Annotated in this window: 48 protein-coding genes and 4 pseudogenes (1 of these 52 cut by a window edge); 23 read left to right on the top strand and 29 right to left on the bottom strand. The window is 62.0% G+C overall.

Going from position 1 to position 56,446, the window contains the following annotated elements; genetic code table 11:
• On the top strand, window positions 1–818 hold the 3' portion of the coding sequence (locus ASD00_RS09085) for a sigma-70 family RNA polymerase sigma factor (RefSeq protein ID WP_025427531.1). Its footprint begins 40 nt before the window's first position; 818 of the gene's 858 nt are visible here — the last part of the coding sequence; its start codon lies beyond the left edge, outside the window; it ends in the stop codon at window positions 816–818.
• A gap of 217 nt (window positions 819–1,035) precedes the next feature.
• Here the strand turns inward: ASD00_RS09085 and ASD00_RS09080 are convergent, their stop codons facing one another.
• Both ASD00_RS09080 and ASD00_RS09075 read right to left on the bottom strand, forming a co-directional pair.
• Complete coding sequence (locus ASD00_RS09080) at window positions 1,036–1,668, bottom strand: dihydrofolate reductase family protein (RefSeq protein WP_057206213.1); 633 nt, start codon at window positions 1,666–1,668, stop codon at window positions 1,036–1,038.
• 366 nt (window positions 1,669–2,034) lie between these two features.
• Window positions 2,035–2,733, bottom strand: coding sequence for a TetR/AcrR family transcriptional regulator C-terminal domain-containing protein (locus ASD00_RS09075; RefSeq protein ID WP_025427533.1), 699 nt, complete (start codon window positions 2,731–2,733; stop codon window positions 2,035–2,037).
• A 199-nt stretch (window positions 2,734–2,932) separates the two neighbouring features.
• Between ASD00_RS09075 and ASD00_RS09070 the strand changes: the two genes are divergently transcribed.
• The gene (locus ASD00_RS09070; RefSeq protein WP_025427534.1) at window positions 2,933–3,421 is read left to right on the top strand and encodes a RidA family protein; all 489 of its coding nucleotides are present in this window, start codon (window positions 2,933–2,935) and stop codon (window positions 3,419–3,421) included.
• A gap of 215 nt (window positions 3,422–3,636) precedes the next feature.
• On the opposite strand, the gene ASD00_RS09065 is transcribed toward ASD00_RS09070, so the two are convergent.
• Entirely contained in the window at window positions 3,637–5,082 is a 1,446-nt protein-coding gene (locus ASD00_RS09065) for a phospholipase D family protein (RefSeq protein WP_158268924.1), read from the bottom strand.
• A gap of 684 nt (window positions 5,083–5,766) precedes the next feature.
• Between ASD00_RS09065 and ASD00_RS09060 the strand changes: the two genes are divergently transcribed.
• Window positions 5,767–6,639, top strand: a complete 873-nt coding sequence (locus ASD00_RS09060; protein ID WP_057206211.1) for a hypothetical protein — start codon at window positions 5,767–5,769, stop codon at window positions 6,637–6,639.
• Here ASD00_RS09060 and ASD00_RS09055 read toward each other — a convergent pair.
• A complete protein-coding gene (locus ASD00_RS09055; protein ID WP_057206209.1) occupies window positions 6,636–8,153 on the bottom strand; it encodes a M81 family metallopeptidase in 1,518 nt (505 codons plus the stop codon). The two genes, ASD00_RS09060 and ASD00_RS09055, sit on opposite strands and share 4 nt — an antisense overlap.
• Before the next feature lie 422 nt (window positions 8,154–8,575).
• A complete protein-coding gene (locus ASD00_RS09050) occupies window positions 8,576–9,370 on the bottom strand; it encodes a transporter substrate-binding domain-containing protein (protein WP_244496031.1) in 795 nt (264 codons plus the stop codon).
• Between the two features lie 248 nt (window positions 9,371–9,618).
• On the opposite strand from ASD00_RS09050, the gene ASD00_RS09045 reads away from it, so the two are divergent.
• Window positions 9,619–10,536: a LysR substrate-binding domain-containing protein gene (locus ASD00_RS09045; protein ID WP_057206207.1), complete on the top strand. Its 918-nt coding sequence runs from the start codon at window positions 9,619–9,621 to the stop codon at window positions 10,534–10,536.
• Window positions 10,537–10,600: 64 nt separating this feature from the next.
• On the opposite strand, the pseudogene ASD00_RS09040 reads toward ASD00_RS09045, so the two are convergent.
• The 3 genes and pseudogenes from ASD00_RS09040 to ASD00_RS09030 all read right to left on the bottom strand — a co-directional run bounded on the left by ASD00_RS09040 (window position 10,601) and on the right by ASD00_RS09030 (window position 15,104).
• Window positions 10,601–11,816, bottom strand: a pseudogene (locus ASD00_RS09040) (TCR/Tet family MFS transporter).
• A gap of 644 nt (window positions 11,817–12,460) precedes the next feature.
• Entirely contained in the window at window positions 12,461–12,934 is a 474-nt protein-coding gene (locus ASD00_RS09035) for a VOC family protein (RefSeq protein WP_025427541.1), read from the bottom strand.
• Between the two features lie 211 nt (window positions 12,935–13,145).
• Window positions 13,146–15,104 carry an elongation factor G gene (locus ASD00_RS09030; RefSeq protein WP_025427542.1) on the bottom strand — a complete coding sequence of 653 codons (1,959 nt, stop codon included), beginning with the start codon at window positions 15,102–15,104 and terminating at the stop codon, window positions 13,146–13,148.
• Window positions 15,105–15,379: 275 nt separating this feature from the next.
• Here ASD00_RS09030 and ASD00_RS09025 point away from each other — a divergent pair, with 275 nt between their 5' ends.
• The gene (locus ASD00_RS09025; RefSeq protein ID WP_025427543.1) at window positions 15,380–16,063 is read left to right on the top strand and encodes a glutathione S-transferase family protein; all 684 of its coding nucleotides are present in this window, start codon (window positions 15,380–15,382) and stop codon (window positions 16,061–16,063) included.
• Between the two features lie 40 nt (window positions 16,064–16,103).
• Here ASD00_RS09025 and ASD00_RS09020 read toward each other — a convergent pair whose 3' ends face one another.
• Together ASD00_RS09020 and ASD00_RS09015 are read right to left on the bottom strand one after the other, a co-directional pair.
• The gene (locus ASD00_RS09020; protein ID WP_025427544.1) at window positions 16,104–16,967 is read right to left on the bottom strand and encodes a hypothetical protein; all 864 of its coding nucleotides are present in this window, start codon (window positions 16,965–16,967) and stop codon (window positions 16,104–16,106) included.
• Window positions 16,964–17,920: an alpha/beta fold hydrolase gene (locus tag ASD00_RS09015; RefSeq protein WP_156585516.1), complete on the bottom strand. Its 957-nt coding sequence runs from the start codon at window positions 17,918–17,920 to the stop codon at window positions 16,964–16,966. Before ASD00_RS09015 ends, ASD00_RS09020 begins: the two co-directional genes overlap by 4 nt.
• Before the next feature lie 75 nt (window positions 17,921–17,995).
• Here ASD00_RS09015 and ASD00_RS09010 point away from each other — a divergent pair, with 75 nt between their 5' ends.
• From ASD00_RS09010 to ASD00_RS09000, 3 genes are all read left to right on the top strand, one after another.
• Entirely contained in the window at window positions 17,996–19,045 is a 1,050-nt protein-coding gene (locus ASD00_RS09010) for an aldo/keto reductase (protein WP_025427546.1), read from the top strand.
• Window positions 19,046–19,423: 378 nt separating this feature from the next.
• Window positions 19,424–19,828, top strand: coding sequence for an antitoxin Xre-like helix-turn-helix domain-containing protein (locus tag ASD00_RS41565; protein WP_025427547.1), 405 nt, complete (start codon window positions 19,424–19,426; stop codon window positions 19,826–19,828).
• Window positions 19,825–20,514, top strand: a complete 690-nt coding sequence (locus ASD00_RS09000) for an RES family NAD+ phosphorylase (RefSeq protein ID WP_025427548.1) — start codon at window positions 19,825–19,827, stop codon at window positions 20,512–20,514. Before ASD00_RS41565 ends, ASD00_RS09000 begins: the two co-directional genes overlap by 4 nt.
• Before the next feature lie 493 nt (window positions 20,515–21,007).
• Here ASD00_RS09000 and ASD00_RS08995 read toward each other — a convergent pair whose 3' ends face one another.
• Together ASD00_RS08995 and ASD00_RS08990 are read right to left on the bottom strand one after the other, a co-directional pair.
• Window positions 21,008–21,499 carry a hypothetical protein gene (locus tag ASD00_RS08995; RefSeq protein WP_025427549.1) on the bottom strand — a complete coding sequence of 164 codons (492 nt, stop codon included), beginning with the start codon at window positions 21,497–21,499 and terminating at the stop codon, window positions 21,008–21,010.
• A gap of 364 nt (window positions 21,500–21,863) precedes the next feature.
• Window positions 21,864–22,784, bottom strand: coding sequence for a LysR family transcriptional regulator (locus ASD00_RS08990; protein ID WP_025427550.1), 921 nt, complete (start codon window positions 22,782–22,784; stop codon window positions 21,864–21,866).
• A 240-nt stretch (window positions 22,785–23,024) separates the two neighbouring features.
• On the opposite strand from ASD00_RS08990, the gene ASD00_RS08985 reads away from it, so the two are divergent.
• From ASD00_RS08985 to ASD00_RS08975, 3 genes are all read left to right on the top strand, one after another.
• The gene (locus tag ASD00_RS08985) at window positions 23,025–23,435 is read left to right on the top strand and encodes a cupin domain-containing protein (protein WP_025427551.1); all 411 of its coding nucleotides are present in this window, start codon (window positions 23,025–23,027) and stop codon (window positions 23,433–23,435) included.
• A gap of 89 nt (window positions 23,436–23,524) precedes the next feature.
• Complete coding sequence (locus ASD00_RS08980) at window positions 23,525–24,514, top strand: aldo/keto reductase (RefSeq protein ID WP_025427552.1); 990 nt, start codon at window positions 23,525–23,527, stop codon at window positions 24,512–24,514.
• Window positions 24,515–24,527: 13 nt separating this feature from the next.
• A complete protein-coding gene (locus ASD00_RS08975) occupies window positions 24,528–25,268 on the top strand; it encodes an SDR family oxidoreductase (RefSeq protein ID WP_025427553.1) in 741 nt (246 codons plus the stop codon).
• Window positions 25,269–25,460: 192 nt separating this feature from the next.
• On the opposite strand, the gene gcvA is transcribed toward ASD00_RS08975, so the two are convergent.
• A complete protein-coding gene (gcvA, locus tag ASD00_RS08970; protein WP_025427554.1) occupies window positions 25,461–26,411 on the bottom strand; it encodes a transcriptional regulator GcvA in 951 nt (316 codons plus the stop codon).
• A gap of 149 nt (window positions 26,412–26,560) precedes the next feature.
• Here gcvA and ASD00_RS08965 point away from each other — a divergent pair, with 149 nt between their 5' ends.
• Together ASD00_RS08965 and ASD00_RS08960 are read left to right on the top strand one after the other, a co-directional pair.
• Entirely contained in the window at window positions 26,561–27,979 is a 1,419-nt protein-coding gene (locus ASD00_RS08965; protein ID WP_082523503.1) for an MFS transporter, read from the top strand.
• Between the two features lie 66 nt (window positions 27,980–28,045).
• Entirely contained in the window at window positions 28,046–28,450 is a 405-nt protein-coding gene (locus tag ASD00_RS08960) for a DUF4180 domain-containing protein (RefSeq protein WP_234907744.1), read from the top strand.
• A gap of 142 nt (window positions 28,451–28,592) precedes the next feature.
• On the opposite strand, the gene ASD00_RS08955 is transcribed toward ASD00_RS08960, so the two are convergent.
• The 4 genes from ASD00_RS08955 to ASD00_RS08940 form a co-directional block, all read right to left on the bottom strand.
• Window positions 28,593–29,363, bottom strand: a complete 771-nt coding sequence (locus ASD00_RS08955; RefSeq protein WP_025427557.1) for a siderophore-interacting protein — start codon at window positions 29,361–29,363, stop codon at window positions 28,593–28,595.
• Between the two features lie 300 nt (window positions 29,364–29,663).
• Window positions 29,664–31,139, bottom strand: coding sequence for a DUF1254 domain-containing protein (locus ASD00_RS08950; RefSeq protein ID WP_025427558.1), 1,476 nt, complete (start codon window positions 31,137–31,139; stop codon window positions 29,664–29,666).
• Between the two features lie 51 nt (window positions 31,140–31,190).
• The gene (locus ASD00_RS08945) at window positions 31,191–32,681 is read right to left on the bottom strand and encodes a DUF1254 domain-containing protein (protein ID WP_057206205.1); all 1,491 of its coding nucleotides are present in this window, start codon (window positions 32,679–32,681) and stop codon (window positions 31,191–31,193) included.
• Window positions 32,682–33,166: 485 nt separating this feature from the next.
• Window positions 33,167–34,396 carry a PLP-dependent aminotransferase family protein gene (locus tag ASD00_RS08940; protein WP_057206203.1) on the bottom strand — a complete coding sequence of 410 codons (1,230 nt, stop codon included), beginning with the start codon at window positions 34,394–34,396 and terminating at the stop codon, window positions 33,167–33,169.
• A 337-nt stretch (window positions 34,397–34,733) separates the two neighbouring features.
• On the opposite strand from ASD00_RS08940, the gene ASD00_RS08935 reads away from it, so the two are divergent.
• On the top strand, window positions 34,734–36,359 hold the full coding sequence (locus ASD00_RS08935; protein ID WP_057206200.1) for an arylsulfatase: 1,626 nt from the start codon (window positions 34,734–34,736) through the stop codon (window positions 36,357–36,359).
• Window positions 36,360–36,523: 164 nt separating this feature from the next.
• Here the strand turns inward: ASD00_RS08935 and ASD00_RS08930 are convergent, their stop codons facing one another.
• On the bottom strand, window positions 36,524–37,156 hold the full coding sequence (locus ASD00_RS08930; protein WP_025427562.1) for a glutathione S-transferase family protein: 633 nt from the start codon (window positions 37,154–37,156) through the stop codon (window positions 36,524–36,526).
• Window positions 37,157–37,532: 376 nt separating this feature from the next.
• Here ASD00_RS08930 and ASD00_RS08925 point away from each other — a divergent pair.
• A pseudogene (locus ASD00_RS08925) lies at window positions 37,533–38,093 on the top strand (class I SAM-dependent methyltransferase); the annotation flags it as partial.
• A gap of 816 nt (window positions 38,094–38,909) precedes the next feature.
• Here ASD00_RS08925 and ASD00_RS08920 read toward each other — a convergent pair.
• The 5 genes from ASD00_RS08920 to ASD00_RS08895 all read right to left on the bottom strand — a co-directional run bounded on the left by ASD00_RS08920 (window position 38,910) and on the right by ASD00_RS08895 (window position 43,172).
• Window positions 38,910–39,821 carry an EamA family transporter gene (locus ASD00_RS08920; protein WP_025427564.1) on the bottom strand — a complete coding sequence of 304 codons (912 nt, stop codon included), beginning with the start codon at window positions 39,819–39,821 and terminating at the stop codon, window positions 38,910–38,912.
• Between the two features lie 355 nt (window positions 39,822–40,176).
• Entirely contained in the window at window positions 40,177–40,485 is a 309-nt protein-coding gene (locus ASD00_RS08910; protein WP_051509209.1) for a hypothetical protein, read from the bottom strand.
• A 191-nt stretch (window positions 40,486–40,676) separates the two neighbouring features.
• Window positions 40,677–41,306 carry a L,D-transpeptidase gene (locus ASD00_RS08905; RefSeq protein WP_225906323.1) on the bottom strand — a complete coding sequence of 210 codons (630 nt, stop codon included), beginning with the start codon at window positions 41,304–41,306 and terminating at the stop codon, window positions 40,677–40,679.
• Window positions 41,307–41,383: 77 nt separating this feature from the next.
• Window positions 41,384–42,337, bottom strand: a complete 954-nt coding sequence (locus tag ASD00_RS08900; protein ID WP_025427567.1) for a glycine betaine ABC transporter substrate-binding protein — start codon at window positions 42,335–42,337, stop codon at window positions 41,384–41,386.
• 346 nt (window positions 42,338–42,683) lie between these two features.
• Window positions 42,684–43,172, bottom strand: coding sequence for a metal-dependent hydrolase (locus ASD00_RS08895; RefSeq protein WP_057206196.1), 489 nt, complete (start codon window positions 43,170–43,172; stop codon window positions 42,684–42,686).
• A gap of 256 nt (window positions 43,173–43,428) precedes the next feature.
• Here ASD00_RS08895 and ASD00_RS08890 point away from each other — a divergent pair, with 256 nt between their 5' ends.
• The 4 genes from ASD00_RS08890 (at window position 43,429) to ASD00_RS08875 (ending at window position 44,702) form a co-directional block, all read left to right on the top strand.
• Entirely contained in the window at window positions 43,429–43,614 is a 186-nt protein-coding gene (locus ASD00_RS08890) for a cold shock domain-containing protein (protein ID WP_057247483.1), read from the top strand.
• A 271-nt stretch (window positions 43,615–43,885) separates the two neighbouring features.
• Complete coding sequence (locus ASD00_RS08885; RefSeq protein ID WP_025427570.1) at window positions 43,886–44,173, top strand: hypothetical protein; 288 nt, start codon at window positions 43,886–43,888, stop codon at window positions 44,171–44,173.
• A gap of 15 nt (window positions 44,174–44,188) precedes the next feature.
• The gene (locus ASD00_RS08880; protein ID WP_025427571.1) at window positions 44,189–44,404 is read left to right on the top strand and encodes a hypothetical protein; all 216 of its coding nucleotides are present in this window, start codon (window positions 44,189–44,191) and stop codon (window positions 44,402–44,404) included.
• Between the two features lie 97 nt (window positions 44,405–44,501).
• On the top strand, window positions 44,502–44,702 hold the full coding sequence (locus ASD00_RS08875) for a hypothetical protein (protein ID WP_025427572.1): 201 nt from the start codon (window positions 44,502–44,504) through the stop codon (window positions 44,700–44,702).
• A 231-nt stretch (window positions 44,703–44,933) separates the two neighbouring features.
• Here ASD00_RS08875 and ASD00_RS08870 read toward each other — a convergent pair whose 3' ends face one another.
• From ASD00_RS08870 to ASD00_RS08860, 3 genes are all read right to left on the bottom strand, one after another.
• Window positions 44,934–45,143, bottom strand: a complete 210-nt coding sequence (locus ASD00_RS08870; protein ID WP_025427573.1) for a cold-shock protein — start codon at window positions 45,141–45,143, stop codon at window positions 44,934–44,936.
• A gap of 357 nt (window positions 45,144–45,500) precedes the next feature.
• The gene (locus tag ASD00_RS08865) at window positions 45,501–45,797 is read right to left on the bottom strand and encodes a hypothetical protein (protein ID WP_057206194.1); all 297 of its coding nucleotides are present in this window, start codon (window positions 45,795–45,797) and stop codon (window positions 45,501–45,503) included.
• A 531-nt stretch (window positions 45,798–46,328) separates the two neighbouring features.
• Entirely contained in the window at window positions 46,329–46,685 is a 357-nt protein-coding gene (locus tag ASD00_RS08860; protein WP_082523501.1) for a helix-turn-helix domain-containing protein, read from the bottom strand.
• A 146-nt stretch (window positions 46,686–46,831) separates the two neighbouring features.
• On the opposite strand from ASD00_RS08860, the gene ASD00_RS08855 reads away from it, so the two are divergent.
• On the top strand, window positions 46,832–47,713 hold the full coding sequence (locus ASD00_RS08855) for an NAD(P)-binding domain-containing protein (RefSeq protein ID WP_057206190.1): 882 nt from the start codon (window positions 46,832–46,834) through the stop codon (window positions 47,711–47,713).
• A 163-nt stretch (window positions 47,714–47,876) separates the two neighbouring features.
• Here ASD00_RS08855 and ASD00_RS08850 read toward each other — a convergent pair whose 3' ends face one another.
• Together ASD00_RS08850 and ASD00_RS08845 are read right to left on the bottom strand one after the other, a co-directional pair.
• Window positions 47,877–48,914 (bottom strand): MBL fold metallo-hydrolase, encoded by a 1,038-nt coding sequence (locus ASD00_RS08850; protein WP_025427577.1) that lies wholly within the window; start codon window positions 48,912–48,914, stop codon window positions 47,877–47,879.
• 261 nt (window positions 48,915–49,175) lie between these two features.
• Window positions 49,176–49,835: a peroxiredoxin gene (locus ASD00_RS08845; protein ID WP_025427578.1), complete on the bottom strand. Its 660-nt coding sequence runs from the start codon at window positions 49,833–49,835 to the stop codon at window positions 49,176–49,178.
• 422 nt (window positions 49,836–50,257) lie between these two features.
• On the opposite strand from ASD00_RS08845, the gene ASD00_RS08840 reads away from it, so the two are divergent.
• On the top strand, window positions 50,258–52,042 hold the full coding sequence (locus tag ASD00_RS08840; protein WP_057206253.1) for an adenylate/guanylate cyclase domain-containing protein: 1,785 nt from the start codon (window positions 50,258–50,260) through the stop codon (window positions 52,040–52,042).
• 206 nt (window positions 52,043–52,248) lie between these two features.
• Here the strand turns inward: ASD00_RS08840 and ASD00_RS08835 are convergent, their stop codons facing one another.
• Window positions 52,249–54,558: a rhodanese-like domain-containing protein gene (locus ASD00_RS08835; protein ID WP_025427580.1), complete on the bottom strand. Its 2,310-nt coding sequence runs from the start codon at window positions 54,556–54,558 to the stop codon at window positions 52,249–52,251.
• Window positions 54,559–54,786: 228 nt separating this feature from the next.
• On the opposite strand from ASD00_RS08835, the pseudogene ASD00_RS41560 reads away from it, so the two are divergent.
• Window positions 54,787–54,945 (top strand): annotated as a pseudogene (locus ASD00_RS41560) (IS5/IS1182 family transposase); the annotation flags it as partial.
• Window positions 54,946–55,034: 89 nt separating this feature from the next.
• Window positions 55,035–56,413 (top strand): annotated as a pseudogene (locus tag ASD00_RS08825) (IS1182 family transposase).
• The last annotated feature ends 33 nt before the right edge of the window (window positions 56,414–56,446 follow it).

Below are 56,446 nucleotides of genomic sequence, written 5' to 3'. Positions count from 1 at the left end.
ACCCGCTGCGTCCGAAACTCATGCGCGTTGCCTATCGCATGCTCGGCTCGGTCGCCGACGCCGAGGACATAGTGCAGGAGGCCTTCATCCGCTGGATGGGGGCCGACCGCTCCGCGGTGCGCGAGCCCGAAGCGTTCCTGCGAAGCACCGTCACCCGGCTCTGTCTCGACCAGCTGAAGTCGGCGCGGCGCCAGCGCGAGACTTATGTCGGCCCCTGGCTTCCCGACCCCGTCGTCGAGGAGGAACCGGAAGAGGACGTCACCCTGCCCCTGATGCTCGCTCTGGAGCGCCTGTCGCCGCTCGAGCGCGCCGCCTTCCTGCTGCACGACGTCTTCGGCCTCAGCTTCGAGGAAGTCGCCGCGACGATCGAGCGCGACCCGGCCGCCTGCCGCCAGCTCGCCGCCCGCGCCCGCACCCATGTCCGCGAGGCGCGGCCCCGCTTCCATGTCGAGCAGGCGCGCGGCGTCGAACTTGCCGAAGCCTTCTTCACCGCCTCGCGCAGCGGCGACCTGAAGACGCTCGGCGCCATGCTCGCCTCCGATGTCAGCATCCACGCCGACGGCGGCGGCAAGCGCCCCGCAGCGATGCGCCCCATCCTCGGCTTCGAGGCGGTTCTCGGCGTGCACGAAAAACTGGCGGTCGCCTTCCGCACGCAGATCTCGACGCTCGTGCGCTCCGGCTTCATCAACGGCCTGCCCGGCTTCGTCACTCGCGAAGCCGACGGCGAACTGCAGTCGACAGCACTAGAGATCGAGGACGGTAAGGTCGTGGCGATCTACATCGTGCGCAATCCCGACAAGCTGGGGCATCTGCACTAAGAGCATTTCCAGGAAAAGCGCGAAGCGGCTTTCCGTCAGGAAATGCTAAAAAACAGAGAGATAGAGCGTTTTCGTCTAAATCGGAAACGTTCTACAGCGCCGCGCGTCTTAGGTCGCTGTAGCACTTTGAATTGCTGCATGTTTTTGTCCTTAAATCGAATAGGATCTAAGGATAAAAACATGCAGTAGGAGTTGTGGATCGCATGCTCGGACGTGGTCACGCCGGCCGATAAATCTGCGCCACCGAGCCCCCCGGAAACGCTGTTGAGCTGATCAGCTTGAGGCGCTTTGGCGGGGCGACGTCAGAGAAGATCGGCAAACCCCTGCCGAGCACCACCGGATGCACCAGCAGGGCGTATTGATCGACCAGACCTTCCGCGATGAGACTGCGCGCGAAGGCGGCGCCGCCGTGGGCGAGGATCGGCTTGCCGTCCCGGGACTTCAACCTGGCGATCTCGTCGGCCAGATCGCCGCTCGCCACATAGGCCTCACTCCAACTGTCCGCGCCGGGCTGCAGCTTCCCCGAATGCGTGCTTCCCGCGTCGGTCCGGGCATCTTCGAGCGCCCTGGTCGCTTCAGCCGCTTTCAGGACCGCCGGCCCTTGTTTTGAGAAGACGGCCTTCGGAATCCGGTTCATCGGCGGCGCGAATACCTGTGTGGAGGTCGGCCAAAATGCCGCCATGTCCTTAAAGGTGCGGCTGCCCATGATGTGTAGGCTGGCGTTCCCCACCGTCTCCACCGACCAGGCAATGGCCTCTTGATCGCCGCTGAACACCCATTCGATTTCGCCCTCGGGCCCGCCGACAAAGCCATCGAGCGACACGGACATCTTCAGGATCAACTCTCTCATTGCTTCTTCCTCACGCTGGTCCGACCCAAGGACGGGCGAGATCAATCGGTTCCGACAATTCGCATTCGCCAAGCCGAAAAAATCTCGACCAACTCCGTGTCGCTTCTTCGGCCTGCGCAGGACGATCGGAATTACCGGTTGAGCGCAACCGGTATGGTTCCTGTTGCCGCGCCTCGGTCACCCACGCCGCCATTGTCCCGTGGCCCGTTAGCGGCTCCCAGGAAGGGCGAAACGATTTCCCGTCAGGAAATGCGTAAAAACAAGGGCTTAAAGCGCAGAAGGCGAATCTGAAAGATCGCGACGTGTATCAATGCATGTCGCGCAAAAGCGTGCAGCGGTGTTGCGGGAAACCGTGTCGTCGCGCGCTCATCGTCTCGGGCCGAGGCCATCGAGCAGGAAGTCGAGGCCTTTCCTGAAAGCACCGTCCCAGTCGTTATCCAATAGCAGACGAGAGCGTTCAATCGTCGGGTAGTGTTCGCTGAGACCTGCAAGGCGCTGCTGCCCGGCGGCCCTGTCCTCGTCCGAGAGGTCGAAGCTCGCCCGAGTGATGGTAGCGCCCATCACATAGTTCCAGAGCGACCATATCGCGACGTTCAAGTCCGCGTCCGAAACACCGGCTCCCGACAGGGTCCTGCTCAGGAGTTCCAGGCGATTGAGCATGTTCGGGCCGAGCGCCCGGCGCGGCAATAGCGATGCCGACCAGGGATGGCGCAGCATGACGGCGCGCCAGTCTTCGAGCATATGAACGACGTCCCCGCGCCAGTCTTGAGCCTCGACCCTATGCGACGGCCCGCGATATTCGAGCACCGCGTCGAGCGCCAGATCAAAGACCTCGTCCTTGTTGCCGACATGCCAATAGAGGCTCATCGCGCCGGCGCCGAGGCGATCGGCCAGCCGACGCATCTTCAATCCGTCGACCCCTTCGGCATCAAGCAGGTCTACGGCGGTCGCCACGATCCGTTCCAGGGAGAGCGGCGCTTCACTGCGTGGCTCCTGCACAGGCTGGAGTGACGCAGCCTTCCGCTGAGGCCGTTTGCTCTGAGTGCCGCTGCGTTTGGCTGCCATCGTTTTTCCTTGCTGATCAGAGCGTCGTTTTAAGCCGACAATCCGCCGAATGTCGATCCTGACCAATTGACGCGTACGTTGTACGATGCAATTTAATCGTACAACGTACGAGTCAATCGCATCGGCAATGCGTTCAAGTTCAATCCTGCAGGCCGTGAGCGTCGGTTGCTCACGGTCCTCTCGGAGCCAAGAGAAAATCATGTCACGCGACAGCAAGCATCTGCTTATCGGAGGGCTAATCATCATGAGCATGGCAGTTCCCACTGCGACGACAGCGAATGAGAATGATCTCAAGCTGACCATCGTCAATCCGCAAAACCTCTACGACCCGACGCCGAACGGCTACAGCACGGCGGTGATCGTGCCCCGTGAAGGCCGGGTTGCCTACATCTCCGGACAGGGCGGCCAGGACAGCACCGGCGCCCTGTCGCCCGACTTTGCCGTCCAGGTCAGGCAGGCCTACGCAAATCTGCGCACCGCCCTCGATGCGCTCGGCGCCAAACCGGATCAGGTCGCCAAACTCACGGTCTTCGTGGTCGATCACGACATGTCCAAGCTCGAGGTCCTGACCAAAAACGTCAAGGAAATGTTCGGCGCGTCCCTGCCGGCGCAGACGCTGATCCCCGTCCCCAAGCTTGCCATCGACCCCATGCTCTTCGAGGTCGAAGCCGTCGTCATGCTGAAATAGCGGCGGCGACGCATGAGGCGCGATTGGCAACTGTGTGAGCGGATACCAATGGGTACTTACGGGGACCGTCGTCGCGCCAACAGGCACGCAACTGCTCTAAGAGGCGCGTCTGCGGAGATTCTTCCATGCTTCAGCGCGCGCTCACGTCGTCGCGCCGTTTACGGCCCAGCAATGCCGGGACGTCAGGCTGCACGCCGGTCGCAAAGCGATCGGCGTCAAACTTGCGAGTCGATCGGCAGGAGTTTCACGAGGTCGGCGATGAGCCGCCGGCGGAATCCCGTTTCGGGCTCGTCGCCGTAGCTGACGATCTCGCCGTCCCGCACCGTCTTCCAGACGATCGCGCCATTAGGATCAAGGAAGACGTGGTAGCTGTTGGCGGGCGCGACGCCGGTCGCCATATAGGCCGTCAGCCTCGAGGCAAGCTCCGAACTCTCGATATACAGGCCGGCTTCCGTGTTGATTACCGCGGATCGCGGGTCGAGGTTGAAACTGCCGATGAACACGGCCTTGTTGTCGAAGACCATGGCCTTGGTGTGCAAGGCCGCCCGCGACCGCCCGGAATGGTGCGACCAGCCTGACCGGAATGCGTCGGTGTCCGCGCGCAGTTCGTAGAGCTCCAGGCCGTTCTCGAGAAGGCGCCTGCGGGTCTTGGCATAGACCGAATGCGCGGCGATCTGGTTGTTCGAAGCGAGCGAGTTGGTCAGCACGCGCACCCGAACATGGCGCTCGTGCAGCGCCTTGACGATCGCCTGCGCCCCGGCGGGCAAGGCGAAATAGGGCGCCTCGACGAGCAGTTCCTCCTTCAACTCGGTGACCCGCCCGCGAATGAAGGCGGTAACGTCGTCGGCCGCCTTGCCGCTGGCGATTGCTTCCGGGTCGTCGGCGATGATCCGCCCTGGCGCCCACACGAGACCGTCGCGCAGCTCGGCGCTCCGGGTCGCCAGCTCGCCGAGATCCTGGTCGATCGGATAGGGGTATTCGGCGGCGGCAATCTCCTGGCGCAAGCGGGTCAGAATGGCGTCGAGATCGGCGGCGCCATAGGTGCGCTTGACGATGGTCGCGATCGGCCTCGTCGAGGCGCTGTTCCAGTATCGGTCGAACACCCCCGACAGATCGTCCACAACGGGCCCGACCGCCAGCACATCCAGATCGCGAAAATTGGCGACGGTGTTCACGCCATAGTAGTCGTCGCCGATATTGCGGCCGCCAACGATCGCCGCCGAATTGTCGGCCACCATCAGCTTGTTGTGCATGCGGCGGTTGACCCGGCGGAAGTCGACAAGGAAGTCTAGCCTGGACCACCTCCGGTTCTTGGTCGGGTTGAACAGACGGATTTCGACGTTGGGGTGGGCGTCGAGGGCAGCTTTGACCTGATCACTGGCCTTGTAATAGGGATCGTCGACCAGGAGCCGCACCCTGACCCCGCGATCGGCCGCCCGCATCACCCGGTCGACGATGATCCGGCCGGTTGTATCGCCGTCCCACACATAATACTGCATGTCGAGATGTTTCTCGGCCAGGTCGGCCAGCGCCAGACGCGTGATGAAGGCATGTCGCGCCTCGCTCAAGAGGCTAAAGCCGGAGAGGCCAGGATGCGCGGCAGCGGCCGGGCTGAAGAACTGGCTCAACCGGGTTAACGCGGTATGCTCGAACCCCGTCATGGCCTTCATCTCTGGTTAGCGGCGGCGGCGCCTAACGCATGTCGCGCAAAAGTGCGCCGCGGTTTTGCGATAACGACATGCGTAAAAACAAGAACTTAGAGCGCGGCAAGCGAATCCTAGAGATTGCTACGCGCTTTAGCCCTCTTCAAGAAGCTTCATGATCTCCGCCTTCATCGTCGCGTCGTCTTGGGAGGCGAGAATCGATTGATGTAGCCGGTTTTGCGCAGATCGAATTCGACCAATCCACGTCGCCAGAGTTGACCAATCTCGGTATCGACACGTCGGCAGTCGACCCAGTCATCGCTCTGGACGCACCCAATTTGGCGTCAGGGAAAATGCGCCAATGGACAGTGGGCGCGGCATGTTTTCCCCGTCTATATTGGGCTGAAACGATAACACGGTTCAGATGCAATGTCGTCACCGTTCACTGTGGGCGGTGCGAGCGAGGGTGCCGACTGGGGGATGATGGCGATTCGCGGCTGGCGATCGTCGTGCAGCGAAGGTGACGGGATCACGCGGCGAGATCAATGCGCTTGCTGAGCGAGGCCTCGGCGCTGCCCTCCCTTCCAGCCGAACTCAATGACTTTTCCGCTCGATGCAGGAAGGAGGCGAGGCTGAAATTGTCGCAAGCCACCGCTCGCTGTCCGCCCCCTTTTATCAAAATACTAACGCCCTGGTTGCTAAATGGACGAACGCGCTCGCTCTCGTTACCGGTGGGATCTTCTGCCGCAGGAGTGGCCGGTTGCCGAGGTGCCGATAGCCATGTGGCCATTCGAAGATGACGTGTATCCGGAAGGGTATTTGCTGCCTGTGGATGTGACCGGGACACCACTGCGATGGAGGGACTTCGGGCGGCGGCACGGGGTTGCCGTTCTGCACTACGGGCTGTTCGCCGCCGACAATGTCCGGCTGCCGGATGGTACGCGCGGTCGGGTGCGCCTTGCGCCCCAAGGCCCTCATTGGCGGCGACCGCTCAACGATCATAATCGCGCCTGGTCCAGCGCCGCCGTGGCAATCCCGGTCCACTGGCGTTGGGGCACGCTGACGATAGGCCCCGACGATGTCGTGTTTGAGGACGATCAATCGTTGCCGGAGTACATGTTGCAAGGCCGCAACGAACGCCTCGATTACGATCTCTGCCAAAGTTCCGAGATCCGAAACCTCGCCCTGACAATGGAAGGGTGCAACGCGCTTTACGGCTTGCTCGTTGAACGACATTGGGCGCGTTCTCCCGACGATGAGAGCTGCTCATATACGCGGAAAGGCGCGGCCAGGCTGCTTGCAAAAATTCGCGGCCTCGGCGAGACATTCTATGATTTCACCAGTCCGGGCTGGCTGTGTTACCGGGGCAATGCGGCCGAGCACGAGAGGATAAGCCGTCAGCTCGAACGGCTCGGTTGGCACGATGTTACCGAGAAACCCGCCTCCCTGTCGGCAGACGGAGCTGGTGCGTCTGACGGGATGCCGGAGCTTCTGCGAACAATGGCGCTTTTCGTTGTCGGCACCATGGTCGCCTTTTTCATCCTGCTCGCCATCACAATACTCGCCCCGGTCTAGCGCGCCGCCACAATCTCTGCCTCCCTATCCAGCGGATAGATCGGCCGGCGCACGCGTTTGAATGCCCGTGCCCCGATATTGGCGGTGCTCAGACCATCGGCGTCGACCTCGATGATATCAGACGCGATCGGGCCGAAGGCGGCGCGGAAATGTTGCTGCGACTTGACGACGACGATGTCGTAGCGGGCGGGCTCGATGCCGACGGCGCGAAACAGGTTCTGGTCGAGCAGCTGCTGCCGCTCGCTCGAAATCAGGATGTCGATGCCTGAGACATGGAAGCGCACGCTTGGGCCGAGCGACGCCGGCAGGCCCTGGAACATCGGCCCTTCGAAGATGATCCGGCCATCGGAGATCGCCTGCACCGCGCCCCTCACCCGGATCGGCCCGCCGCCGACCGCAGGGTCGATCTTGCAGCCGAGCGTCACCTCCCGCTCGGCGCCGAGGCCGGCTTCGATCAGTTCGGCCACCACAGCTGGGTCGCACATCGCCCCGAAGGCTGCGTTTTCGACACCCGCCTGCAGCAGGCCTGTGAGCAGGCAGGTGGAATCGCTGTAGGCGCCGCAGCCGGGATTGTCGGAGAAATCGGCGATCACCAGCGGCCCGGGCTCGCGCTTGGCCGCGAAATGTTTCGCGATGGCGCCCGGCAGCGCGGCAAGCGGCAATTGCTGGTCCTGATGCTCGCGCCGCCGCCAGATCTCGTCGCAGAGCCGCTCGGCGTGCGCAATGGCATCGGCGTCGGCAACCCGCGCCTTGTCGTAGCAGATCACGGCAGAAGGTCCGGTGTTGTGGATGTCGGCGTCGTAGAAGCCGGCATTGATGGAGGTCGCAAGGATCCCATTCTCCTCAGCGATGGCATCGGCGATCTCCAGGAGTTCGGTCATGGCGCAGGCATGGGTCGTGCGGCCGTCGTTGCAGCCATTGATCATCGGCGGCTGGCGGATGGCGATGGCGGGCGTGATCTCCCTGCGCATCGCCGCCTCCAGCAGCGCGCCGGCCTTGTGGCCGCACTCGGCCATGTCGACATGCGGATAGGTGCGGAACGACACGGCAATGTCCAGCAGCGCGGCCATGTCAGGCGCGGAATTGGCATGAAGGTCGAAGGTGGCAGCGATGGGCAGATCGGACCCGACGATGCCTCTGACCGTCTCTAACAACTGGATCTGCGCATCGTCGGCCGTTTCGGTGCACATGGCGCCGTGAAAGACGATGAAGACGCCGTCGAGTTTTTCGCCGTTGAGCGCCGCCGTCACATCTTCGACGAAGCGCAGCCGCGTTTCCTCGTCGACCCTTCCGCCGGGCTCCGCCCGCGCCGCCACCGTATAGACCGACTCCCAGCCATAACGATCGCAACAGTCGATGAAGCCGCCGATTTCCGAATTGGTGCCGCGGCAATTGTCCTCGATCGCCGCGCCCTTGAAGTAGTGGCACATCTGAAAATCTTTAAAGCCGGTCTTCAGCTTCGAGAACGTGTTGGTTTCCTGGTTGAACTCGAGAACGGCGACCTTGAAGCTCATCGCATGCACTTTCATGTTGGGACTGGGAGAAAATCGAGGAAACGGGCGCCGGGGAAGCGCGAACACCCCGGCGCCGCGCCCACCGCTTGCCGCGCCCTGCGCTGAGCGCAACGCACAACACGCGAATTCCTTGTGAGAGGCGTGCAACACACCCTGACCCTCTCCCCGCAGGCGGGGAGAGGGAACGAGGCCGCCACGCGCGCATCACCTTGCGCACTCATTCACTGTTGCGAACGTTGCGGGCGCGGCAGCGACGCCGTCACCTTGTCGTGACAGAAGAGAAAGCTGAGAGGGCTGGCGGCTGTTGGGGTTGCGAGCGGGTGCCGCAATGTCCCTTCCTCCCGCATGCGGGGAGAAGGTGGCCGGCAGGCCGGATGAGGGGCTTCGATGAGCCAATAACGATCCTGCTCTAGCCCCTCGCCTCACCGGAAATATTCGGTCGTGCTCTTCGGCCGCGCCATGATGTCGAAGTCGAAATACTGTTTGCGGATCTTCTCGTAGGTGCCGTTCGCCATGATCGCCTCCAGCCCGGAATTGAGCTTGGAAAGCAGCGCCTCGTTGCCCTTGCGCACCGCCATGGCGTTGCCCTGGGCGGTGTCGAGAATGAAGCTGTCGCCGACGAAATCGCAGCAGCCGCTGTCGTCCTTGGCCAGCCAGTCGGTCAGCGCCATCTGCCCTTCGAGGATCAGGTCGAGGCGGCCGTTGGCCATGTCGAGAAACACTTCGCTGAGCGTTGGATAGAGTTTTATCTCGCTGTCGGGAAAGAACTCCTGCGGCGCCTCGACCGCCACCGAGCCGGACTGCGTGCCGATCACCTTGCCCTTCAGCGCCTCCGGTGAAACTTGCGCCAAGCCCAGGTCCTTGCGGGTGATGAAGCGCATGGCGTTGAAGTAGTAGGGCTTGGTGAAGTCGACTTCCTTCTTGCGGTCCTCGTTGATCGCCATCGAGGCGATCATCACGTCGAACTTCTTTGCCTGAAGGGCGGGAATGATGCCGGACCACTCGTTGGTGCTCCACACGCATTCCATCTTGATCTCGGCGCAGACCGCCTGGCCGATATCGTAGTCGAACCCTTTGATCTCGCCGCTCGCCGTCACATAGTTGAAGGGCGCATAATCGCCTTCCGTGCCGATCGCCAGCTTGTCCGCCGCAAGGCTGGTGCCAGCCATCGCACAGGCGAAGAACATCGCTGCCGCACTCATGAACTTCTTTTGCATCTCGTTCCCTTTATTGTTCTTCTCGGCGCCTCCCGGAATATCGCTCGCAAAGCCGCACACCGGGTTACACCCAATGCGGATTTCGCTTGTTATTCCGTAAACTTGCTGCCGATCGTTGTTGCATTTTCGCTTTATTATTCATCGACAATGGGGGATGCGGCAGCGCTTCGCAATGTCAAAGAAATAATCCCAGCCATCCAAAAAATTCATATATACTTGAGCGATTGAACCGCCTTCCGGAGAAACCCATGCGCGATCTGCCGAGCCTGAAATCCCTGCGCGCCTTCGAAGCGGCGGCGCGCAATGGCAGCCTCACGGCGGCGGCAAACGAGCTCTGCATCGGCCAGGGCGCCATCAGCCACCAGATCCGAATTCTCGAAGACAATCTCGGCCTCAGCGTGTTCGTCCGGAAGCAGCACGGCGTCGAACTGACGCCCGAGGGTGCCCTGCTCTTTGCCTCCTGCAACCGCGCCTTCGACGATCTCGAAGGCGTCGTCCAGCATATCCGCCCGCGCAACACCCAGAAGATCCTGCGGGTCAAGGTCGGGCCGTTCTTTTCGATGAAGCTGATTGCGCCACGCATCTCTGAGTTTCTGGCCGAAAATCCCGGCCTGCAGATCCACCTCTCCCACCTCGAAACCAACACGCCCGCCTCCGGCACCGCCGACGTCATCATCGACTATTGCCTGCACCCGCCACCCGCCCGGTTTTCGCAGCGGCTCTTGCGCGAGCGCCTGGTGCCGGTCTGCGGCAAAGCCACTTGGGAGGGGCAGGCCGACAAGCACGATCTTCTCTCGGGCAACCGCCTGCACTATCGCGGCCTTCAGGAATGGCAGAGCTGGATCGCCTCCTCCGGCCTCCGGCTTTCGCCCAGCCGCCAGGACCTGATCTTCGACGACCAGCACATCATCCTCGAGGCGGTCAAGGAAGGACAGGGCGTCGCCCTCGTCGACCGCACTATGGTCGAATATGAGCTCAGAACCGGACAGATCTGCCTGGTGCACGACCACTATTACGAACCGGCAGAGACCTACCAGTTCGTCTGCCAGGAAGAGCTGTTCCGTACCAAACCGGTGACCAAGAGCTTTCTCGGCTGGCTGCTGCAGGAAATCGACGAGCGCCAACGCCGCTATGCCGAGATTGCCCCGGCCGGCTCCGCTGGCTAAGGCGCGGAGTGGCCGTGACGGGGCAACCGTACCGCTCCGCGACCACTATGCAGCCGACGCGATCTCACCCTCGGGATGACGACGTCGCTGGGCCGGCGTCAGGCAGCGAATGCCCATACCGCAGACCGAGAACCAGGGGCACGGCGATCGCATAGATGACGACGACCGTAAGCCAGATTGCACCGGGCCATTGCTCCCGGACGACGAAATAGAAGCTTGAGAACGCCAGCGGCGCCACGATCGAGGCGAGGCTGACGGCCGACGTCAGCACGCCCTGGAACTGGCCCTGCTGGTCCTCGTCGACCTGCCGGGTCGCCAGGGATTGCAGCGCCGGCGTGCCAATGCCGCCAAGCGCGAAAACCGCCATGATCGCGAAGATCATCCAACCCTCTGTCGCAAACGCCATGACAACAAGCGCAAGACAAACGCCAGCGATGCCCGTCAGGATGGTGGCGCGCTCGCCGAGCAGTTTCACGACCGGACCGGGAAGGAAGGCCTGGGCAAGGGCCTGGCAGACGCCAAAGGCGCCGAGTGAAAGGCCGATCCAGAGCCCGTTCCATTGAAAGGTGTCGCTGCCCCAGAGCGCCCAGCAGGTGCCATAAGCGTCGCCGGTGGCGCTGAAGATGAAGAAGGTGAGGATGACGGGAAAGCAGGCTCTTCACAGAAAACACCCAGCGCAGCGGCCGAAGCGGGTTCAGCGCTGCAAGATCGATCTTCTCCCGGCTCGGCGCGCGCGACTCCGGCAGGATGAAGAACGCCAGCAGCAGATTGAAGCCGTTCAGCACGGCCGCCGCGATGAATGGCAGCCGCAGCCAAGTGTCGCCCAAAACGCCGCCAAGCACTGGGCCGATGATGAAGCCGATACCGAACATGGCGTTGAACAGGCCGAAGCGCCGGGCGCGCTTATCCTCCGGCGAGATGTCGGTGATGTAGGCTGATGCCACCGACATGTTGGCGCTCGTCAGGCCGGCGATCGCGCGGCCGATGAAGAGCATCCAGAGATTGGGTGCAAAAGCCAGGAACAGGTAGTTGATGGCGGCACCGCCAAGCGAAATCAAGAGCACCGGCCGACGGCCCAGCCGATCGCTGAGCGCGCCGAGCACCGGCGCAAAGATGAACTGCATCACCGCGTAAAGTGCGGTCATGATGCCGATATAGGGGGCGACGTTGTCGGCGTGGGTCACCTCCTTGAGCAGCGAGGGCAGGATTGGAAAGATGAGGCCGATGCCGATGGCATCGAGGACAATGGCAGTAAAGATGACGATGAGGGGTCTGGTCATGACAGGTTCCGATGGACGCAAGCATGCGGACGCCGCCAGGCGCCATGAGCTCACGATAAGGCCCGACAGAGGTCAGGCGTTTGATGTTCTGGGAACCGCTGGGATCCATACGTCAGGCGTACGGATGGCGTGTGCTTGACCGCCTGGACGTGAATTCGTCCACCTGTTTACTCCGCCACTGAGCGGATCAAGGGAAGCAGTCGCTTTTCGCGATGGGCGATATTTACGCCAGACGATTGCGCGCGGCAAGCCCCCTGCTGCTGGCGCGTGGTGGCTGGCAGCTTCTTGCCAGGCGTCGGTTTGGACCTGGCCCTGCCAAAACGGCGGCACCAATGCGTCCGTCCTAGTCCTGCCTTCTTTTGGAAAGAACGCGCCTCCGGCCCGACAGCGGAGGACTTGCGCGCCATGGCCACGACCCGGCATCCTCGGCTGCCGTGGCTGAAAGCCAGATTGTAGGCCGTTGTGTTGAGGTAGCCGGCTGCGTCTACGCAGAGCCGCCATTTGCCGCGGCTGGTGAGGCCGCAGGCGCCTGTTGCGCTCGCGCGGTCCTCTGAAGGTGGATGGAAGGACAGAGCAACCATCTGACCAGCTCGCGCCGCCCGGCGCGCTTCACGCCAGGCGCGTCGCCCGCGAAAGGGATGGTCTCAGCCGCGGCGCGCCGCTTCGATCGCCGCCACGTCAATCTTCCTCATGGTCATCATCGCGTCGAATGCACGCTTGGCCTCAGCACCGCCTATGGCGAGCGCATCGGTCAGCACGCGCGGCGTGATCTGCCAGGACAGGCCCCATTTGTCCTTGCACCAGCCGCATTCGCTTTCCTTGCCACCGTTGCCGACGATGGCGTTCCAGTAGCGGTCGGTTTCTTCCTGACTGTCGGTTGCGATCTGAAAGGAGAAGGCTTCGCTGTGTTTGAACGTGGAGCCACCGTTCAGGCCGATACAGGCAACACCCGCAACCGTGAATTCAACGACCAGCACATCTCCCTGTTTTCCATCCGGATAATCTCCAGGCGCACGGATCACAGCGCCTACTGCGCTGTCGGGAAAGGTCGCGGCATAAAAGCGGGCCGCCTCCTCCGCGTCCTTGTCGTACCATAGGCAGATCGTATTCTTGGCCATTGTGTCGTCCTCTCACTGTTCGTTGCCCAATCCGGCCTGAACGACTTGAAGTAGGAGGAAAACCGCCTGTCTCCAGCCCGGACACCCAATTTGATGGGAAAAATGAGACAAGCCGGCCAGTTTGCCGAACCGTTTGCCTGGCGCGGCCCGGAGCCTCGCCGCATGGGCCGCCGAGGACTATGCCGGAGCGAAAGCCTGGTCCGTGCGCGACCTACCCAGCCTGCGCCGTCCCATGAGAATGGATCACCGCCTCGGCCTCCTTGCCGTAGAGCTCCTCGAAATGGTCGAAGTTCTTGGAGAAGTAGCCGATCCCTTGCGTTGCCGAACGCAACGCCCGCGCCAGCTCGTCGAGCGCCGAGCCCGGCACCAGGGCGCGAAAAACGTCCCAGCCCTTGGCCGCCTCGTCGCGGTCGAAGCCGAGCACCTGGCCCTTGAAGGTCGAGACAACCGGCACCAGGCTGCCGGAATAGATCGACGGGATGTGGATCTCGACGCGCACCACCGGCTGCATCAGCACGGCGGAGGCCTGCGACAGCGCCTGGCGCACGCCCATCTTGGCAGCAGCCCGGAAGGCGAATTCGGAGCTGTCGACCTGATGGTGCTGGCCATCCGTCAGCGTCACGCCGACATCGATCACCTGAAAGCCGAGCGGCCCCTTCTCCATCGCCTCGCGTGCGCCCGCCTCGATCGCCGGGATGAAGTTGCGTGGCACCGCGCCGCCCTTCACCGTCTCGTTGAAGCTGAAGCCGCCGCCGCGCTGGTTGGGGTGAACACTGAGCTTGACGTCGGCAAACTGCCCCGCCCCGCCCGTCTGCTTGCGGTGGCGGTAGTGCACGTCTGAGGGTTTGAGCACCGTCTCGCGATAGGTCGGGCTCGGCGGCCTATCGGTGACGCCGACATGGAAGACATCGGCCAGCGTCTTGCAGAGATCGCGCAGATGCACCGGCCCCTGCACGCAGATCAGCTGCGCGCCTGTGCCCTCCTCCTGCATCACCTTGAGGCTGCGATCGGTCTCCGCCAGCTTCGCAAGCGTACCGGAAAGCTTGGTCTCGTCGCGCTCGCTGTCGGGCACCAGGATGCGCTCCAGCATCGGCGTCGGCGGCACCGTCCAGTCAGGCGCCTCGGATGCGGCAGTGCCGGTCAGAAGCGCCGGCACCGGCAGGTGGTCGGATTTGACGGCGGCAAAGATCGTGCCAGGCTCCGGTGTCCCTGTGGCAAGCGGTTTTCCGGTCGCCGGGTCCTGCACCGAGCCGACACCGCCGCCGCCGAGTGCCGCACCCTGTTTGATGCCGTTTGAAAGCGCGCGGACAAGCACGGTCTTGCCGACATTCTGGCGGTGATAGGCATGAAAGCTGACGGCAGCGAGGTTCGCTTCGGGAACCTTGCTCGCCTCGCCGAGCCTTTTTCGCAGCGTGTCGACCGGCGGCGCCTCGTGCCTCAGCGCCTTCATCAGCCGCAGGATGCCGTTGCTGTGGCTCGCCGCGCCGACGAGAACAGGGATGATCCGGTTTTCCCTGAGCAGCCGCGAGGAGATGGCATAGATCGTGTCGCTGCCGGGCTCGCGATCCTCGATCAGCTCTTCGAGCAGCCAGTCGTCGAATTCCGAGAGATGTTCGAGCAATTCGGTGCGCGCTTCCTTCTCGCGCTCCAGCGTCGTATCCGGGATCTCGATCAGCGCCGAGGTCTGGCCCTCGCGATAGCGCCAGGCCCGCTCGGAGATCAGGTCGCAGCTGCCGACGATCCTGTCGCCTTCGCGGATCGGCACCTGCCGCAGGATCAGCATGTGGCTGGAATAGTCCTGCAGCGCGGCGATGACATCCCGCAACCGGCCGCGCGGCTCGTCCATGCGGTTGACGAAGATGATGCAGGGCGTGCCCGATGCTTCGATCACCTTGAGATAGGGCGCTGCCAGCACCGCCTCCTCCGGCGCCGGCGAGACGCAGAGCACGCAGGCGTCGCTCGCCAGAAGCGCGTGCTGCGCGTGCGCGAGCGCCTCGGTGCCGCCGGGCGCATCGAGCGCGCACCAGGCTTCCTTGCCGATCTCGAATTCGGTGATGTTCAATCCATAAGGTGACGTGGCCTTTCTGGAGCTTTCCCCCAGCGCAGCCAGTTTTTCCACCAGCGTGGATTTTCCGGTCTGCGAAGGCCCAACTACCGTGAAGCAGCGCATCGGCGATCCTCCCCTGTTGCGGAGCGCCGTGCGTTTCGACGCCCTGCCTTCTATTAAGTCTAGCGCATCTTTTGGGCTTTCAATGGCCTTGGGCAAAAACGGAACACGAACCGTGCTTCAAAGCACGCCACTTGGCGTTCGCAACACTCCAAAAACTGATTGCATAAGTGCATCAGTTTTGCCATAAGTTCCCCAGTAAAATCCGACCCATCAGCGTTGCGCCGGGTTACCGGACGCAACGCCCGCCTGAACCGTCAGCATCGGAGATTGTCCGCATGTCGCTCACGCTTTATCTGCATCCGCTCGCCTCATTCTGCCACAAGGTGCTGATCGCGCTCTATGAGAACGATACACCCTTCGAGCCGAGCCTGGTCGATCTTCTGGATCCCGTGGAGGCGGCCCGTTTCGCTGAGCTCTGGCCGGTCGGCAAGATGCCGGTGCTGCGCGACAGCGCCCGCGATGTCACCATCCCGGAGACGTCCATCATCATCGAATATGTCGATCGCCATTACCCCGGCAGCCAGCCGCTGATCCCCAGGGATAGCGACGCGGCGCTACAGGCGCGGCTCTGGGATCGCTTCTTCGATCTCTACATCCATGTGCCGATGCAGAAGATCGTCACCGACACGCTGCGCGCCCAGGGCGAGAACGACCATCGCGGTGTCGCAGATGCCCGCGCTACGCTCGGCGTCGCCTATCGCATGGCCGACCGGCATTTCGCAATCAACGCCTTTGCCGGCGGTGCCGCCTTCAGCCTTGCAGATTGCGCCGCGGCCCCCGCACTCTTTTATGCCGGAATTGTCGAGCCCTTTGCCGACGCCTATCCGCATCTCTCCGCCTATTTCGAACGGCTGCTCGAACGCCCTTCGATGACCCGCGTGCTGGCCGAGGCGCGCCCCTATTTCCACATGTTTCCCTATAAGGATCTCATGCCCGCGCGCTTTCTTGCCGGGGCCTGAAACGGCCTCGAAACCGCCGCCCGCCGTCGGACGCCGCACCCTAGAATTGTGGTTGCGGCTCGGCCTGCCCGCTGCCTTCCGGGCCGCTGTCCCTCGCCTTCGCCGGCTGCAGAACCTCGAGCGTGCGCACCAGCTCCCAGGCCGCCTGAAGTTCGGTTTCAAACAGCGCGATGCTGACATCGATCGGCTCAAGCCTCGCGCGCGAAGACGGTATTTCCCGGCGGCCGATCTCGTCCTGTACCCGGTAGAGATCGGCGCGAAGCGCATCGACATTCAGTCCGAGCGAGTGCAGCACGATGTTGATCTTGCGTTGCAGGTAGCCCCGCGAACCGGCGCTGAGCTCCGAGCGCAAACCCAGGATCGACAGAAAATTGACGAGGAAGAGATAACCGTCGGCCCCGAGATCGGCCTCAGGATAGCGCGGCAAGGCGCGCAACGTCTCGGAAAAGCGTGGCCGCGAGCACAGGAAGATATCGATCCGGAACGCCGTGTCGATCAGCTCGGTCCATTCCGCTTCATCGAGCGGGCCAAGCTCACTCAGTTCATGGTCAAGGTTGAAATAGGGCATCGAGCGCCTGGCGAGGATGAGCGCCAGCCGGACGGTAGAAGGCGACATCGGCGAGCCGCGCGCGGCTTCCGCCTCCGCCAGGCGCACGATGCCGGCGTCCGGCACGCCCCGTTCGATCTCGCCCCGGCTTGCCAGATATTCGTAGCGCAGCATCGACGTCTGGAGATAGGCGAGCCAGGCAAGCCGCACCTGTCTGGATGCGGCCCAGCGCGCCAGAAGATAGCCGCTGCCGACAACGGGCAAGTTGTAGAGGCGCAGATCGTGCCGCTCGAAGCAATTGTGCTCGAAACCGGCAAAGCTCTCCAGCGACAGTTGGGGGCTTGCCACGTCGCTCACCGCAGGCACTCCTCGATGTCGTCGAGTACCCGGCGATAGCCGGCATCGCTCTTGCAGACATCCGTGTGGTTGCGACGATCAACGGTATAGAACGGCGGATCCTGCGCAAAATCGCCGGGTTCGACGATATTTTCATACTGGCCGATCGTGATCTTGGTCGCGACCAGACATCGCAGTCGGCCCCGCGCCAGCCGCGTCAACGTCCCGGCTTCGATATCCCTTATGAAGTCCGATTTAGGCCGAAGGTCTTCCAGGATCGGTGCCTTGTAGAGCAGGCCGCATCGCAGCGCCGCCAGTATCCCGTGCCCCACCATCATCCCGCCCGCGTTGTGCAGCGCGTTCGATCCCTTGTGAGCAGGCGCAAAGAGCAGAAGCTGGATGTGATCCGCATAGGCGTCGTTGGCGCGGGCGAGATCCAGCGCCACCTGCCGCATGATCGCGCCACCCAGCGAATGCGCCACCACGACGACCCGGTCGTAGATGAAGGGCTGCCGCTGCGCTCCGTAATAGATGTAGCGATTGGAAAATTCGGCCGGCTCGGCCAGCAGCTTGCGAAACAGATCGAGCACCCAGCGACTGATCACACGCGCCCGGCTGCGCACGCTGTCATAACCGAGGAAGAGAACGTCCGCAGAGGAAAAAAGCGCATCCCGCCGGATATAGGCACTGGCATTGTGCCACGTCGCCTCCGCGGCGCCGGTAAAACCGTGCAGGAAAACGACCAGCGTTCCGGGCGTATCGAGGCACCAGAAGGCCGAACTGCCCACGCCGAAATCGATCCGGCCGAGACAATAGTGATTGCTCATTGCCCGCCCTTCCAACGCCTCTCCGCCCGCCATGATACAAGGCATTGCCCGATCAAGCGATGCATCTATTATAAGTAGCATTGCGGCGCCACACGCGCGGACGTTCTCCCGTTCGACGCGGAGCCGACGCCTCATCCGCACCGTCACCTTGTTCCGCCTCGCTCCGCCCCTAATTTGTCACCCAACAGCAAAGGCCGACACCACAGGGAAGAGGAAAGCCAGATGGAATACCGACTGCTTGGCCGCTCCGGCCTGAAAATCTCGACGATCACCATGGGAACGATGACGATCGGTGGCGGCGGCAAGTTCGCGCAGGTCGGCAATGTCGGTCTCGACGAGGCGCGCCGCTATGTCGACATGTGCCTCGATGCCGGCGTCAACCTGATCGACACCGCCGATATCTATTCCACCGGCGGCTCGGAGGAAATTATCGGCGACATCCTCGCCGGCAAGCGCAAGAACGGCGTGCTGGTTGCCACCAAGGCGCGTTTCAACATGGGGCCGGGCCCGAACGACGGCGGCCTCTCCCGCCACCACCTGATTGCCGCCTGCGAAGCGAGCCTCAGGCGGTTGAAGACCGATGTCATCGATCTCTACCAAGTGCACGAATGGGACGGCCAGACGCCGCTCGAAGAAACGATGGAGGCGCTCGACACGCTCGTTCGCCACGGCAAGGTGCGCTACATCGGCTGCTCCAACTATTCCGGCTGGCACATCATGAAGGCGCTCGGCATCAGCGCGCTCGACCGCCGCCACCGCTTCGTCAGCCAGCAGATCCACTACACGCTCGAAGCCCGCGAGGCCGAATACGAACTGCTGCCGATCAGCATCGACCAGGGCCTCGGCGTGCTCGTCTGGAGCCCGCTTGCCGGCGGCCTGCTGTCGGGCAAGCACCGGCGCAACCAGACGCCGGAGGGTACCCGCCAGCTCGCCGGCTGGAACGAGCCGCCGATCCGCGACGAAGAACGGCTGTGGAAGATCGTCGACATGCTGGTAGCGATATCAGGCGAGCGCGGCGTCTCGCCAGCCCAGATCGCCCTTGCCTGGCTGATCGACCGCAAGGGCGTCACCTCCGTCATCATCGGCGGTCGCCGGGAGGAGCAGTTCCGCGACAACCTTGCCGCCGCAAGCCTCAAGCTTACCGATGAGGAGCGCGAACTGCTCGACGCCGTCAGTCTGCCGCCGGTCATCTATCCCTACTGGCACCAGCTGCGCAGCGCCAAGGACCGACTTGGCGAAGCCGATCTTTCGCTGCTGGGCCCGCATGTGTGAGAGCACGCTATTGCCAACGCGGCGAAGCGCGTTGCCCCTCATCCGGCCTGCCGGCCGCCTTCTCCCCGCATGCGGGGAGAAGGAAACCCGCGGCGCCCTACCCATTCACATCGCGCCATACCAAAGCCTCCCGATCACCATGAGAGGGATCGCCGAGTTGCAACCCACTCTGTACCGCGTCCCCTCTCCCCGCCTGCGGGGAGAGGGTTAGGGTGAGGGGCCAATCTGCGACAGCAGTGAGTGGCAAAACTGCGAGAGCCCGGCGAGAACCCACCCGGCCACGCGTCGCTGTCGGACACCACACCTCCCCTTGACTTCCAGCTCAAAACCCCCATTTTATATCATATGATACGGCACGGGATTTCATAGGAGACGTTCATGCCCAGCGCACAGCCGGTTCTTGCCCCCGACCGCGACGCGGCAAGACATGAGGAAGCCGTCATCGTCAGGGCGGTGGTGAAGGCCTGCGACCTGTGGAAGCTGACCAACCGGGAAGCGTCGCAGCTCTTCGACGTGCCGATCGCCACCTGGAACCGGATGAAGGCCGGCGACTTCAAGGGCAAGCTCGACCAGGACAAGCGCATGCGTGCCAGCCTGATCGTCGGCATCTTCAAGGGCCTGCGGCTCTATTTCAACGGACCGCTGACCTATCAATGGCCAAAGGCGGTCAACACCGGGCCGGTCTTCGACGGCCAGTCGCCGGTCGACCTGATGATCGAGGGCGGCATACCCGCGATGATGAAGGTGCGCCGCTATCTCGATGGCCTGCGCGGCGGCCTATGATCGCCGAGATCGATTTTACCGATCCGGCCACCATCCGGCTGATCTCGACCGCCTATATCGACGAGCCGGCCGTCAAGCCGCTCTGCGACGACGAGGACGACATCGAGATCCTCAACCGGCTGGAGGCGCTGACATCCGCGCGGCTGAGCCCGCTGGCGCTACCCGCCGGTGTCAACCCGGCGGAGCTTCTGAACGAATCCTTCGGCTACGGCTGGTCGCTGATCAACGCCGCCTTCTGCCACGCCCGCCCGCCGGGCAACCGCTTCAACAACGAGGACCGCGGCGCCTGGTACTGCGCCTTCGGCGACACCGCGCTCGAAACCTGCCAGGCCGAGATCGTCTATCACCGCACCCGCGCGCTTGCCGACGCCGGTATGTTCCAAGACATCGGCGCCTACCGCGAGCTGATCGCCGGCTTCACCTGCCGTTTCCACGATGTCCGCGGCGAAACCGATGCTACCTATCTCGACTCCGACCCGACCCTTGCCTATCCGGCCGGTCAGGCACTCGCCGCCACTGTCTACGCGGAAGGCGGCAACGGCCTGATCTACCCCTCCGCCCGTCACCTCTCAGGCGAATGCATCGCCGTCTTCCGCCCCGCCGTCATCCAGAACATCCGCCAGGGCCAAACGATCACCTTCGAGTGGAAGGGTTCGCCCGAACCGACGATCCGGCGGGAAGGCTGAGGGTGCCGCAGCGGAGCTGCGGACGCAAAGTCATCTGTGATGCGGAAAGATCTAAATCCACTGACTGCCTAAAAACTCCCTCATTCCGGCCTTGTGCCGGAATCCAGCCAGCCCAAGTCCTTGGGCTGAAAGGTCTTTTGACCTGACAGCCGCCAAGTCGCTGGATGCCGGTACACGGCCGGAATGAGGGAGAGCAAGTCGCGCGCTCCGCCCTGAGCGGAACGGTTCGTCGGAACCAACCACTCAGCACCGGGGCTCGGGAATAGGTCGAAACGCCATCAGGCGGTAAGTTTGGAATGCCGGGAATGCGCTACTGCATGTTTCCTTAGATCCTATTCGATTTAAGGATAAAAACATGCAGCAATTCAAAGTGCTACAGCGACCTTTGCGCGTCTAATAAGACGCGCGGCGCTGTAGCAACGCACGCGACATCATCAATGCGCAGATGCACCACGCTCCCGCTCGCGGTCCATTCGAGCTTGTCAGGGCGTGATTACTGAGCGGCCTGGCAAGCCCTCAGGGCCTTGAAGGCTGCGTCGGTTCCGGCCAATTTTACGACAATGGGATTGCCGCCCTGGGGCGTAATCGTCACAGCCTTCTTCTTGGCCAGGTCATAGATGAAGTCAGCATTGTTGACCCATACGAACGCGCCGCGATAGCCGTCTATGGCTTGGCCCTTCGCCTCGCCGCTGAACTGCTGGCCATCGACATCGAACAGGACCGCAAGCTTTTCGTTTGCAGCAACATTAGCATCAGCTTTGGTGTAGAGCGCCATGTAGCCACGCAGCGCGGCCGTTGCATCGATGCCCATCTGAACTTGTGTACCGTCTGCGTTTGATTTTGTGATCAAGCATCCTGGCCCCATGTTGTCCTTCACGAGAATGTCCCAGCCGGCTTCTGAACCGTATTTGGTCTGGGCCATCACACCGGTTGCAAGGAGGGTCGAGAACGCCAGCGTCAGTCCAATTGCAATCTCCGTTTTCATAGCAATCTCCTTATGTTTAACAGGAATTACCAAGCCAAGCGCGGAAGGACGCCGTTTATAGCAGCGCCCAACAGGCTGCGCTGCAACGGCTTCAACACGAGTTTGCGCGCAGGAGAAAAGCGAGCAACTGCGGCTTTCTAATGGAAACGGGCGAAATACTATCGGCGCTGTCGCCTGGATTGCACCGGCAATCAAATAATTCGGTGGATTAACCCTTCATTAATCTTGGAATCGCCGAAAAATTGATAACGTGAACGTGGCTGCTTGCTTTTGGGCACCGCTGCCAATCGTAAGGCATTGAGGCAACCTTAGGGCGTCCGGCAACGGGCGCTCTTTGCGTGTAGCTCTTGAAAAGTTTCAACGATCACGCCTGCTGGAATGACTTGTGACGCGGACCCCGATACCGCAGCGCGTCGGCAATCAATGCAAATGCGGGCGACGTTTGCCGGCGGCTCGGGTAATAGAGGTGGTAGCCGGCAAAGGGCGGGCACCAATCTTCCAGAACCTGCACCAGCTGGCCCGAGGCGAGATAGGGCGCGACGGCATCTTCAGGCAGGTAGGTCAGGCCCAGCCCGCCAAGGGCCGCGTTCAGCCTGAGCGCGATGTTGTTGAAGACGAGTTGGCCCTCGACCCGCACCTTCACCTCGCGGCCTTGCCTCTCGAATTCCCAGGCATAGATGCCGCCATGGGTCGGCAGGCGCAAGTTGATGCAATTGTGCTCCGTCAGGTCCTGCGGCATTAGCGGCATTTTCCGTGTGGCGAAATAGGCGGGTGCGCCGACCACCGCCATGCGCATGTCGGGCCCGATGCGCACGGCGATCATGTCCTTGGCCACCTGCTCGCCGAGGCGCACGCCGGCGTCGTAGCGCTCCGAGACGATATCGGTCAGGCCGTAGTCGACGATCACCTCGACATGAACATCCGGATAATCAGGCAAGAGCCGCTCCAGCGCCGGCCAGAGGATGCGATCGGCCGCATGCTCGCCGGCGGTGATGCGGATCGTACCCGCCGGCTTGTCGCGAAACGCGCTGAGCGCTGCCAGTTCCTGGTCGATCTCATCCAGGCGCGGCCCAATCGACACCAGCAGCCGCTCGCCAGCTTCGGTCGGCGAGACGCTGCGGGTCGTGCGCGTCAGGAGCCTCAAGCCCAGCCGCGCCTCGAGCCCGCGGATGGTGTGGCTCAGCGCCGACTGTGAGACCCCGAGCTGCGCTGCCGCCTTCGTAAAGCTCCGTTCCCTTGCTACAGCAAGGAAGGCGATGAGGTCATTGATCGGCTGGCGCGGCATTCATGAATTCCCCTCATAAGCTCGTGCGATATTTACCATCTAATCCTGATCAATCCCACGCCCTAAATTGCTGCTGCATGTTTCCTGAGATCCTATTCAATCTAGGGATAAAAACACGCAGCAATTCAAAGTGTTACAGCGACCTTTGCGCGTCCAATAAGGCGCGCGGCGCTGTAGTGACGACAGCGACGACGTCAGGCCCGACCACGGCCGCGTCGCCATTTGCAAAGGATCGACGCCATGAACATCAAACGAAGCGGCTCGCAGCCCTCGGCCAAGGGACCGGCGGATTATTTCACCGGCACGGTGCGCATCGATGCCCCCTTCAACGGCTCGTCCCCTGCCCGCGTCGGTGGCGCCACCGTCACGTTCGAGCCCGCCGCCCGCACCGCCTGGCACACCCATCCGCTCGGCCAGACACTGATCGTCCTATCCGGCCTTGGCCGCGTCCAGCGCGAAGGCGGTCCGGTCGAGGAAATCCGCCCCGGTGATATCGTCTGGTTCGAACCGGGCGAGAAGCATTGGCACGGCGCCTCGCCTTCCGCCGCCATGACCCATGTCGCGATCGCCGAAGCCCTCGACGGCAAGGTCGTCGACTGGATGGAGAAGGTCAGCGATGCGGACTATGGCGCCGAAATCAGGGCCGACTGATCGCCATCTCCCGGAGCGCCCTCGCCAGCCCGGCCGTGTGCGCCATTTCTAGCCCAAAGACATCATCATTCGAGACAAGGAAAAGCCCCATGGAAAAGCGCACACTCGGCAAAAGCGGCCTTGAAGTCTCCGCCCTCGGCCTCGGCTGCATGGGCCTCAGCTACGGCTATGGCCCGGCAACGGAGAAGCAAGCGGCAATCGCCCTCATCCGCACCGCGTTCGAGCGCGGCGTCACCTTCTTCGACACCGCCGAGGCCTATGGCCCCTACCAAAACGAAGAACTGCTCGGCGAGGCGCTCGCGCCGATGCGCAACAAGGTGGTGATCGCCACCAAGTTCGGTTTCGACTTTGACAACCAAGGTGGCCAGAGCGGCATGAACAGCCGGCCGGATCAGATCCGCAAGGTCGCCGATGCGGCACTGAAGCGCCTGAAGACGGACGTCATCGACCTCTTCTACCAGCATCGTGTCGATCCCAATGTGCCGATCGAGGACGTGGCCGGCACGGTGCAGCGGCTGATCAGCGAAGGCAAGGTCAGGCATTTCGGCCTTTCCGAAGCCGGCGCCGAGACCATCCGCAAGGCCCATGCGGAACAGAAGGTCGCTGCACTCCAGAGCGAGTATTCGCTGTGGTGGCGCGAACCGGAGGCCGAAATCCTGCCGCTGCTCGAAGAGCTCGGCATCGGCTTCGTACCCTTCAGCCCGCTCGGCAAGGGGTTCCTGACCGGCGCCATCAACGCCGACACCACCTTCGACGCCAAGGATTTCCGCAATGTCGTGCCGCGCTTCACGCCGGAGGCGCGCAAGGCCAATCAGGCGCTGGTCGATCTCCTGGGCCAGATCGCTGCCCGCAAGGGAAAAACGCCGGCGCAGGTAGCACTCGCCTGGCTGCTGGCGCAACAGCCTTGGATCGTGCCGATCCCCGGCACCACCAAGCTGCCCCGGCTCGAGGAAAACATCGGCGCCGCGGCCGTACGGCTGACCTCGGACGATCGCGGCGAAATCGACGATGCGCTCGCCAAGGTCACCATCGAGGGCGATCGTTATCCGGCCCACCTGCAGGCGCGCGTCGGCCGCTGAAGAAGAGGCAACAATGACAGAGAATATCAAGGACAAGGTGGTCGTCATCACCGGCGCCAGCAGCGGCCTTGGCGAAGCGACGGTGCGGCGGCTTGCCGGTGACGGCGCCAGGCTGGTGCTGGGCGCGCGCCGCATCGACCGGCTGCGGGCGCTTGCCGACGAGCTATCGCTCGGCAAGCAAGCTGCCGTTCAGACCGACGTAACGTCGTTCGAGGAGGTCAAGCGCCTGGTCGATCACGCCGTCCGGCTCCATGGCCGCATCGACGTCATGCTCAACAATGCCGGGCTGATGCCGCACTCGCCATTGGAGCGCTGCAAGGTCGAGGATTGGGACCGCACCATCGACGTCAACCTCAAGGGCGTGCTCTACGGCATCGGTGCTGCACTTCCTCACATGAAGCAGCAGAAGAGCGGCCACATCATCAACGTCTCCTCGGTCGCCGGCCACAAGGTCGGCCCCGGCGGTGCCGTCTATGCCGCCACCAAACACGCCGTACGCGTGATTTCCGAGGGGCTGCGGCAGGAGGTGAAACCCTACAATATCCGCACCACCATCATCTCGCCGGGGGCGGTCGCGACCGAACTGCCCGACAGCGTCACCGAGACTGATGTCGCCGAGAATGTCCGCGCGCTCTACGAGCGTATCGCCATCCCCGCCGACAGCTTTGCCCGCGCCGTGGTCTACGCCATGAGCCAGCCGGAGGATGTCGACATCAACGAGATCCTGTTCCGGCCGACCAGCCAGGAATATTGAAGCCGCGGGAGGGTGGCGCCTTGCCGCCCTCCTCTCGTGATCCCTTCGATCGCGCAAGCTGCTTCCTGCGCAAATACCGCTACAACGACCTCGGCAGCAAGACGCCGCGCCTCTCGACGAGACGCGGCGTTTTTCTTTTGCGGGTGGCGCAACGAGGAGAACCGGGCGAAAGCACCTGTCGAGGCAGCAGCGTCAGCCGGCTGCTACGGAGGCAATTGCCGCCGGTTTCGCTCCCTGGCCAACCTCGCCCAGCATCCAGTCGCAAAACGCCAGAACCCGCGGATCCTGGCCAGAGCTTTCGGGATAGACGAGGTGATAGGCATAGTCCTCGGCGACGCTGACGCCGATGTCGAACAGCTGCACCAGCCGTCCCTCGGCAAGTTCGTTGCGGATCATCGCGAGATCGACAAGGCCGACAGCGCCACCATCGATAACGGCCTCGACCACATGGCTGGTGTCGGTAAAGGCCACGCATCGGCTGTCGTCGAAATCATCGATGCCGGCAGCCGCCATCCACATGCGCCAGTTCGGCCACAGCATGCCTTCGGTATAGCATTCGACATGGCAAAGCGTCTGAGCGAAGAGATCGCGTGGCGTCTTCGGCCGTCCGCTGGCAGCGATCAGCTTCGGGCTGCAGACCGGGGCGATCACCGCCTCGAACAGGCGCTCAGACCGCGTCTGCGCATAACGGCCGGAGCCGAAGCGGATGGCGATATCGACATCGTCGGCGTCGAAATCCCTGACCTCGTCGCTGATGTCGAATGTCAGCTCGATCGTCGGGTTGGCGGCACGAAATTGCGACAGCCGCGGCAACAGCCAGTTGGTGGCAAAACGCGGGCTGAGCGACACGCGCAACTGCTGGGCGCCGCGCGCCATCCGGCGCGCACGGCCGACCGCCCGCTGCAGCGTCTCGAGCGCCTGGACCGCTGCCTCGAACACCACGGCGCCGGCCGGCGTCAGCTGGATGCTGCGGCTGGTGCGGGTGAACAGCACGAGGCCGAGTTGATCCTCGATTTCCTTGATCTGGTAGCTGACCGCCGCCGGCGTCAGCCCGACTTCGTCGGCCGCACGGGTGAAATTGAGATGGCGACCGGCAGCCTCGAAGGTTCTGAGCGCGCGGGTTCCTGGCAGCATTCGGCTCATGGATCTTCAAGCTCCATTTAACAATGCATCGAGAACTACTTGTTTTTCAATGAGCGATCAATCGGTGATGATCGAAAGCATTGATGATCGAAGCCATCGGGACCGCAGATTTCCGTCTCGCGGCGCCCAAATTTCCATGGAGTGAACATATGTCAGTTGGCTTGACCCCGAGCGATGGGCGGGCAGATAGCGCTGCCCTTGCGCCCGGTCAGAACGACGCGCTGCATTGGCCGGCGCGCCTTTGGGTAGCGCTCTTCATCTTCAGCGGGGTGATCCTGCTCGACGGGCTCGATATCTCGATGATTGCCGTAGCGATCCCCGAAATCCAGCATGAGTTCGGTATCAGTGCAGCCACCGCACAATGGCTGGTCAGCGCCTATATCCTCGCCTTCGGCGGCTTCCTGCTTCTGGGCGGGCGCTGTGCGGATCTGTTCGGCCGCAGGCGTGTGTTGGTCGTCGGGCTCGGTGTCTTTGCCGTGGTGTCGCTGTTCGGCATGGTCACCAACGACCCGATCCTTTTGATCGTTTCGCGCTTCATCAAGGGCATGACCGCAGGTTTCACCGGACCGGCGGCCATGTCGTTGCTGACCACGACCTTCCCGGAAGGCCCCCACCGCAACAAGGCTTTCGGCATCTTCAACCTCTTCGAGGCTTCGGGCTACTCCTCCGGCCTGCTCGTCGGCGGGCTGCTCGCCGGGCTGGACTGGCGCTACATCTTCGTGCTGCCGGCGCCGATCGCGGTGCTGTTGATGCTGGCTGCTTTGCGCTTCCTGCCGCCGGATGCGCCGCGCGCCGAGCGCCTGCGGCCGGATGTCGGCGGCGCGGTCACCCTCGTCGCCGGCATGCTGCTGCTCGTCTTCACCGTCGCCTCGACGGCCGATGCCGGCTGGACCTCGCTGCGCACGACCGGTGGCCTTGCGCTCTCCGCCCTGCTGCTCATCACTTTCCTGCTGATCGAGCACCATGTCGAGCAGCCGCTGATCCGGCTCGGCATCTTTCGCAACCGCGGCCTAGTAGCCGCCAATGTCAGCGCCGCCCTGCTCTATGGCGGCGCGATGGGCTTTCAATTCCTGATCGCTCTCTATCTGCAGAACCTCCAGAGTTGGAAACCGATACATATGGCTTTGATGCTCCTGCCGGCCGGTCTCATGGTGGTCATCCTCGGGCCGAAACTGGGGGCATTGATGAACCGTTTCGGCGTCCGTCGCGTGTTGATGGTTGGACTTGTGGCCTTCGTGCCCTGCTATCTCCTGATGCTGCGGATCGGCCCGACGCCTGACCTGTGGACCGTATTGCTGCCGGCATCGCTGCTCTGGGGCATTGGCTTTGCGCTCAGCATCTCGGCGCTGATGGTCGTCGGGACCAGTGGTGTCGCAGACGAGGAACAGGGGCTGGCCGCCGGACTGCTCAACAGCTCGCTGCAGGTCGGCGGCGCCTGCGGACTTGCCGTCGTCACCGCCGCGATCATGCCCGGCACGCAACTCGCCATGCTCTATCCCGGCGTCATCGTCATCCTGGCCTTTGCTATCCTGACGCTGCTGGCGCAATTGATCCATCGCCGCCGCTGAGGAGGCCGGCGCCGGCGCCGACCCGATCAACGGTCGGTCGCCGGCGACTACGTGTAAGGCATAATCTTGCAACCTCCGTCTTTCCTCGCTATGCCCTTCGCCATGGAACAGCTCGTCGAAATCGGAAATACGCGTGTTCTCAGATGCGCAGACGAAGGCGGCCTGCTGCGGGTCGCAGGCGACGCCAATGATTTTCTTGGCGATGCCTGGGCCCATAGTGCCGATATGCTCGCGATCCCGGTCACGCGCCTCGGCCCGGATTTCCTCAACCTCAGCACGCGCGTCGCCGGCGAGGTCTTCCAGAAGTTCGTGAACTACCGCATGAAATGCGCCATCGTCGGCGATATCTCTGGGGCGCTTGAAAGCAGCAAGGCGCTTGGCGACTTCGTTCGCGAAACCAACAAGGGCAATGCGCTCTGGTTTGTGCACGATTTCGATGCGCTTCGCCTCAAGCTCGCCAGCGCCGCCTGACCCAGCTTTCCCGAATGCATGTCGCGCAAAAATGCGCTGCGGTTTTGCAATGACGACATGTGAAAAACCCGGAACTTAAAGCGCGGCAAGCACACCCCGGAGCTCGCGGCGCGCTTCAAGCGAACGGCCCGCCCCGTGGCGGTTACTCAAACTTCTCCGTGCTATCCGCCTTGCCCTTGACCCAATATCCCGATGCCTTGATCCAGGAGAGCGGATAGCCACGTTCCTCGGTGAGATGCGCGCGGATCGCCCGCGTCACCGAGGCTTCGGCCGCGACCCAGACGAAAGTGTTGGGCTCGATGACGACAGAGCTAAGGATGGCGAGAAGCGCCGAGGCGTCGGTCGCCTGATGCAAGGGGCGATAGACCCAGTGGCACGTCAGGTCGGCCTTCGTCTCGAACGCCTGTTGCTCGGCAGCGTCAGCGACGGCGGCAATGCTGGTGATACGGGCGCCGGCAGTGGCCTCCTCGATCCGCCGACCGATCGCCGGCAGCGCTGTCTCGTCGCCGATCAGCAGCCAGCGCTCGACGTTGGAAATAACCGCCGAGCCGCGTGGGCCGCCGACGCTCAAGCCATCGCCCGGGCGCGCGTTCATTGCCCACTCCGTGATCGGCCCGGCCTCGTGCAGCGCGAAATCAAGCACCAGCGTGCGGGCGGCGGCATCGTAGCGGCGCGGCGTATAGTCCCGCCGCTCCTCCGTGCCCTCGGCTGAAGGCACCAGGATCTTGACGTGATCATCGGCGCCAAGGCTGACGAAATCGGCAAGGTCATCGCCAGAGAGCGTGATGCGCAGCATGCCGGGCGTGATCCGCTCGACATCGGTAACAGTGAGCGTGCGTCGCTTGAGATCGTGACGCACACGCTCGATCCTTGGGGTGGAAGCACTGTGGAAAGAGGGTTGGCTGTTGTCCATCTGTATCCTCTGGGGGCTCGCAAATCTCGATCCGCAGGACACAGTCGCGCAGATCGAAACATGAGAGCCGTTCGATCATACGCGTTGAGTGACGTTAACGCTTACGTGGCCGGACAGCGCCCGACCATTTCGCCCGTTGTAGCCGACATGCCGCCCTTCTGCAACGCGTTCTGAACGCGCTACCAAGAGCGACAGCGCCTCTAGAGCGTTCGGACCAAACGGCGTCGCCGAAACGCTCTATCTGTTTGTTTTTGCGCATTTCCCGACGGAAAACCGCTTCGCACTTTTCCTGGAAAGGCTCTATCCCGCCTTGTCGACCGCCGGCGGCGTCCATGTGCCGTCGACAACCGTCGGCTTTGGCCAGTAGGCGCGGATGTAGAGCGAGAAATCCCCGTCCTCCGGCGCCGGCAGCCAGTTGTCGCGAAGGTCCTCCTTCGGCGGCTCGGACTGGACGTAGATCGTCAATGATCCATCGGCATTGTATTTCAGTGACTTGTTCTTGGTGCCGAGAGAATAGCGCTTGATATCGTTCGGCTCGAAGAAGTGGTGCTCGTTGTAGAGCGTCAACGACCAGAATCCATTGACCGCAGGTGCTTCGCCCTTGGCAAAGGTCACGGTGTAGCTGTTCTTGCCGTTCAGGCGTGCGCTCGCCTGATCGAGATCCTGGTAGAAATACTTGGTCTCGGATGGCGCGTTGACGAAGATGTTCGACTTGGCGACGGCCGTACGGGTGTAATAGTCCGTGCCGAACGCCGCGTTGTTCGACGTCGTCGTCCAATTGTGCGTCAAGGGCAGGCCGTAGTTGCGGAACTGGAACAGCGGCTTGACCAGCCGCTCCTCTGCCTCCACAGCCGCCTCGTCCACCGCTTTGCGAATAGCCGGGTCGGCCTTGGCCGCTTCAGCGACCGCAAGCACCTGGGCGTAGCGCGCCTCTTCGCCCGGCAAGGGCGGCGCATCGGCGAGAACCAGCGGCAACTCGTCGATGAATTTCTCCGGCACCACCCATTGCGTTTCCGCCGATCCGTCACCGGAGGCCGGCACCTTCTTGACCGTGCTCCAGTCGACCGACTTCATCGTGCCGTCGAATTCCGACAACGGATAGAGCGTGATGCCCTTCAGCACCTCCTGGATGGCTGCCTTGTCCTCAGGCGTATCGTCCTGGAAGACGCGCGGAATGACGTTGGCGGTGTTGGTCGAGGCGCGGAAAACCTTGGTGATGCCCTTGGGAACCTCCCCCTGCCAGTTCGGCCCGACGAGCAGGTAGAATCCCGGCTGCGTGCCATACATCTTGCCGAGCTGGGCAAAGCTGTCGGTCCTGAGGTCGACGACCTGATAGACCCAGAAGCGATCCTTGAAGTCTGGGACCTGAATGACAACCGGCGATTGGTCGAGCCCCAGCAGCCCTGCGCCATAGACCACGTCCTGGTTCGGGCAGGCCACCAGCCGCTCATCCGGCTCGATATAGTCCGTCAGCATCGTCAGGCTGTTGATCGGCGCCATCGGGGCGGCACCGGAATAGATCCGCTGCGGAATCTTGGAAAAGGCCAGCCGCCGATTGAACATGTTGACCATCGGCCATGCCCAGAAATAGGCATCGCTGACGACGAGCTTTGCATAGTCGGCGGTGATCCGCGTGCCTGAAACCGGGCCGGCGGGCATGGAGGTGGCCCAGGCGGGCGAGATCCGTACCGGTTCTGCCGCTGCTTGGCGAACAGCAAGGATCGCGGCAATCGCGGTCACGGCCAGGATCGGGCGATGGGTTGTGGTGGTGACCATAAGAAATTCCCAGGGAAATGAAGCGACGGGCGCCGATTGGCAGACCGTGGATTACTTGACCTTCTCCAGATCGCCGGGCTTCCAGCTCTTGTCGAAGAAGGCCTTGGTCGGGCCGTAGAGGCGCAGGATCGTGAAGAAGCCCTGGTCGGGAATCGTGGCGATCCAGTTCTTCCCCTCACCCGGCGACTTCGGCCCGAAATAGATATCGGTCGAGCCGTCGGCATTCTGGACCGGCTTGTCCATGGTGTTGAGCGAGGGGAACGGCTGGCCGTTGTCAAGGCCCGATCCGGTGACCGGATCGTAGACCGTCACCGACCAGAAGATCTTGGCCGGGATATCCTTGGGCAGGGTCAGCTTGTAGTTCACGTCGCCCGAGAGATAGTCGCCGTCGGCGTCCCTGAAGGCATTGGGATATTTGGCGCCGACATTCTCCATGTTGATCGCCATGCCCGGGCTGGTCGAATAGGCATAGGTGAAGAAGCTGGAGCGGGCATCAAGCTGGTTGTAGCTGTCGGCGGTGAAATCGGCATTGGTCGAAAACGGGTTCAGCCACTGTCGGTCCTCGTAATATCTCAACGAGGTCGGCCCATAGCCTAGGCCATGCGCCATGCGCGAGGCGGTCTTGGCCGCATCGTCGAGCAGCTTGCGCATCTCTTCGTCGGGCGCAAACGCCTGCCCCTTGATGATGCCGAGATCGGCGGCCATGCCGCGCATCTCGAAATCCTTGGGGTCGACATATTCGTGCTCGACGAAGCGCGCCAGCATGTCGAAGGCCGCGCCATCCTGCGGATAGAGCATGTTGACCGCCACGCCTGAGGCATCGGGGAACTCCATCTTCTTCGCCGTCGCCTCCTTGCCGAGCGGATAGATGCGGGTCTGTTCCATCACATTCACCGGCTCTTCCAGTTGCTTCGGGTCCTTGAAGAAGCCGCGCCAGAAGACGAAGACGCCATAGGTTCCGGAGCGATAGGTGAAGTAGCCGTCGGGAATTCCGCCCTCATAGTCCGGCGGCAGGATCAGATACTTTCCGCCCTTGCCCTGGTCCGGTCCGGGCAGCCCGACATCACCCGCCCATTTGCGTCCGCCGATCTCGCCTTCAGACGGGATCGGCCGCTGGAAGAAATCGTCGAGGATCCCCTGAAGTCCGGGCGGAACCTCGATCACCATCGGCCCGTCTTGCTTGAGGTCGAGATAGCCGAGCCCATAGATCACATCGGAATTGGGCGTGGTGATCAGCGTCTTGGCATCAAGCCGCTTCTTGAAGATCGGCAGGACATTGTAGCCTTTGCCGAATTTGGCCTCCGAGCCTTCCTTCATGCCGTACATGTTGAGCGCCGGCAGCGCCCAGAGATAGGTCTGCACCGCCCGCTGGAAGATCAACTCTTTCTGCAGCGCGGTGACGCTGTCCGGCGACAGATATCCCTTGGTGTAGGGCGCGCGCGCCAGATCGCGCGCGTCGGCAGCGACAGTGGTTGAGGTCATCGTCGAAAGGGCGAGAAGGCCCGCAGTCAGGCCAGTAGCTAGAATAGTGTATCGTGGCATCGTCCGCTCCTGGAATGCTCGATCACAAGATCACATCGATGGAGATGACAGAAGAACGTAACAGTTACGATGGCGGCGTAACGACAGATTCAGGGCGGGCGGGGCCAATCGCGGCCAGCCAAAGCGTGTCCCGCTAAACAGCATTCCTGTGCCGTCACCAGCCCGGCCGTTTCCGCTCCGCTCAAAGCGGAAGAGACACCACAAAGCTCAGCAAATTCAGGCGGGATTGCTGACAAGCCATGCATTGTCCTCGACAGATCGCTGGGACGGCCTAGCGAGGAACCCTCACTCCTGTGCTTGTCACAGGAGTCCAGTCAGTCCAAGTCCTTGGACGGAAAGGTCTTTCGATCCGACAGACGTCGGATCGCTGGATCCCCGTCACAAGGGCGAGGATGAGGAAGAGTGAGGGGCTCTTCCCATCAAATCAAAAAAGGCGCGCCCGTTTCCGCGGACGCGCCTCTCTAGGAGAAACCGGGTGGCTACCGTCAGGCCGCCAGTGCCGCGGCTTCGCCGCGCACGAGATCGCTGAGACGGCGGATGCCCTCTTCGATCATCTTGTCGTTGGCGCAGGAGAAGGAAACGCGCAGCGTGTTCTCGCCCGAACCGTCGGCAAAGAAGGCGCGGCCGGGCACGAAGGCGACCTTGGCCGTCTCCAGCGATTTCGCCAGAAGCGCCGTTCCGTCCATGCCCTTGGGCAGCGTCACCCAGACGAACATGCCGCCTTCCGGCTTGGTCCAGGTCACGCCATCGGGCATGTACTTTTCAAGGGCTGCCAGCATGGCGCTGCGGCGGTGCTTGTAGACCCTGTGGATCTTGGCGACCTGCGCGTCGAAACCACGCTCGGCAACCGTGCAGATCGCCATCTGGTTGATGGTCGAGGAATGCAGGTCGGCCGCCTGCTTCAAGAGAACGAGCTTGCGGATCACCGTTTCCGAGGCGCAGACCCAGCCGACGCGCAGACCCGGCGCCAGCGTCTTGGAGAACGAACCGCAATAGACGGTGCGGGTGTGGTTGATGTCGCCCTTGCGGGCGATTTCCAACGCCAGGATCGGCGGGATCGCCTCGCCGTCGTAGCGCAGCGACTGGTAGGCGGCGTCTTCGATAACGGCAATGTCGAGCTCTTCGGCAAGGTCGAGCACCCGTTCGCGCCCTGCCCGGTCCACCGTCTCGCCCGTCGGGTTGGAGAAGTCGGCCGAGAGATAGGCGAACTTGACGCGGCCGCCGGCGGCTTTCGCGGCCTCGGCATAGGCCGCAGGCGTGCGGTTGCCGCCCGGGTTCAGCTGGTCATAATGCGGCTCATAGGCGTTGAACGCCTGCAGCGCGCCGAGATACGTCGGCCAGGTCACGAGCGCCGTGTCGTTGGGCGACAGGAACAGCTTGCCGATATAGTCGAGGCCCTGCTGCGAACCCGAGGTGATGAAAATGTTGTCGACACCGGCTGGAATGCCGATCTTTTCCATCTGCTTGGCGAGCCATTCACGCAGCGGCTTGTAGCCTTCGCTGACGGAATACTGCAGCGCAGCGCTGACGGCGGGGCCGGAGAAGATCTCCGCATATGCGTCCTTGAACTCCACATCCGGAAACAGCTCGGGATCGGGAATGCCACCGGCAAACGAGATGATGTCGGGGCGGTCGAGCAGTTTCAACAGTTCGCGGATTTCCGAGGCGCGCATCCTGCTGGCGCGCGTCGCGAATATATGGTCCCAGTCGAGCATTGGGTCGTTTCCTCAAGGATTATTGGAGCGGGGCAGCGCCTCCAGGCTTCGTCCCGCAATCATTCTCATTGTGCTTCGACAGGATCACGGCGGCTAATTTATGTCAATGTTATTGACCTAAATCGGCTTCAATTTCTGCCTCACGCCATCTCACTTGACGTCAATTGAGTGACGGAGCGTAACCCACCGTTCCACCGAACGAGACTGGCCTTCGTAGCCCTGATGTTACTGTTACATCCTTGTCCGCCTCACGCACGGGGCGCAGACTTCCGTTCGTCCACCGATTGCAGACCCAGGCAGCATTTCCGACCCTTCAACGACGTGGAGTAAAGACGCCATGAGCACGCATCCCGACGACGATCAGCAGCAGAACGGACATCCCCTTGGCGTCAGCCGGCGCAATCTTCTGCTTGCCGGCAGTGCGCTTGCGGCAGCGGCGCTGACCACGTCAGGTGGGGCGACGCCGGCCGTCGCGCAGCAATCCGCCCAACCCGCCGCCGCAGGCGCCAAACCGAACATCCTCATGATCATGGGCGACGATATCGGCTGGTTCAACCCGAGCATCTACAACCGCGGCATGATGGGTTACCGCACGCCCAATATCGACCGCATCGGCAATGAAGGCGCTGTCTTCACCGACTGGTATGGCGAGCAGAGCTGCACCGCCGGCCGCGCCGCCTTCATCACCGGCCAGTCGCCGATCCGCACCGGCCTCACCAAGGTCGGCCTGCCCGGCGCCGATGTCGGCCTGCAGCCGGAGGACCCGACGGTCGCCGAATTCCTTAAGGCGCAAGGATATTCGACCGGCCAGTTCGGCAAGAACCACCTGGGCGACAAGGACGAATTCCTGCCGACCAATCATGGCTTTGACGAATTCTTCGGCAACCTCTACCATCTCAACGCCGAGGAAGAGCCTGAGAACCCCGACTATCCGAAGAGCCCCGAGTTCCGCAAACGCTTCGGCCCGCGCGGCGTCATCCACTCCTATGCCGATGGCCGGATCGAAGACACCGGTCCCCTGACGAAGAAACGCATGGAAACGGTCGACGGCGAGTTTCTGGTCGCAGCGCTCGATTTCATCGATCGGCAGAACAATGCCCAGAAACCGTGGTTCTGCTACTTCAACTCCACGCGCATGCACGTTAACACCCACCTGAAACCCGAGTCCGCAGGCAAGACCGGCAAGGGCGTCTATGCCGATGGCATGGTCGAACATGATGGCATGGTCGGCGAACTCCTGAAGAAGCTCGACGATCTCGGCCTCGTCGAAAACACCATCGTCATCTACACCACCGACAACGGCGCCGAAGTGATGACCTGGCCGGATGGCGGCAACACCCCGTTCCGCGGCGAAAAGGCGACCAATTGGGAAGGCGGCTACCGCGTGCCGACCTGCATCCGCTGGCCTGGTGTGATCAAGCCGAACACCGTCTACAACGACATGTTCTCGCACTACGATTTCATCCCGACCTTCTGCGCGGCCGCGGGAGAGCCGGATATCGTCGCCAAATGCAAGGCCGGCTACGAGGCGGGTACCAAGACCTTCAAGGTGCATCTCGACGGCAACAACCTCATGCCCTTCTTCCGCGGCGAGGTGAAGGACGGGCCGCGGCGCGAATTCCTCTATTGGAACGACGACGGCGAACTGGTCGCCGTGCGCTTCCAGGACTGGAAGGTCGTGTTCAAGGCACAGGAAAGCACCGGCATCGGCGTCTGGCGCGACGAGTTCACCACGCTCCGCGTGCCCAAGCTGTTCAACCTGAGGGCCGATCCATTCGAGCGCGGCGACGAGTCGACCGAATACGAATCCTGGTACTTCGCCCGAGCCTTCGTGGTGGTGCCGTCGCAGGCGATCGTGGCGAATTGGCTGTCGAGCTTCCAGGAGTTCCCGATCCGCCAGAAGCCGGCAAGCTTCAACCTCGACGACGTGATGAACAAGCTGTCCGCTTCCGGCAGCAAATAGCGCCGGGTCATGAGGTCCGGGCCTTCGGGTCCGGGCCTCCTGCCCTGCGAACACCGCTACAGCGCCGCCCGTCAAATATGACGCGCAAAGAACGCTGTAACGCTTTAAACTTGCTGCATAATTTCATCCTTAAATCGAATCCGATTTAAGGGATTATGCAGCAATCAGCCCGCAGCCTCGAGGCTTGCAAGAGCGTCGGCGATCCGCGGCGGCGCCTTGGCGCGCGCATACATTCGCTCGAGATAGGCCTTGAGATTGGGGAACCCGTCGATCAGCCCGACCTCATTGCCCCAGTCGATGACATAGACGGTGACGCAATCGGCGATGCTGATGCGGTCGCCGATGACGAACGTACGCCCGTCCATGTGACGCTCGAGCACCTCAGCCATCGCCACAAACTCCTCCTTGGCAAGCGCAATGTCCTCGGGCAGACGCTTGTCTTCGGGGTATAGGAATGTGTGCTTGGCGATCCGCCATAGCGGCTGCTCCAGCTCGGTGACGGCAAACAGCGTCCAGCGATAGGCCTGCGCCCGCTCGTTCAAGTCGGTGGGCATCAGCCCCTTGTCGGCGTATTTCTCGGCCAGATAGAACACGATCGCGGCGGATTCCGTCAGCACCAGGTCTCCGTCGACCAGTACCGGAACCTTTCCGGCGGGGTTGAGGCGCAGAAAATCGGGGTGACGGTTTTCGCCGCCCAGCAGGTTGACCGGCACGAACTCGAAGTCCGCATCAAGCTCCTGAAGCGCCCAAAGGGCACGAAGCGAACGTGTCGGACCCAATCCATAGAGTTTCATCATCTTGGCTTTCCTCGATTTCAATCAGCCTGCAGCGTCGCTGCACTGTCAAAACGGCGGCCCCGAATGGCTGATCTCATGTTTGCGCACATTCCCTGCATCGAATTTCACATCGGTTTTGGGCGGCTTCGCTATTTTTCTCCAAGCCCTGAGGGCGGCTTCGGATTCCCACAGTTCCATCATGTTAACACGGGAAGGATCGACGGAGTCTTCGCTGATCGACAGGTCGAGGCAGCCTACAGCGCCGCGCGTCTTATTAGATGCGCAAAGGTCGCTGTAGCACTTTGAATTGCCACATGTTTTTATCCTTAAATCGAATAGGATTTAAGGAAACATGCAGTAAGAGGAATACCAAGTGACGAGCACACGCGACGATACCATGGCCTTCTACCGCGACAACGCCGAGACTTATGCGGCACGCGACCGTCAACCGCCGACGGATCGTCTCGCCGCCTTCATCGCCCGGCTTTCGCCCGGTGCCGCTGTGCTCGATCTCGGCTGCGGTGGCGGCCACGACAGCCTGCATCTGATCGAGGCAGGGCTCGAAGTCACGCCCTGCGACGGATCTGCGGAACTGGCGCGCGCGGCAGAGCGGCGGATCGGCCGCAAGGTCGAGATCGTCACCTTTCAGGACATCGAGTGGAGCCAGAGGTTCGACGCCATCTGGGCGGAAGCCTCGCTGTTGCACGTGCCGCGCACCGAATTGCCTGACGTGCTGGTGCGGGTGCACAGGGCCTTGCGGCCGGGCGGCCTGCTGCAGGCGAGTTTCAAGGCGGGCGAACGGGAAGGCCACGACCGCTTCGGCCGTTACTTCAACTATCCCTCGGCAGCCTGGCTCCGGACCTGTTTCGAATGGGCCGGATGGTCGAACATCCACATCGAAGAAGCGGACGGCGGCGGCTACGACAACCAGCCGACCCGCTGGCTGCATGTGACGGCCACGGCTGACCACGCAACGCCTCGAAGCGGGCTGCTTCCCTCCTGCGCACGCAGACGGACACTCCGCGCGTCGGTCAGCACCATCGATCGAAAAATGAAAGGACCACGCGTTCAGGAGGACTGTACCGCCCGCAGCAACTGCCGCTTTGCGCGGCTACTGCCTGTTTCCTTAAATCCTATTCGATTTAAGGATAAAAACTTGCGGCCATTCAAAGTGCGACAGCGACGTTTGCGCGTCTAAATAAAACGCGCGGCGCTGTAGGGGCACGGGCGGATCAGCACCAGAAAGCAAAGGCCGGCGACCCGCTCTAACGACGCGAACAGTTCAAGCCAAAACCTTATCTCAGGCTTCGCGACTAAAGTAACTCAGGATCAGAAGCGTGCAGATCGCGCCGATGATCAGCGCATCGAAAAGTGCAAAGTGCTCCAGAATGTTTGGCATGGTACATCCTCCTTCCCACTAAACCTATGAGAGCATAATTTTGTTCCAATGGAAAGCTTTTCAGGAAAATATACTTTATTGATCAACGTCAATTCAGAAACACAATCTTGCAACGCAACAGAAAAATACTGCAACGCACAAACGGATAACCAGTCAAATTCCACGGAAACCTCAACCAGAAAGAGTATCGCGGAGGTAACAGTCATGGCTCGCAACCGTCCCCAGGCTGGCTGGTTGCGTTACATGGCCGCGCCGACCAGTCCGGCCACGAACGTCTCCCGATAGGCTAAAGCTCAGGTGGGCCCGATGGCCGCCGCACCGTACAGGCAATGATCGCCGCAGGCCGACCCTCAGTCTTGCTGAAAGCTCACCGGGTTAGCGTCCGCGCTCGAATTTCGGTTTTGCCTGACGTGCCGTCCGCCGTGGCTTGAAAAGCATATCCTTGGCGGCAAGCATCGCCCCGACCGTGATCATGACGCAGGCGACCGCGATCGACCAATGGAACATGCCAAACCCTGCCAGCAGCAGGACGATGACCGAGAGCAGCGGCGCGGCATAAGAAAGAGCGCCGAGGATCATGATGTCGCCGTGCTTGCAGCCATAGTCCCAGGCGTAGAAACCCGCTCCGAGCGGTATAGCGCCCAGAATGGCGATCGCGGCCCATTGCACCGACGTTTCCGGCCAGACGGTGGTTTCCAGTGTCAGATGCAGCGCAAGCGCAACGACTGCGGTGATCAGGCAATAACCCGCCACCACATCGGTTGGCACCTGGCCGAACCGGCGCGACAGTACGGAATAGCCGGACCAGACGAAGGCGCAGAACAGGGCGATCAGATGGCCAGGCTTCACGCCCTCGGCCAGCCCGACGCTGCCGCCCTTGGTAATCACCAGAATGGCGCCGGCGAGACCGAGGATCACGCCGAGAATGTGGTGCAACTGCAGCCTCTCGCCCGGCAGGAATGCCGCAAACACCACGATCAGCAACGGCCACAGATAGGCGATCAGGCTCACCTCGACCGGCGGCGCCGACTGGATCGCGAAGAAATAGGCGCAGTGGTAGATGCAGAGCCCGGCAGTGCCGAGCGCCCAGACCTGCCATGGCTGGCGCAGCGACTTGATTGCGGCCGGACGAAAGACCCAGCTCGAGGCTCCGACAAGCCCGCCAAGCAGAAACGTCATCGCGGCCAGCTGAAACGGCGGGATCGGCCCGGCAGCGGTGGAAAGAAGCGCAAGGAACGACCAGGTCACGATCGCCAGAAAGCCGATCAGCGTCGGTATCGTCGTCATGTCGCATGGCCTCCATCCGCAAGCGCATGTTTTCGCATGGAAAGGGCGTTCTCCACTGCCGCATACGGTCAATCGCTAACGGAAATGCGACGTGGCGGCGCGTTGGGGCATCGCCCCCTTTGTCACATCAAGCGGATTGATGGTTGCGCGCGCTGCACCGCCTTGAGCTGGCGCCACCTCCAGGAGAAGTCATGCGGAAATTCGAGGCGCGACCAAGAACCATTGCGCCCTATATTGCGGGCCGCCGGCGCGTTGCGCCGAACGATCGCGACCCGAAACCGCGCGGGCGGTTTCGGGTCGTCGATAGGAGGCAACATAAGGCCGGAAGCATTGATCCGTCCTCACGCGCCGTGCGTCAGGCGGCCGGCTGGACCGACTTCACGCTGCCGCTGGTGTCGACGATGCAGTTGAACTTTCGTCCGCCGGCGTCGAGATCGACGCTGTAGGATGTCGCGTCCAGCTGGCGCGAGCTTGTGGGCAGAACCTTGCTGCTATCGACCTTGGCGGTGCCGGCCGCCGCATTGGCGCAGATCAGCTGCAGATCGGCCGGCGCCGTCTGCAAGCTCGTGCGCGCCATTTCCTCCGGCTTCGGGGGCGCCGACTGGCAGCCGCCGAGAATGGCAAGGCCAACGCCTGCCGCGACAAACAAGTTCCTTGAACGCATCGTCCCCTCGATCACAAAAAGTCCTCCCCTTCCAGATCCTGTGGCTTGCTGCCCGGCCTACCCTTGTCTCAAAGGCAGGCTGAGATCAGACACCTGTCGCAACGCAATTTCCTAAACAGTCCGGTTTCATCACGCCTGCGAGACGCACCTGCCCGACACGCCGTCAGGTTCGCTGCCGCCGGTTTGTCTCGTCAAACACCCTTGTAGAGTGCCGCGCCCTGCATCAGCACGATCACCTTCGCCCCGACCTCCACGCGTGAGTGCAGGTCGGTGACGTCATCATTGTTCATGCGGATGCAGCCGGACGACACGTCGAGCCCGATGGTCCAGGGCTCCACCGTCCCGTGGATGCGGTAGATCGTGTCCTGGTCGCCCTCATAGAGATAGAGCGCGCGGGCGCCGAGCGGGTTGTCCGGGCCGCCGGGCATGCCTGCCGCCCATTTCGCAGCGTTCGGATCGCGCGCCACCATTTCGGCCGGCGGCGTCCAGGTCGGCCACTCCGCCGTGCGCCCGACGCGCACGATGCCGGCCCAGCCGAAGCCCTCGCGGCCGACACCGATGCCGTAGCGGATCGCCTGCCCGCCGGGCTGGACCAGATAGAGAAAATGCTGGTTGCCGTCGATGATGATCGTGCCCGGCTTTTCCGCCGTGCGGAACGGCACCACCTGCCGGCGAAAGGCCTCGGGCAGCTGATTGTTGCGGGCAAAATATTGCCGCGCTTTCTTCTTGTCGTAGTTGACCCATTTCTTGGTCCTGGCGTCATAGATCTGGGTCTGCGCCAGCGCCACCAGGGGGCCGAGACAAACGCCTGCGGCCAGCATCACCAGCCCGAGCTTGCGCGCCCGGGTCATGAACCTGGCGCGTCCTGCATCGGCTGCGTTTCGATCCGGTGTTGTCGTCATGGTTTCGCCCACCCGTCGATGCGTGCCGTGTTGTCGTCCACCCATTTCTTCGCGTAGTCGGCCGGCGCCTGCCGCTCGACCTCCAGCGCGTAGCTCATCTTCGTCACTTCTTCCGGCGAGAAATCGACCTGATCCAGGAACTTGGCGATGTCAGGATGTTTCTTGCCGAAGCCGGTGGCGTAGGCGATCTGGAAATGCGCCGCGTCCCAGGAGGTCGCAGCCGTCGACTTGCTGATCCACAAGGGGTCATCCGCACCGACGATCTTCCACTTGGCCGGATCGTGCGGCGGCTCCTCGATGCGCGCAATCTTGTGCAGCTCGAAGACGTGGTGCGGAGCATAGCAGTAAAACACCATCGGCCGCGCCGTCGCGATCGCCGCGTCAACCCCTGCCATTGCCACCTCTTCTTCCGCCTCGAACAGCGTCAGGTTGGCGCCATAGCCATAGCTGTTGGCCCGGGTGCGCTCGATACCGGTCGAAAGCCAGGTCGGCGCGCCGATCCAGAGCTCGCCCTTGCCGTCGCCGTCGGTGTCGAGGATCTTGGTCTTCTCGGGGTCGCTAAGGTCGGCGATCGTCTTGATCGTCGCTGCCGCCTCCGGCGTGGCACAGAGCCCCTGCCAGGCGGGCACGCTGCGTGCGCTGAGCGTTGCCACACCCTTGTCTGTCACATATTTCTTGACGATGTCCCCGAAATTGGGCTGCCAGACTTCCGGCTGGATATCGACATCGCCGGTCTCGAAGCCGACGAAGGCGTTGAGCGTGCCGAGCTCCTTGACCTCGGCATCAAGGCCGAATTTCTTGGCAATGCTGACCTTGAGGATATTGGCCGTCGCCTGGCCGGACGGCCAGTTGGGCATGGCGATCACCAGATCCGCCGCCATCACGGGGGCAGCGGAGCCGAGCAGAAGCACCAGGCAAGCAGACATGCAGAACTCTAGACGTCTCTTCACAGTCCCCTCCGAACAGCATTGACCGATCGACTTGAATGACTTGCGAATGCGTATTGAAAGCGGCACAGGCAGCGGGCGTACCCGCACCCCGGGAGCGGGCGTACCCGCACCCCATCGAATGCAACTGTTCCTGTATCCGGGCCGCTTACCGGCCCCGGCGCCGTTTTCCGCCGCCCTGTCTTCTTTGGCCGGCAGGATGCCTACAGGATCGACATCCGTCAACGCCCGGTTACACCGGACGTTGAAATGGCTGTGATTTTCTCTATCAGCCGGCAGTTGTCCCCAGAGCTGGCGAGCTATGGTCCAACCGTTATTTGACCGCAGGCAGTGCAGCCACCCGGCCGCGCTATCGCCGCCAGTCGAGCGTGGCGGCGACGGCGGCCGAAACCACGATCAGCAGCTCGGCCATGAAGGTCCAGTGGAAGAGGAAGTTGAGATACCAGGGTTTGTAGAGCGCCTGGACGTGCACGAGGTTCACGCGAAGATCCGATAACGGATGGAACCAGCGAATATCGGCGGCGACCGAGTCCAGGAGCAGATGCAACAGCACGTTCGCGAGCCCGACGCTGACGAGAATGAGCTGATTGCGCCTGCCACTCAGCGTCAACGCCAGCGCCAGAGCTGCTGCGGCAGCCAGCCAGAACAGCGGCGTGTGCGTCCAATAGTCATGGTGCGCCGTTCGCCGGCCGTCGACCAGATAGAAATAGGCGAGATCACAATCCGGCAGCACCGAACAGACAATCCCTGTGGCAATGATCGCGCCGGATTGAGTCGGTCTACCACGCGCGATGAAACGGCTGAGCAGGTAGCCCGCCGGCAGATGAGCAACGAACAAGAACGATCCCCCGGACAATTGACGCATGACGCGAACAGGAACGCGATTGCAACTCATCTGGTCGAATTCGTGGCGACCTTGCGTTAGACGCAATTAAAGCTCACAGTATCTTATCGACATTGGCCATTATGGCTTTTCGCGGCGTCAGAGGCTCTCGACCCGCCATCTTTCCCCATATCGAGCGTTGAAGTGTGCGCGCCGCGCACGCTCGACATCCCTCGAACGCCCATGTGCTGACATGATCACAGGAACGATCATGCGTTTCGACTTCAATCGCGGCTACGGCTTCGTTCAGCCGGAAGACGGTGGTCGCGCAGTCTACGTCGATGCGCGGGCGCTCTATAGGTCAGGCATCAAATCGATCTTTCCCGGGCAGACTTTCCGCTTCGAGATCTGGAAAGACGAAAAGGGGCGCATCGCCGCCCGCAACCTGCGGCTCTGACGCAGTCGAAACAGATCGTCCTACTGCCTGTTTCCTTAAATCCTATTCGATTTAAGGATGAAAACATGCAGCTACTCAAAGGGCTACAGCGACCTTTGCACGTCTAATAAGACGCGCGGCGCTGTAGTCGCAACGCCGCGCAAATGCCGGCGATAGAGCACATTGCGCAAAAGTGCGTAGCGGTTTTGCGATCACGGCATGCGCAAAAACAAGAGCTTGAAACGCAATAAGCGCCCCTCGGAGATCGCGGCCCGCTTTAGAAGGAGACGTCATGTTCAGCCGAACCAAGCACCGCACCGTCCACTTCAGTGAACCCTTCCAATTGCCGGATGTCGAAGGAGTGCTCGCGGCTGGAGACTATGAGGTGGATGATGACGAGGAACTGATCGAAGGCATTTCGTGGCTCGCCTATCATCGCGTCGCCACCTTCATCAAGGTGCCGGCAACCGCGGACAATGACCATCGCATGCGCATGGTCGCAATCGCGCCGGATGAGCTCGATCGCATCATCGCTATCGACCGCGCCAAGCATGCCTTCGTCCCGGCACCCCAACCCTGAAGAGGTCAAGAACCAATGCCCGCACATCGCTTCGCCGTTGGATTATCGGTCCGTCTCAGGGATCGCAGCCATATCTCGCCGATTGCCGCGGAAACCTACCGCATCACCGCCATCATGCCCGTTCGCGACAGCCAGCCCCAGTACAGAATTCGCAACGACGAACTTGGCCAGGACCGCGTCAGCAAAGAGGAAAACCTGGAGCCGATCGAGTGGGGCATGCCCCGCCACTAGATCGCTTCGGAAACGCTCTATCTGTTTGTTTTTACGCATTTCCGGACGGAAAACCGCTTCGCACTTTTCCTGGAAATGCTCCAACCGAGGAACCGCCATGACCTATTACGGAAAACTGAGACAGCTGCTCCAGTGGAAAGGCGCGCCGGCCATGGTGCCCATCACCAAGCCGCCGACGCGAAAACCGTCTCTCCGCAAGCCAAAAACCCTGTCGGACGACGAGCAGAAGGGTGCGAACGAGAGCGCCGTCAAATCGCGGCGCGGCCGCGAAACGCTGGAGCGGCATCGCCTCTTGTGAACGGTGGCAACGGGATTTGTTTGAACACGCGCCACGACGGCAAGGGCGCAGGCAGACGGGCGAGCCCGAGGGCGCGGTCGTCTGTGACGACGGCAATCGCCACGCGTCGCAGTCTTGCGGGCTGAAAAGCGCCCAAAGAAAAAGGCCGGGAAATCCCGACCTTCTCAATATCGTCTCAATGGCCAGTGCCAGTACATCCGTGGTCAAGGACCAGAGACGAAATATCGGTGATTACGCAGCCGACAGGTTGTCGGCAGCGCTCTTGCCCGAACGTGCATCGCGAACGATGTCGAAACGGACCTTCTGGCCTTCAACGAGCGAGCTCATGCCAGCGCGTTCAACAGCAGAAGCGTGCACGAAAACGTCGGTTGCGCCGTCGTCCGGAGCGATGAAGCCAAAACCCTTGGTGGTGTTGAAGAACTTTACGGTTCCAGTATTCATAAGAAATTCCTTTCAATCAAAAGTTCGCCTCCCGACTTTGGGCCGGACAAGGCAGTAAGATCGATTTTGATAGGAAAGGTCAGCTTGAACGCCGGTCGGCGAGAAAACAAAGCTCAGCAAGCAAGATCGATGGCAGACCCTTTACAGGCACATTGTGTTCTTAGCAAGGAGCAAGATCGACTACGGAAATACGTAAGGGCTCCGTACACCATTTTCGATGGCCTAACTTGCGCGCATCCCGCCCGGCCGATGGCAGCCTTGACCGGGCACGCGGCTGGGTTGGTTTGTCGGCCGGGCGTGGCGTCCGCGCCCGCGATGCATTCCTCGGCGAGCGGCGCTGCCTGCCGGCAGATGCGCCTACTTGATCGTGCAGATGCCGTTGGCTCCGCCCTTACCAGTATAGGAGACGGCGGGCGAACCGTCCGGGTTGACGCTGAGCGAAATCGTCACCCCGCCGCCCTTGGCTTCGAAGTAGTTGTCGTTGAATTTCTTCAGCTTGCCTTCCTTGCCGTTGATATAGATCGGCCCGCCCTCATCGGCGTGCACCTCGATATTGCCAGGGCAGGAAGCATTGACCAGCGGAATGCCGGCAACGGCATCGCCGGCCAGAGCAAATGCAGCGATTGCGGCAGCAGCACGCAGGCACGTCTTCATGACACTCTCCTTGGGAACCGTGGTCGACAGCACCGGGGGCAGAAACCGGCAGCCGGATCGTGGCAGCATGAGAATGGGTGTCAAGCAAGAGTGCAACCGCAGCAAGGCGTTGGCATGCGGCCCATTGCCGCCACCGCGACATCATCGACGGCATGCTCCTTCGTTTGGCATCTGGCTCAGGGAGCAATCCACGGCAGCTTTCAAGCGTCGCAGCGCCGTTCAGGCGTGATCTGTCGCGACGCCACGGCCAAACGAGAAAAGACCCGCCGCGGTCAGCACGCGACGGGTCTTTGGCAGATGCGGATCACCAACGGGGAGGCTCGTTGGGATCACGTGAACCAGCTGACTGGGAGGCGATCAGTTGGTTCGCATTGCTCTTGGCAAAGGTCTTTGCCTTGCATGTGTTGGATATTAGCCGAGCGATCTGCCAGGAGGTGTTCCCAGGGTAACAGGCACGAAAAAATCATCGGAAGCGGCGGGGCATGCTCAGCTTGTCCCTGCCCAATGTTCGCACCGGTCACCCCAACCGCCTCAGGCAACCACAGCATCGTCGACGACGGCCACTGAACCCTTGCCATGCCGACCGCCCTCTTCCCCCCAACGACACAAGGCGGCGGCCGCAACGTTGAGCGCCGCGCCGCGCTCCGTCAGGGAGTAGACAACCTTTGCCGGCAGCGACGAATAAACCGTACGATCGACCAGTCCATCCGCCTCCAGCTCGCGCAGCGGCTGGGCCAGCATCTTTTCGCTGATCGCCGGGATGGACTGGCGTAGGCGGCCAAACCGGCGCGCCGCCTTTCCAAGCTCGCAGAGGATATCGACCTTCCACTTGCCCTCGATCGCCTTGAGTGCGGTGGCAAAGCCGCAATTTTCCATGGTCGGGTTCACGATATCCTCCTTACTATCCGGGGAGTAAGCACTTACCCCACGGTAAGCGCTTACCGGCCGGTGCGTATTGCGCACGTCCGGCGCCACCATACCTCTGGCCAGCGACGGCAAAAAAAGCGTCGCGCCAACGGATATGGAGTTTTGCAATGAAGCCATCAATGAGTGTTTTGGGAACGGGACGCATGGGATCGGCGCTGGCGCGCGCCCTGCTCCAGGCCGGGTATCGCACCACGGTCTGGAACAGGACAAGGGAGAAAGCCGAGCCGCTCACGGCACTCGGCGCCACCTTAGCGCCGACCGTCCGCCAGGCGATTGACGCGTCCGAGATCGTCATCGTCAATGTCAGCGACTATGCCGCCACCGCAGCGTTGCTGCGCGCAAACGACGTTGCGCCCGGCCTGGCAGGCAAGCTGATCGTTGAGTTGACCTCGGGGACGCCTGAGGGCGCGCGCGAAACCAGCGGGTGGGCCGCGACCCATGGCGCCCAATACATCGATGGCGCCATCCTGGCGACGCCCGACTTCATCGGCACCGATGCGGGCACGATCCTGCTATCGGGCGCGCTTGAACCCTTCACCGCCAACGAGACTGTGTTTCGCGCGCTCGGCGGCAATGTCCAGCACATCGGCACCGAACCGGGGCGCGCCAACGCGCTCGATAGCGCCCTCCTCGCGCTGATGTGGGGGGCGCTCTTCGGCGGGCTGCACGCGATCGCCGTCTGCCGAGCCGAAGACATCGACGTTGGCGAACTGGGACGCCAATGGAAGGCGACCGCGCCCGTCGTCGAAGGGCTGGTCGCCGACCTGATCAAGCGGACCGGTGCCGGACGGTTTGCCAGCGACGCGGAAACGCTGTCGTCGATCTCGCCGCATTACGGCGCGTTCCAGCATCTCAAGGACCTGATGGAAGCGCGCAGCATCGATCGGACCGTAGTCGACGGTTATGACGCGATCTTCAGCCGGGCGATTGCATCGGGCCATCTGCATGACGACTTCGCCGCCCTCTCCCAGTTCATGGGCAAGGCGTAGCGCCCTCAAGCAAACAGGGAACATCTCACCTATTCCCGGACCGGCCGCCATTCCGAGCTGGCTAGGGATCAGCCCTTGGATCGGATCCGATCCAAGGAGAAATCATGCAGTAACTTTAAAGCGTTACAGCGTCGTTCGCGCGTCATGTTCGACGCGCGGCGCCTTAGCGCACCAGCGGCCCGTTTGCCTTTTTCCAGGCATCGATGCCGCCCTCGATATGGCAGGCGCTGATCAGTCCGGCGGCTTGCGCCGCCTGGACCGCCATCGCCGAGCGTTCGCCGAAGGCGCAATAAAAAACGATGCGCTTGCCCGTCGCAAGCGCCAGTTCATGCAGCATGCCGCCAGCGCCGATGTTTTCCCGCAGTTCCGGATAGGGTGCGTGCAGCGCACCGGGAATGGCGCCGTGCTTTTCCCGCTCCGCCTTCTCGCGCAGATCGACGATTGCGACATCCGAACGGCCCCTGAGCGCCAGGGCTTCCACCGCCGAAACCGCCCAGCCCTTGGCGGCGATCTCGTCCTGATGCAGGCCGACATGGATATTGGCCGGCACTGCCACATCCATCATCTTCGGGTTCGGCAGGTTGAGATTGTTCATCAGGTCGACATATTCGTCGACCGATTGCACCTTGAGGCGCGGATTGAAGCGCTTTTCCTCGCCGATGGTCGAGACCGTGTCGCCCTTATAGTCGTGGGCCGGATAGACCAGCGTGTCGTCGGGCAGCTTCAAGAGCTTGTTGAAGATCGAATCATATTGCTGGCGCGGGTCGCCGTTCTGGAAATCCGTGCGCCCCGTGCCGCGGATGAGCAGCGTGTCGCCGGTAAACACCCGCCCACCCGTCAGGAACGAATAGCTGTCGTCCGTATGGCCAGGCGTGTAGAGCACGTCGAGGCTGAGGCCCTCGATCGAAACACGGTCGCCCTCGGCCACCCGCATCGAAACCACATCGGCCGCCGTTTGCTCGCCCATGACGGTGATGCAATGGGTGCGATCGCGCAGCGCCCCGAGCCCGGTGATGTGGTCGGCATGCAGATGCGTGTCGACCGCCTTGACCAGTTTCAGGTCAAGCTCGCGCACCAGCTGCAGATAGCGGTCGACCTTTTCCAGAACCGGGTCGATGATCAGCGCCTCTCCCCCCTGCCTGGAGGCAATGAGGTAGGTATAGGTGCCGGACGTACTGTCGAAGAGTTGGCGGAAGATCATCGGTTTCTCCCTAGAGCATGTCGCGCAAAAGTGCTCAGCGGTTTTGCGATGACGACATGCGCAAAAACAAGAGCGTAAAGCGCAGCAAGCGAATCCTAGAGATCGCGACGCGCTTTAGTGCAAGCCCGCTGCATCCCGCGGGACAAATCTCATCCGCGGGATGTCTCGTACTTCAAGAAGCGGCTGCATGATCCTTGCCGAGACCGGCTCCGGCCCAGGGCGTCATGCAGTGGCGCGGGCGCGGCAGGCCGCCTCCCGCGATTACTTCGGCTGCGGCACGATCCGGATATAGGGTTTTGGTGCGCGCCAGCCTTCCGGATACTTCTGCTTGGCTTCCTCGTCGCTGACCGAGCCGGCGATGATCACGTCTTCGCCGTTCTTCCAGTTCACCGGCGTTGCCACCTTGTGCTTGGCCGTCAGCTGCAGCGAATCGATCACCCGCAGCACCTCGTCGAAGTTGCGACCGGTGGTCATCGGATAGATCAGGATCAGCTTGACCTTCTTGTCCGGCCCGACGACGAAGACGTTGCGCACAGTCTGGTTATCGGCGGCGGTGCGCTGCGTCGGGTCGCCCGATACCGGCGCCGGCAGCATGCCGTAGAGCTTCGACACGTTGTAGTCGACGTCGGCGATCATCGGAAAGTTCGGCGTGGCTCCCTGCGTTTCCGCGATGTCGCTGACCCAGCCGGCGTGGCGGTCGAGCGGATCGACGGAGAGCCCGATGATCTTTACCCCGCGCCGGTCGAATTCCGGCTTGATCTTGGCCATGTAGCCAAGCTCGGTGGTGCAGACTGGCGTGAAATCCTTCGGATGCGAGAACAGCACGGCCCAGGAATCGCCGATCCAGTCGTGAAACTGGATCTTGCCTTCCGTGGTTTCCGCCTGGAAATCCGGTGCGATGTCGTTGATTGCAAGTGTCACGATAGACCCCATCATTTGAATATGCTGGCTTCAGCCATACAAGGCGGGAAGTGTGCCACTTTTGGTGCGATAGGCAACTTCTAAAGATGAGGTAGAGAGACGAGAGGCGGCCGCCTTGCCGCTGTGGTAATCTGCGTCATATCAGTCTGTGCTGATATGACCGATTGCGTGGGACCGTGTGCGGTCATCCGGCGAGGAGCAGACCTCGGAGCGATGCCTTGGCATCGGTTAAGGATTGCGACGCGGCCGGTGGTCGACAGGCGGCCCACCCGAAGGGCCGGACACTTTTGGCCCGCTGATGGCGTCGACAATCCTTACCGGACCGCTTGGGTCCGGCTCCGGTTGTCTTCTTGCCGGAGAACAAAATCGCTCCGGCGCAGGAGGTCAATATCGGTGCAGGTTGGTATCAGGTCGGAGCTGCCATGAGCGATACGCGAAAAATTGCGGCCATCCTTGTCGCCGACGTGGTCGGGTACAGCCGGCTCGCCGGCGCCGACGAGGAGCGTATCCTGGCGCGGCTGCGCACGCTGCGCAGCGACCTGATCGACCCCACCATCGCCGTCTACAACGGCCGCATCGTCAAGCGCACCGGCGATGGCAGCCTCATCGAGTTCCGCAGCGTCGTCGATGCCGTGCGCTGCGCCATCGAGGTGCAGAGCGCCATGCTGGAGCGCAACGCCGGCGTGCCCGAGGACCGGCGCATCGAGTTCCGCATCGGCATCCACCTCGGCGATGTCGTCGAGGAAAGCGACGGCGACCTGATGGGCGACGGCGTCAACATCGCCTCGCGGCTGGAAGGCATCGCCCGCCCCGGCGCGATCTGCCTTTCCGAGGATGCCTACCGTCAGGTCAAGGCGCGGCTGGACCTTACGGCAACCGACCTTGGTGCCACGCAGCTGAAGAACATCGTCGAGCCGATCCGGATCTACGCGCTGGAGATCGGCGTTGCCCGCGCGGCCAATGGCCCCGCCCCTGCCCCGACGCCGGCAAAGGCGCAGCCGCCGAGCCCGTACCGCCTGCCGGAAAAGCCTTCGATCGCCGTGCTCGCCTTCGACAACATGAGCGGCGATGCCGAGCAGGAATATTTCTCCGACGGTATCAGCGAGGACATCATCACCGACCTTTCCCGGCTGTCGGAGCTGCATGTCATCGCCCGCAACTCGTCCTTCGTCTACAAGAACGCGGCGGTGTCCGTGCCTGAGGTCGCCAAGGCGCTCGGCGTGCGCTACGTGCTCGAAGGCAGCGTGCGCAAGGCCGGCAACCGCGTGCGCGTCACCGCGCAATTGATCGACGCCAACGATGGCGGCCACGTCTGGGCCAATCGCTTCGACCGCGATCTCACCGATATCTTCGCGGTGCAGGACGAACTGACGCGGGAGATCGTCACTGCGCTGAAAGTCCAGTTGACCGGCGGCGACAAAAGCTCGCTTGCCGGCGGCCGCCCGGTCGACGTCAAGGCCTACGAGCTGCTCTTGCGCGGCCGCGAGCAGGCGTCTGCGCACACGCTGCTCGCCAATGCTGCCGCACGCAGCCTCGCCGAAGCCGCTGTTGCCATCGACCCCGACTATGCCGCCGCCCATGCGCTCATCGCCTTCACCCATGTGCTCGACTATATCAACGACTGGAGCGCCGATCCCGAGCAGTCGCTGAGCACCGGCCGTGCGCTTGCCGAACGGGCAGTCGCGATGGCGGACGACCAGCCCGACTGCCACTGCGCGCTCAGCGTCGCCTGCATGTGGATGAGAGAGCTGGACCGGGCGCGGGACGAGGCGCATCTGGGGCTGGCGCTGGCGCCCAACTCGGTGCAGCTCCACATGGCGCTCGCCCATGCGCTGATCTTCTCCGGCGAACCGAAGGCAGCGCTCGACGAACTCGACATCTCCATGCGGCTCGACCCGCTCTATCCCGAAGTGCTTTTACAGTTCCTCGCCGACGCCCACTTTTCGCTCGGCGCTTACGAAACGGCGATCCTGGCGATCGAGGCCCGACTGATGCGAAACCCGCATTCGGAAACCGCCTTTGCCCTGCTCGCCTCCTGCCACGGCCATCTCGGCCATCTGGACCAAAGCCGCCAGGCCTGGAACCGCGCGCTGGAACTCAACCCCAATTTCTCCATCCCCCGCCGCCGCCGCGTCCTGCCCTTCCGCAACCCGGATGATTTTGAGCGTCGAGTGGAAGGGTTGCGCAAGGCGGGGCTGGTGGAGTGAGAGGCCGGGAAGCACTTTGCGTGCCTGGCTCGGCACATTCAAGACATACAGACTGTTTGCGAAAGTAGCGCAGCTAACCGTTCGGGTCACAACACGTGTGAAGGTCATCTCTGCAAGACATTGAACGACTGGATTGCGCCAAAGGTGGTCACAATGATCCGGATTGCGTTTGGTGGCCACATGGTTTCATGTGGCTCTTGCTCAATCTATCTCTTGACCTCGATTACAAGTGGATAGCCCTCGTCGTCCCACTCCAAAAAACCGCCGGCAAAATAGTAGATGTGCGTGTAACCCCAGGCGATCGCCTTGGCCGAAGCATAAGCGGCATAGGTGCAACTCTTGCCCTGACAATAGAAGGCGACCTCACCTTCCTTTCCCCCCACCATGGCAAGGCTTTCCTTTGATAGGCCGGTGACGAGGGATAGGTTGATGGCCTTGGGGATATGGCCATTGTCATAGTTAAGCGAAGCACGCACATCGATGAAGGGCACGCCGCGTGCGAGCAGCGCCTTTGCTTCCGTGACATCGATTTTTATGGTTCTGTCGACACTGAGTTCGCCCTTGGTCAGCGCCATAAACTTCACGTAGTCGTCAAGGGCGAGGTCTGTGCCAGCCCCCTCGGGCAATCCGGCCTTGCGGAGTCCCTCCTGCAGGCGCGTGATGTAAGGCCTATGGTAGCTGAATGCGCTACCATACCAATCATAAGCACTTTCCTGGACGGTGAGCGGATCGCCCAAGAAGGACATGGCCAGCGTGTTATACTGGTCGATCAGCGTCTGAATGCCGTCAGTGCGCCCGAGATGTCCGTAGCTTGCTATCAGGGTGGCGTAATCTGCCCGGAGATCGGACTTTTTGCCGATCACGCGTTCAAAGGTGTCGACGGCTTCGACATATTTTCCCTGGGAAAAGAACGAGACTGCGAGCATGCGCAGCGTTGCACGCGAGGGATGGGGATCGAACCTCATCGCCAGGCGGGCCTGCTGTTCCGCCTCAGTTGCGCGTCCCTTCGCGTTGAGAATCCGCGCCAGGCCGACATGGTTGTCAGGATCATTCGGCGCAAGCTTCATCGCCCGGTCGATGGCAGTGAATGCTTCGTCATAGCGACCCTGCTGCGCAAGCACCTGCGCCGATATCGCATAGGCAAGCGGCGTCGGCTTCTCCATAGCCTTTGCTAGATTTCTGATGAGGTTCTTTGAAGCGGTCTCCCGACGGTAAAAATCCCAGGACAAGATGCTCGTCCGCCAGTTTGCTGCTGCCAGTGACGCATAGGCGCGGCTATAGTTTGGATCGAGTACGATCGCCTTCTGGAAGAAGTCGGAGGCCGTGGCCGTTTCGGCCTCGCTGTCCCGGCGAAGATGATCCCAACCCCGCAACAGCGAATCGTAGGCTTGCGGATTCGTCGTTTCCGGCACCGCTGCCACGCTTCGCTCGGCACTCGTCAGCTTCACTGAAAGAGTTGAAACGATCTGTCCGATCACCCTGTCCTGCAGCCCGAACACGCCGCTCATTTCCCCATCATAGCGCTCGGCCCAGAGGTGATGTCCGTCGATCGCGTCAATCAACTGGGCATTGACACGAACATGGTTTCCCTCTCGACGTACGCTGCCCTCCAGGATGTAATGGACGCCCAGTTCCTCGGCCACCTGCTGAACTTTGGTGGGCTTGCCCTTGTAGGTGAAGGTCGAGTTGCGCGCGATCACGAAGATGCCAGACAGTTTTGAGAGTTCGGTGATCAAGTCGTCGGTCATCCCGTCGGCAAAATAGCTCTGCCCCGCATCAGAGCTGAGATTGTCGAATGGCAGGACGGCGATGGAGGGCGTTTGGGGTAGCGGAAAAGCCATCCGCGCAACGGACGCCGCGTCAGCACTTTCGCGCGTTTGGGCCAGCCAAACTGCTGGAACGCTTATCAGGAGCAGGAAGGCCAAAGCAGCCGGGATTCTCCAACGGCGAAAGCTTTTGAGGTTGAAGCGTCGCAGCCGAGTATTTCCCTCGAACCTCACCCGGTAGACACGGACGGGCCGCTGGATATTCTTCACATGCTGCTCGCCGATAAATTCCAGCGGCAATTCGAACTTGCCCTGCAAGTGATCGAAAGCAGTGCCAGATACGAAAAGTCCCCCTGGCTCACACATCTGCTCAAGGCGAGCCGCGACGTTGACGCCATCGCCCAGCAAATCATCCTCGTCGACAACCACATCTCCGAGATTGATGCCCATGCGGAGGAGAAGTCGACGCTGGACTGGGACATCCACTTGGCACGCAGCGACCTTACTTTGTGACGCGACTGCGCAAGCCACGGCGTCGACGACGGAGCCAAATTCCACGATCGCACCATCGCCCATGAGTTTCACGATGCGTCCGTGATAATCTTCCATAAAGGGATCGAAGATTTCGGAACGCCATGCCTTGATTGCAGCCAGGGTCCGGGCCTCGTCGGCTTCGATGAGTCGCGAATAACCGACAATGTCGACGGCAAGAATTGCCACCAGCCGCCGTTCTGCGCGAACTGCTTCCATAGCCACCTCTCCCAAAGGTGTAGAGAAGGCCTCGCTCTTGCGTTGGTCAGGGGCGGGAACTCTAGCTTCCGAAGCTACGCTTGTTTCCTCGCTCGTGCCAGATTTATTGCCTGACTCGGGACCTTGCCGGAATGGCCGCTTCGGGCCGATACTGTTGAAAAACTCGGTATTGCCGGTACTTGGGACGCGTGATTCAATCCTCTGAGTGATTTGCAGGGGATCAGGTGAATGATGGGATGTCAGGCGGCTCCGGCGCAGCTCTTCTACGACTTCTGCCTCAAAGATCACGTCCCTGCTGACCATCTGCTGCGCGGGATAGACCGCCATCTCGACCTCGACAGCGTGCGAGCACCGTTGAAGCCGTTCTACAGCAACACAGTTGGCCGCTTCGGGCCGATACTGTTGAAAAACTCGGTATTGCCGGTACTTGGGACGCGTGATTCAATCCTCTGAGTGATTTGCAGGGGATCAGGTGAATGATGGGATGTCAGGCGGCTCCGGCGCAGCTCTTCTACGACTTCTGCCTCAAAGATCACGTCCCTGCTAACCATCTGCTGCGCGGGATAGACCGCCATCTCGACCTCGACAGCGTGCGAGCACMGTTGAAGCCGTTCTACAGCAACACAGGTCGTCCTTCGGTTGCCCCTGAGCTGATGATGCGGATGCTGATCATCGGCTATTCGATGGGTATCCGCTCGGAACGGCGACTTTGCGAGGAAGTCCACCTCAACCTTGCCTATCGTTGGTTCTGCCGCCTCGGACTGGACGGCAAGGTRCCGGATCACTCCAGCTTCTCGAAGAACCGTCATGGCCGGTTCCGGCAAAGCGACATCCTGCGGCACCTATTCGAGACGGTGGTGGAACGCTGTCTTGCCCAGGGACTGGTGGCGCGGAAGGGTTTGCCGTCGATGCAAGCCTGATCGCCGCAGACGCCAACAAGCAGCGTTCTGTGCCTGGTGCGGAGTGGGAAGTCAAAGACGATGCCAGCCGCTCGGTCCAGGAATACCTTGCAGTTCTTGATGATGCCGCTTTCGGTGCGGCATCGCCGGTGACGCCGAAGTTCATCTCGCCTTCCGATCCAGCAGCGCAATGGACGGGTGCCCACAAAGGCCATGCCTTCTTCGCCTACGCCACCAACTATCTGATCGATACCGATCATGGCGTCATTCTGGACGTGGAGGCGACACGTGCGATCCGCCAGGCAGAGGTCGGAGCATCCCGCACAATGCTCGACAGGACCGAGAACCGCTTCGGCTTGAAGCCAGACTATCTGGCAGCCGATAGCGCTTATGGTTCTGCCGACAATCTGGCCTGGCTGGTCAAGGAGAAGAAGATCGCGCCGCACATTCCTGTCTTCGACAAATCGAACCGGACGGACGGGACCTTCTCGCGTTCGGACTTCACCTGGGAGGCCGAGAATGATCGCTACGTCTGCCCTGCGGGAAAGGAATTGAAGCAGTTCCATCGAACCTATGCAACGCCCAGATCAGGGATCACGAGCGAAGGAACACGACTCTATCGCGCCAGCAAAAAGAACTGCGACCCGTGCGAATTAAAGCTTCGCTGCTGCCCGAACATGCCTATGCGCAAGGTGCCGCGTGATCTCAACGAGGATGCCCGCGATGTTGCCCGAGCTATTGCCACCACACCTGAATACGTGCAGTCCCGACATCGTCGCAAGAAGGTAGAAATGCTCTTTGCCCACCTCAAGCGCATTCTGCGGATGGCGCGTTTGAGGCTAAGAGGACCGTGCGGTGCGCGAGACGAATTCTTGCTGGCAGCAACCGCCCAAAACCTCAGGAGGCTCGCGAAACTCAGGCCGCAAAGGTCGCTATACCGCGCCATCGCCGCATGAGCGCGGCATACATCGATACCTTGCGCTAAGGCG

The sequence above is a fragment of the Ensifer sp. Root31 genome, from assembly GCF_001424825.1.
Classification (GTDB): domain Bacteria; phylum Pseudomonadota; class Alphaproteobacteria; order Rhizobiales; family Rhizobiaceae; genus Ensifer; species Ensifer canadensis.
The sequence above is the reverse complement of the archived record's forward strand: the minus strand, read 5'-3'. Positions and strand labels throughout refer to the sequence as shown.

What these genes read in the sequence shown, in the direction of transcription:
- ASD00_RS09080 (WP_057206213.1), bottom strand. Translation starts at nt 1,668, where the DNA reads ATGAGAGAGTTGATCCTGAAGATGTCCGTGTCGCTCGATGGCTTTGTC.
- ASD00_RS09075 (WP_025427533.1), bottom strand. Translation starts at nt 2,733, where the DNA reads ATGGCAGCCAAACGCAGCGGCACTCAGAGCAAACGGCCTCAGCGGAAG.
- ASD00_RS09070 (WP_025427534.1), top strand. Translation starts at nt 2,933, where the DNA reads ATGTCACGCGACAGCAAGCATCTGCTTATCGGAGGGCTAATCATCATG.
- ASD00_RS09065 (WP_158268924.1), bottom strand. Translation starts at nt 5,082, where the DNA reads ATGACGGGGTTCGAGCATACCGCGTTAACCCGGTTGAGCCAGTTCTTC.
- ASD00_RS09060 (WP_057206211.1), top strand. Translation starts at nt 5,767, where the DNA reads ATGGACGAACGCGCTCGCTCTCGTTACCGGTGGGATCTTCTGCCGCAG.
- ASD00_RS09055 (WP_057206209.1), bottom strand. Translation starts at nt 8,153, where the DNA reads ATGAGCTTCAAGGTCGCCGTTCTCGAGTTCAACCAGGAAACCAACACG.
- ASD00_RS09050 (WP_244496031.1), bottom strand. Translation starts at nt 9,370, where the DNA reads ATGCAAAAGAAGTTCATGAGTGCGGCAGCGATGTTCTTCGCCTGTGCG.
- ASD00_RS09045 (WP_057206207.1), top strand. Translation starts at nt 9,619, where the DNA reads ATGCGCGATCTGCCGAGCCTGAAATCCCTGCGCGCCTTCGAAGCGGCG.
- ASD00_RS09035 (WP_025427541.1), bottom strand. Translation starts at nt 12,934, where the DNA reads ATGGCCAAGAATACGATCTGCCTATGGTACGACAAGGACGCGGAGGAG.
- ASD00_RS09030 (WP_025427542.1), bottom strand. Translation starts at nt 15,104, where the DNA reads ATGCGCTGCTTCACGGTAGTTGGGCCTTCGCAGACCGGAAAATCCACG.
- ASD00_RS09025 (WP_025427543.1), top strand. Translation starts at nt 15,380, where the DNA reads ATGTCGCTCACGCTTTATCTGCATCCGCTCGCCTCATTCTGCCACAAG.
- ASD00_RS09010 (WP_025427546.1), top strand. Translation starts at nt 17,996, where the DNA reads ATGGAATACCGACTGCTTGGCCGCTCCGGCCTGAAAATCTCGACGATC.
- ASD00_RS41565 (WP_025427547.1), top strand. Translation starts at nt 19,424, where the DNA reads ATGCCCAGCGCACAGCCGGTTCTTGCCCCCGACCGCGACGCGGCAAGA.
- ASD00_RS09000 (WP_025427548.1), top strand. Translation starts at nt 19,825, where the DNA reads ATGATCGCCGAGATCGATTTTACCGATCCGGCCACCATCCGGCTGATC.
- ASD00_RS08995 (WP_025427549.1), bottom strand. Translation starts at nt 21,499, where the DNA reads ATGAAAACGGAGATTGCAATTGGACTGACGCTGGCGTTCTCGACCCTC.
- ASD00_RS08990 (WP_025427550.1), bottom strand. Translation starts at nt 22,784, where the DNA reads ATGCCGCGCCAGCCGATCAATGACCTCATCGCCTTCCTTGCTGTAGCA.
- ASD00_RS08985 (WP_025427551.1), top strand. Translation starts at nt 23,025, where the DNA reads ATGAACATCAAACGAAGCGGCTCGCAGCCCTCGGCCAAGGGACCGGCG.
- ASD00_RS08980 (WP_025427552.1), top strand. Translation starts at nt 23,525, where the DNA reads ATGGAAAAGCGCACACTCGGCAAAAGCGGCCTTGAAGTCTCCGCCCTC.
- ASD00_RS08975 (WP_025427553.1), top strand. Translation starts at nt 24,528, where the DNA reads ATGACAGAGAATATCAAGGACAAGGTGGTCGTCATCACCGGCGCCAGC.
- gcvA (WP_025427554.1), bottom strand. Translation starts at nt 26,411, where the DNA reads ATGAGCCGAATGCTGCCAGGAACCCGCGCGCTCAGAACCTTCGAGGCT.
- ASD00_RS08965 (WP_082523503.1), top strand. Translation starts at nt 26,561, where the DNA reads ATGTCAGTTGGCTTGACCCCGAGCGATGGGCGGGCAGATAGCGCTGCC.
- ASD00_RS08955 (WP_025427557.1), bottom strand. Translation starts at nt 29,363, where the DNA reads ATGGACAACAGCCAACCCTCTTTCCACAGTGCTTCCACCCCAAGGATC.
- ASD00_RS08950 (WP_025427558.1), bottom strand. Translation starts at nt 31,139, where the DNA reads ATGGTCACCACCACAACCCATCGCCCGATCCTGGCCGTGACCGCGATT.
- ASD00_RS08945 (WP_057206205.1), bottom strand. Translation starts at nt 32,681, where the DNA reads ATGCCACGATACACTATTCTAGCTACTGGCCTGACTGCGGGCCTTCTC.
- ASD00_RS08940 (WP_057206203.1), bottom strand. Translation starts at nt 34,396, where the DNA reads ATGCTCGACTGGGACCATATATTCGCGACGCGCGCCAGCAGGATGCGC.
- ASD00_RS08935 (WP_057206200.1), top strand. Translation starts at nt 34,734, where the DNA reads ATGAGCACGCATCCCGACGACGATCAGCAGCAGAACGGACATCCCCTT.
- ASD00_RS08930 (WP_025427562.1), bottom strand. Translation starts at nt 37,156, where the DNA reads ATGATGAAACTCTATGGATTGGGTCCGACACGTTCGCTTCGTGCCCTT.
- ASD00_RS08920 (WP_025427564.1), bottom strand. Translation starts at nt 39,821, where the DNA reads ATGACGACGATACCGACGCTGATCGGCTTTCTGGCGATCGTGACCTGG.
- ASD00_RS08910 (WP_051509209.1), bottom strand. Translation starts at nt 40,485, where the DNA reads ATGCGTTCAAGGAACTTGTTTGTCGCGGCAGGCGTTGGCCTTGCCATT.
- ASD00_RS08905 (WP_225906323.1), bottom strand. Translation starts at nt 41,306, where the DNA reads ATGCTGGCCGCAGGCGTTTGTCTCGGCCCCCTGGTGGCGCTGGCGCAG.
- ASD00_RS08890 (WP_057247483.1), top strand. Translation starts at nt 43,429, where the DNA reads ATGCGTTTCGACTTCAATCGCGGCTACGGCTTCGTTCAGCCGGAAGAC.
- ASD00_RS08885 (WP_025427570.1), top strand. Translation starts at nt 43,886, where the DNA reads ATGTTCAGCCGAACCAAGCACCGCACCGTCCACTTCAGTGAACCCTTC.
- ASD00_RS08880 (WP_025427571.1), top strand. Translation starts at nt 44,189, where the DNA reads ATGCCCGCACATCGCTTCGCCGTTGGATTATCGGTCCGTCTCAGGGAT.
- ASD00_RS08875 (WP_025427572.1), top strand. Translation starts at nt 44,502, where the DNA reads ATGACCTATTACGGAAAACTGAGACAGCTGCTCCAGTGGAAAGGCGCG.
- ASD00_RS08870 (WP_025427573.1), bottom strand. Translation starts at nt 45,143, where the DNA reads ATGAATACTGGAACCGTAAAGTTCTTCAACACCACCAAGGGTTTTGGC.
- ASD00_RS08865 (WP_057206194.1), bottom strand. Translation starts at nt 45,797, where the DNA reads ATGAAGACGTGCCTGCGTGCTGCTGCCGCAATCGCTGCATTTGCTCTG.
- ASD00_RS08855 (WP_057206190.1), top strand. Translation starts at nt 46,832, where the DNA reads ATGAAGCCATCAATGAGTGTTTTGGGAACGGGACGCATGGGATCGGCG.
- ASD00_RS08850 (WP_025427577.1), bottom strand. Translation starts at nt 48,914, where the DNA reads ATGATCTTCCGCCAACTCTTCGACAGTACGTCCGGCACCTATACCTAC.
- ASD00_RS08840 (WP_057206253.1), top strand. Translation starts at nt 50,258, where the DNA reads ATGAGCGATACGCGAAAAATTGCGGCCATCCTTGTCGCCGACGTGGTC.
- ASD00_RS08835 (WP_025427580.1), bottom strand. Translation starts at nt 54,558, where the DNA reads ATGGAAGCAGTTCGCGCAGAACGGCGGCTGGTGGCAATTCTTGCCGTC.